General features: G+C 59.3%; 58 protein-coding genes (1 of these 58 only partly in view). 27 read left to right on the top strand and 31 right to left on the bottom strand.

Features of this window, described 5'->3' with window-relative positions; all coding sequences use genetic code 11:
* From ABJH13_RS16315 to leuC, 9 genes are all read right to left on the bottom strand, one after another.
* The coding region (locus ABJH13_RS16315; protein WP_348407272.1) for a GTP-binding protein at positions 1–720 on the bottom strand (720 nt) is incomplete at its 3' end.
* Positions 721–796: 76 nt separating this feature from the next.
* On the bottom strand, positions 797–1678 hold the full coding sequence (locus ABJH13_RS16320) for a hypothetical protein (RefSeq protein ID WP_348407273.1): 882 nt from the start codon (positions 1676–1678) through the stop codon (positions 797–799).
* Positions 1669–2316 (bottom strand): DUF1007 family protein, encoded by a 648-nt coding sequence (locus ABJH13_RS16325; RefSeq protein ID WP_348407274.1) that lies wholly within the window; start codon positions 2314–2316, stop codon positions 1669–1671. Before ABJH13_RS16325 ends, ABJH13_RS16320 begins: the two co-directional genes overlap by 10 nt.
* A gap of 44 nt (positions 2317–2360) precedes the next feature.
* Entirely contained in the window at positions 2361–3458 is a 1098-nt protein-coding gene (locus tag ABJH13_RS16330; RefSeq protein WP_348407275.1) for a zinc ABC transporter substrate-binding protein, read from the bottom strand.
* Positions 3459–3595: 137 nt separating this feature from the next.
* Positions 3596–4546 (bottom strand): DMT family transporter, encoded by a 951-nt coding sequence (locus ABJH13_RS16335; RefSeq protein ID WP_348407276.1) that lies wholly within the window; start codon positions 4544–4546, stop codon positions 3596–3598.
* Positions 4547–4676: 130 nt separating this feature from the next.
* The gene (gene leuB / locus ABJH13_RS16340) at positions 4677–5783 is read right to left on the bottom strand and encodes a 3-isopropylmalate dehydrogenase (RefSeq protein ID WP_348407277.1); all 1107 of its coding nucleotides are present in this window, start codon (positions 5781–5783) and stop codon (positions 4677–4679) included.
* A gap of 81 nt (positions 5784–5864) precedes the next feature.
* Entirely contained in the window at positions 5865–6992 is a 1128-nt protein-coding gene (locus ABJH13_RS16345) for an endonuclease/exonuclease/phosphatase family protein (RefSeq protein ID WP_348407278.1), read from the bottom strand.
* A 156-nt stretch (positions 6993–7148) separates the two neighbouring features.
* The gene (leuD, locus tag ABJH13_RS16350; RefSeq protein ID WP_348407279.1) at positions 7149–7754 is read right to left on the bottom strand and encodes a 3-isopropylmalate dehydratase small subunit; all 606 of its coding nucleotides are present in this window, start codon (positions 7752–7754) and stop codon (positions 7149–7151) included.
* 195 nt (positions 7755–7949) lie between these two features.
* Positions 7950–9356, bottom strand: a complete 1407-nt coding sequence (gene leuC, locus ABJH13_RS16355; RefSeq protein ID WP_348407280.1) for a 3-isopropylmalate dehydratase large subunit — start codon at positions 9354–9356, stop codon at positions 7950–7952.
* Positions 9357–9621: 265 nt separating this feature from the next.
* On the opposite strand from leuC, the gene ABJH13_RS16360 reads away from it, so the two are divergent.
* The 4 genes from ABJH13_RS16360 (at position 9622) to ABJH13_RS16375 (ending at position 12598) form a co-directional block, all read left to right on the top strand.
* A complete protein-coding gene (locus ABJH13_RS16360) occupies positions 9622–10917 on the top strand; it encodes a mechanosensitive ion channel domain-containing protein (RefSeq protein WP_348407522.1) in 1296 nt (431 codons plus the stop codon).
* Positions 10918–11079: 162 nt separating this feature from the next.
* Positions 11080–11448 carry a ribosome silencing factor gene (gene rsfS / locus ABJH13_RS16365; protein WP_348407523.1) on the top strand — a complete coding sequence of 123 codons (369 nt, stop codon included), beginning with the start codon at positions 11080–11082 and terminating at the stop codon, positions 11446–11448.
* 26 nt (positions 11449–11474) lie between these two features.
* Complete coding sequence (gene rlmH, locus ABJH13_RS16370) at positions 11475–11945, top strand: 23S rRNA (pseudouridine(1915)-N(3))-methyltransferase RlmH (protein WP_348407281.1); 471 nt, start codon at positions 11475–11477, stop codon at positions 11943–11945.
* Positions 11946–12013: 68 nt separating this feature from the next.
* The gene (locus ABJH13_RS16375; protein WP_348407282.1) at positions 12014–12598 is read left to right on the top strand and encodes a GNAT family protein; all 585 of its coding nucleotides are present in this window, start codon (positions 12014–12016) and stop codon (positions 12596–12598) included.
* Here ABJH13_RS16375 and ABJH13_RS16380 read toward each other — a convergent pair.
* Positions 12595–12960 carry a hypothetical protein gene (locus ABJH13_RS16380; RefSeq protein ID WP_348407283.1) on the bottom strand — a complete coding sequence of 122 codons (366 nt, stop codon included), beginning with the start codon at positions 12958–12960 and terminating at the stop codon, positions 12595–12597. The genes ABJH13_RS16375 and ABJH13_RS16380 overlap by 4 nt on opposite strands.
* Before the next feature lie 26 nt (positions 12961–12986).
* Complete coding sequence (locus ABJH13_RS16385) at positions 12987–13679, bottom strand: DUF599 domain-containing protein (protein ID WP_348407284.1); 693 nt, start codon at positions 13677–13679, stop codon at positions 12987–12989.
* Positions 13680–13999: 320 nt separating this feature from the next.
* Between ABJH13_RS16385 and ABJH13_RS16390 the strand changes: the two genes are divergently transcribed.
* Complete coding sequence (locus tag ABJH13_RS16390; protein WP_348407524.1) at positions 14000–14794, top strand: trypsin-like serine protease; 795 nt, start codon at positions 14000–14002, stop codon at positions 14792–14794.
* A gap of 168 nt (positions 14795–14962) precedes the next feature.
* On the top strand, positions 14963–15430 hold the full coding sequence (locus ABJH13_RS16395) for an Hsp20 family protein (RefSeq protein ID WP_348407285.1): 468 nt from the start codon (positions 14963–14965) through the stop codon (positions 15428–15430).
* Between the two features lie 84 nt (positions 15431–15514).
* Here the strand turns inward: ABJH13_RS16395 and ABJH13_RS16400 are convergent, their stop codons facing one another.
* Positions 15515–15970: a GAF domain-containing protein gene (locus ABJH13_RS16400; protein WP_348407525.1), complete on the bottom strand. Its 456-nt coding sequence runs from the start codon at positions 15968–15970 to the stop codon at positions 15515–15517.
* A gap of 29 nt (positions 15971–15999) precedes the next feature.
* Entirely contained in the window at positions 16000–17160 is a 1161-nt protein-coding gene (locus ABJH13_RS16405) for an acetyl-CoA C-acyltransferase (RefSeq protein ID WP_348407286.1), read from the bottom strand.
* A gap of 82 nt (positions 17161–17242) precedes the next feature.
* On the opposite strand from ABJH13_RS16405, the gene ABJH13_RS16410 reads away from it, so the two are divergent.
* The 3 genes from ABJH13_RS16410 (at position 17243) to ABJH13_RS16420 (ending at position 19876) form a co-directional block, all read left to right on the top strand.
* Positions 17243–17581 (top strand): STAS domain-containing protein, encoded by a 339-nt coding sequence (locus ABJH13_RS16410; RefSeq protein ID WP_348407287.1) that lies wholly within the window; start codon positions 17243–17245, stop codon positions 17579–17581.
* Entirely contained in the window at positions 17578–18057 is a 480-nt protein-coding gene (locus ABJH13_RS16415) for an ATP-binding protein (protein WP_348407288.1), read from the top strand. Before ABJH13_RS16410 ends, ABJH13_RS16415 begins: the two co-directional genes overlap by 4 nt.
* A gap of 244 nt (positions 18058–18301) precedes the next feature.
* A complete protein-coding gene (locus ABJH13_RS16420; RefSeq protein WP_348407289.1) occupies positions 18302–19876 on the top strand; it encodes a gamma-glutamyltransferase family protein in 1575 nt (524 codons plus the stop codon).
* Positions 19877–19911: 35 nt separating this feature from the next.
* Here the strand turns inward: ABJH13_RS16420 and hspQ are convergent, their stop codons facing one another.
* Positions 19912–20238: a heat shock protein HspQ gene (hspQ, locus tag ABJH13_RS16425; RefSeq protein ID WP_348407290.1), complete on the bottom strand. Its 327-nt coding sequence runs from the start codon at positions 20236–20238 to the stop codon at positions 19912–19914.
* Positions 20239–20488: 250 nt separating this feature from the next.
* On the opposite strand from hspQ, the gene ABJH13_RS16430 reads away from it, so the two are divergent.
* Complete coding sequence (locus ABJH13_RS16430; RefSeq protein ID WP_348407291.1) at positions 20489–21073, top strand: lytic transglycosylase; 585 nt, start codon at positions 20489–20491, stop codon at positions 21071–21073.
* Between the two features lie 8 nt (positions 21074–21081).
* Here the strand turns inward: ABJH13_RS16430 and ABJH13_RS16435 are convergent, their stop codons facing one another.
* The 4 genes from ABJH13_RS16435 to ABJH13_RS16450 all read right to left on the bottom strand — a co-directional run bounded on the left by ABJH13_RS16435 (position 21082) and on the right by ABJH13_RS16450 (position 27293).
* Positions 21082–21687 carry an outer membrane lipoprotein carrier protein LolA gene (locus tag ABJH13_RS16435; RefSeq protein WP_348407292.1) on the bottom strand — a complete coding sequence of 202 codons (606 nt, stop codon included), beginning with the start codon at positions 21685–21687 and terminating at the stop codon, positions 21082–21084.
* A 120-nt stretch (positions 21688–21807) separates the two neighbouring features.
* Complete coding sequence (locus ABJH13_RS16440) at positions 21808–24657, bottom strand: DNA translocase FtsK 4TM domain-containing protein (RefSeq protein ID WP_348407293.1); 2850 nt, start codon at positions 24655–24657, stop codon at positions 21808–21810.
* Positions 24658–24674: 17 nt separating this feature from the next.
* Positions 24675–25859: an aminotransferase class I/II-fold pyridoxal phosphate-dependent enzyme gene (locus ABJH13_RS16445; protein WP_348407294.1), complete on the bottom strand. Its 1185-nt coding sequence runs from the start codon at positions 25857–25859 to the stop codon at positions 24675–24677.
* Positions 25860–25964: 105 nt separating this feature from the next.
* A complete protein-coding gene (locus ABJH13_RS16450) occupies positions 25965–27293 on the bottom strand; it encodes an amidase family protein (RefSeq protein ID WP_348407295.1) in 1329 nt (442 codons plus the stop codon).
* 47 nt (positions 27294–27340) lie between these two features.
* Here ABJH13_RS16450 and ABJH13_RS16455 point away from each other — a divergent pair, with 47 nt between their 5' ends.
* Positions 27341–28603 (top strand): FAD-dependent monooxygenase, encoded by a 1263-nt coding sequence (locus ABJH13_RS16455; RefSeq protein WP_348407296.1) that lies wholly within the window; start codon positions 27341–27343, stop codon positions 28601–28603.
* Here the strand turns inward: ABJH13_RS16455 and ABJH13_RS16460 are convergent.
* The 5 genes from ABJH13_RS16460 to ABJH13_RS16480 form a co-directional block, all read right to left on the bottom strand.
* Positions 28600–28785, bottom strand: a complete 186-nt coding sequence (locus ABJH13_RS16460; RefSeq protein ID WP_348407297.1) for a Trm112 family protein — start codon at positions 28783–28785, stop codon at positions 28600–28602. The two genes, ABJH13_RS16455 and ABJH13_RS16460, sit on opposite strands and share 4 nt — an antisense overlap.
* On the bottom strand, positions 28782–29426 hold the full coding sequence (locus tag ABJH13_RS16465; RefSeq protein WP_348407298.1) for an LON peptidase substrate-binding domain-containing protein: 645 nt from the start codon (positions 29424–29426) through the stop codon (positions 28782–28784). The genes ABJH13_RS16460 and ABJH13_RS16465 overlap by 4 nt, the downstream gene beginning before the upstream one ends.
* Before the next feature lie 27 nt (positions 29427–29453).
* Complete coding sequence (trxA, locus tag ABJH13_RS16470; protein ID WP_348407299.1) at positions 29454–30368, bottom strand: thioredoxin; 915 nt, start codon at positions 30366–30368, stop codon at positions 29454–29456.
* A 54-nt stretch (positions 30369–30422) separates the two neighbouring features.
* The gene (locus tag ABJH13_RS16475; RefSeq protein WP_348407300.1) at positions 30423–31211 is read right to left on the bottom strand and encodes an exodeoxyribonuclease III; all 789 of its coding nucleotides are present in this window, start codon (positions 31209–31211) and stop codon (positions 30423–30425) included.
* Between the two features lie 267 nt (positions 31212–31478).
* Complete coding sequence (locus ABJH13_RS16480; protein WP_348407301.1) at positions 31479–32165, bottom strand: response regulator transcription factor; 687 nt, start codon at positions 32163–32165, stop codon at positions 31479–31481.
* Between the two features lie 160 nt (positions 32166–32325).
* Here ABJH13_RS16480 and ribA point away from each other — a divergent pair, with 160 nt between their 5' ends.
* Entirely contained in the window at positions 32326–33414 is a 1089-nt protein-coding gene (ribA, locus tag ABJH13_RS16485) for a GTP cyclohydrolase II (protein WP_348407302.1), read from the top strand.
* Positions 33411–33920 carry a L,D-transpeptidase family protein gene (locus ABJH13_RS16490; protein ID WP_348407303.1) on the top strand — a complete coding sequence of 170 codons (510 nt, stop codon included), beginning with the start codon at positions 33411–33413 and terminating at the stop codon, positions 33918–33920. The genes ribA and ABJH13_RS16490 overlap by 4 nt, the downstream gene beginning before the upstream one ends.
* Here ABJH13_RS16490 and ABJH13_RS16495 read toward each other — a convergent pair.
* A complete protein-coding gene (locus ABJH13_RS16495; protein ID WP_348407304.1) occupies positions 33917–34570 on the bottom strand; it encodes a YggS family pyridoxal phosphate-dependent enzyme in 654 nt (217 codons plus the stop codon). The genes ABJH13_RS16490 and ABJH13_RS16495 overlap by 4 nt on opposite strands.
* 104 nt (positions 34571–34674) lie before the next feature.
* Positions 34675–35631, bottom strand: coding sequence for a porin (locus ABJH13_RS16500; protein ID WP_348407305.1), 957 nt, complete (start codon positions 35629–35631; stop codon positions 34675–34677).
* 279 nt (positions 35632–35910) lie between these two features.
* Between ABJH13_RS16500 and ABJH13_RS16505 the strand changes: the two genes are divergently transcribed.
* From ABJH13_RS16505 to ABJH13_RS16525, 5 genes are all read left to right on the top strand, one after another.
* Positions 35911–36405, top strand: a complete 495-nt coding sequence (locus ABJH13_RS16505) for a DUF3576 domain-containing protein (RefSeq protein ID WP_348407306.1) — start codon at positions 35911–35913, stop codon at positions 36403–36405.
* Between the two features lie 85 nt (positions 36406–36490).
* Entirely contained in the window at positions 36491–39028 is a 2538-nt protein-coding gene (gene leuS / locus ABJH13_RS16510; protein ID WP_348407307.1) for a leucine--tRNA ligase, read from the top strand.
* Positions 39015–39494, top strand: a complete 480-nt coding sequence (gene lptE / locus ABJH13_RS16515) for an LPS assembly lipoprotein LptE (protein ID WP_348407308.1) — start codon at positions 39015–39017, stop codon at positions 39492–39494. The genes leuS and lptE overlap by 14 nt, the downstream gene beginning before the upstream one ends.
* Positions 39491–40492 carry a DNA polymerase III subunit delta gene (holA, locus tag ABJH13_RS16520; RefSeq protein WP_348407309.1) on the top strand — a complete coding sequence of 334 codons (1002 nt, stop codon included), beginning with the start codon at positions 39491–39493 and terminating at the stop codon, positions 40490–40492. Before lptE ends, holA begins: the two co-directional genes overlap by 4 nt.
* 93 nt (positions 40493–40585) lie before the next feature.
* Positions 40586–41170: a glutathione S-transferase family protein gene (locus tag ABJH13_RS16525; RefSeq protein ID WP_348407310.1), complete on the top strand. Its 585-nt coding sequence runs from the start codon at positions 40586–40588 to the stop codon at positions 41168–41170.
* Here the strand turns inward: ABJH13_RS16525 and ABJH13_RS16530 are convergent.
* The 4 genes from ABJH13_RS16530 to ABJH13_RS16545 all read right to left on the bottom strand — a co-directional run bounded on the left by ABJH13_RS16530 (position 41149) and on the right by ABJH13_RS16545 (position 45212).
* Positions 41149–42333: a TIGR03862 family flavoprotein gene (locus tag ABJH13_RS16530; protein ID WP_348407311.1), complete on the bottom strand. Its 1185-nt coding sequence runs from the start codon at positions 42331–42333 to the stop codon at positions 41149–41151. The two genes, ABJH13_RS16525 and ABJH13_RS16530, sit on opposite strands and share 22 nt — an antisense overlap.
* On the bottom strand, positions 42330–43664 hold the full coding sequence (locus ABJH13_RS16535; RefSeq protein ID WP_348407312.1) for a mechanosensitive ion channel domain-containing protein: 1335 nt from the start codon (positions 43662–43664) through the stop codon (positions 42330–42332). Before ABJH13_RS16535 ends, ABJH13_RS16530 begins: the two co-directional genes overlap by 4 nt.
* 193 nt (positions 43665–43857) lie before the next feature.
* Entirely contained in the window at positions 43858–44466 is a 609-nt protein-coding gene (locus ABJH13_RS16540; protein ID WP_348407313.1) for an enoyl-CoA hydratase/isomerase family protein, read from the bottom strand.
* Positions 44463–45212 (bottom strand): SDR family oxidoreductase, encoded by a 750-nt coding sequence (locus tag ABJH13_RS16545; protein WP_348407314.1) that lies wholly within the window; start codon positions 45210–45212, stop codon positions 44463–44465. The genes ABJH13_RS16540 and ABJH13_RS16545 overlap by 4 nt, the downstream gene beginning before the upstream one ends.
* A 127-nt stretch (positions 45213–45339) precedes the next feature.
* Here ABJH13_RS16545 and ABJH13_RS16550 point away from each other — a divergent pair, with 127 nt between their 5' ends.
* The 6 genes from ABJH13_RS16550 to lpxK all read left to right on the top strand — a co-directional run bounded on the left by ABJH13_RS16550 (position 45340) and on the right by lpxK (position 51800).
* Positions 45340–46863 (top strand): DUF2125 domain-containing protein, encoded by a 1524-nt coding sequence (locus ABJH13_RS16550; protein WP_348407315.1) that lies wholly within the window; start codon positions 45340–45342, stop codon positions 46861–46863.
* 282 nt (positions 46864–47145) lie between these two features.
* The gene (locus ABJH13_RS16555; RefSeq protein ID WP_348407316.1) at positions 47146–48492 is read left to right on the top strand and encodes a TldD/PmbA family protein; all 1347 of its coding nucleotides are present in this window, start codon (positions 47146–47148) and stop codon (positions 48490–48492) included.
* On the top strand, positions 48479–49264 hold the full coding sequence (locus tag ABJH13_RS16560) for a 3'(2'),5'-bisphosphate nucleotidase CysQ (protein WP_348407317.1): 786 nt from the start codon (positions 48479–48481) through the stop codon (positions 49262–49264). The genes ABJH13_RS16555 and ABJH13_RS16560 overlap by 14 nt, the downstream gene beginning before the upstream one ends.
* Before the next feature lie 57 nt (positions 49265–49321).
* Positions 49322–49564, top strand: coding sequence for a DUF4170 domain-containing protein (locus ABJH13_RS16565; RefSeq protein ID WP_348407318.1), 243 nt, complete (start codon positions 49322–49324; stop codon positions 49562–49564).
* 6 nt (positions 49565–49570) lie between these two features.
* The gene (locus tag ABJH13_RS16570) at positions 49571–50818 is read left to right on the top strand and encodes a glycosyltransferase N-terminal domain-containing protein (RefSeq protein WP_348407319.1); all 1248 of its coding nucleotides are present in this window, start codon (positions 49571–49573) and stop codon (positions 50816–50818) included.
* The gene (gene lpxK / locus ABJH13_RS16575) at positions 50805–51800 is read left to right on the top strand and encodes a tetraacyldisaccharide 4'-kinase (protein WP_348407526.1); all 996 of its coding nucleotides are present in this window, start codon (positions 50805–50807) and stop codon (positions 51798–51800) included. Before ABJH13_RS16570 ends, lpxK begins: the two co-directional genes overlap by 14 nt.
* A 3-nt stretch (positions 51801–51803) precedes the next feature.
* On the opposite strand, the gene ABJH13_RS16580 is transcribed toward lpxK, so the two are convergent.
* Both ABJH13_RS16580 and ABJH13_RS16585 read right to left on the bottom strand, forming a co-directional pair.
* Positions 51804–52436 carry a phosphoribosyltransferase family protein gene (locus ABJH13_RS16580; RefSeq protein ID WP_348407320.1) on the bottom strand — a complete coding sequence of 211 codons (633 nt, stop codon included), beginning with the start codon at positions 52434–52436 and terminating at the stop codon, positions 51804–51806.
* Positions 52433–53155 (bottom strand): adenine phosphoribosyltransferase, encoded by a 723-nt coding sequence (locus ABJH13_RS16585; RefSeq protein WP_348407321.1) that lies wholly within the window; start codon positions 53153–53155, stop codon positions 52433–52435. Before ABJH13_RS16585 ends, ABJH13_RS16580 begins: the two co-directional genes overlap by 4 nt.
* Positions 53156–53258: 103 nt before the next feature.
* Here ABJH13_RS16585 and ABJH13_RS16590 point away from each other — a divergent pair, with 103 nt between their 5' ends.
* The 3 genes from ABJH13_RS16590 to ABJH13_RS16600 all read left to right on the top strand — a co-directional run.
* Positions 53259–54128, top strand: coding sequence for a LysR substrate-binding domain-containing protein (locus ABJH13_RS16590; RefSeq protein ID WP_348407322.1), 870 nt, complete (start codon positions 53259–53261; stop codon positions 54126–54128).
* Between the two features lie 150 nt (positions 54129–54278).
* The gene (locus ABJH13_RS16595) at positions 54279–55415 is read left to right on the top strand and encodes a spermidine/putrescine ABC transporter substrate-binding protein (RefSeq protein ID WP_348407323.1); all 1137 of its coding nucleotides are present in this window, start codon (positions 54279–54281) and stop codon (positions 55413–55415) included.
* 59 nt (positions 55416–55474) lie between these two features.
* A protein-coding gene (locus ABJH13_RS16600; RefSeq protein WP_348407324.1) for an ABC transporter permease crosses the window boundary here: on the top strand, positions 55475–56214 show its 5' portion. 115 nt of this gene lie beyond the right edge of the window; the window shows 740 of its 855 coding nt (coding positions 1–740); the start codon lies at positions 55475–55477; its stop codon lies off the right edge, out of view.

Genomic DNA, 56214 nt, shown 5'->3' on the forward strand with positions numbered 1-56214 from the left:
CGCCAACCCCACCAGGTTTGCAAATGGGTCGGGGGCGGTTGTCGGTGTCAGCCACGATACGGTCTGGTCCAATGTTCCGTGATCGTGCATTCCGGTCAGATCCCACAGGGCCGCAACCGGGACGGCACCATGGTCGGCGCGCAAAATATCGGCCGTTGGGTTCAAAGACCGCAGCCTTGCGTCAAATGCATCTGCTGCGCTGGCGGGCACCAGATCGGTCTTGCTTAGGATCAACAGGTCCGCCATTGCGACCTGCGACACGGCTTCAAATTGACGGTCCAGCGTCGCCGGACCCGTCGCTGCATCGACCACCGTGACAACCCCATCAACCCGGAAGTTGGTGACCAGAAACTGATCCATCAGAAAGGTCTGTAAGATCGGGCCCGGATCTGCGAGGCCCGTCGTTTCGATCACAATACGGTCAAACGTGACCTGCCCCTTGAGCTTGCGCATCAGCAGGTCGTGCAAGGTGCGCGACAGATCGCCTCGAATGGAACAACACAGACACCCCGATTGCATCAAGATCACGTCTTCGTCCACGGCTTCGATCAGGTCATGATCAAGCCCCGCATCGCCAAATTCATTCACCAGCACCGCGATCTTGGGCCCATCCGCATGGGACAGCACATTGTTCAGCAGCGTGGTTTTGCCCGCCCCCAAAAACCCGGTCAGAAGGGTCACGGGATTGCGGGGCGGCGGGGTATGGGTGCTCTTGGTCATCGGGTCGCGGCCTATAATCTATAATGTTATTACATAACATATTGTGGCATGAATTACACAGCAGGGGCAAGAGGGATTAAGGCAGGTAAGTCAGCAGCATGCCGATGCTGATCGCAAAAATCGCAGTGCCCCCGGCGACATGCAAGGTCGCAGAAATAGTCTGCAGGCCCTCTTGGTTGTGCGTGCCGAATCCGGCCAACCGGCGGGCCACCACACCAGAGGTGGCCACAACCATGTTGAACGTCGCAGTTCCCAGCCCCATGGTGATAACCGCCAAGCACCCCGCCGCAAAGGCATCAAACCGCGCGGCGATGACCAAGACAAACAGCGCACCCGTGCACGGCCGCAACGCGATACTGGCAATCAACCCCAGCGTATCGCGGCGCGAGGTCAAGGTGGTTACATCGGTGATGCTGGGGCCGTGGGCGTGGCCGCAACACCCATGTGACGCGTGTTTGGTGCGGTTCATTTTGAAAAACCCACGCAGGCCGCGCAGCGCCAACACCCCCCCGATCATCGCAATCGCGCCATAGCTCGCCGGGGCAAGCCATACTTCGGTGAGGTTGGCCAAATCGCCAGATCCGATTTTTAACAAAAACGACAGCCCGCCGACCAAAAGGATTGCCGTCGCCGCCTGAGCCAAGCTGGACAGGACCGTCAATATGCCCAGCCGTTTCAGAGTCGCGTTGCTGGCAAGCGCCGCACCGCCGATCAGCACCTTACCGTGGCCCGGCCCAAGTGCGTGAAAAAACCCGTATGCCGCCGTCGCCGTACACAGCGCCCAGATTGCCAGCGGGTCCCCCGCCTGAATACCCCGAAGGGCCCCGGCCATGGCGTTTTGAAAGGCGCGTTGTTCTTGGGCCGCCCATCGCTGCAATTCGAACCACGGCACAAGGTGCCACGCGGCGGCACCCACAAGCAAAATACAGACCGCGATGATGCACGCTTTTATCCACATATCAGGCGCACCTCGTCAGAAAAAAGACGTCCGACGTTTTCGTCAGGCGGGGTCTCGTCGCGCCCAAGGGCGGCGAGTTTGTCCTGCAAGGCGCGTTCGGCGGCGTTGGGTTCAAACGGCACAACCTGCGTTTGGCATTCAGGCGGCAGATCATCGCGCCGGGTGTCCGGCAAAATCGTATAGGCGTAGTAAAACGCGGGGTCATACAGGCGCAAAAACGCAGGCTGCTGGTCGATCCTGACGGGGTCTGTCAGCGGCAGGTTAAATGAGATCTCGACCTGGTTGTTTGCATAGACAACGGCGGCGGCCTCAGGGCGCCCCAGCGGGTAATCTTGGCCGGCCACTTCAAAGTAAATGTCGCCCTTGTAGTCCGGGTCCCAGTCGGTTTCACCCGCGATCACCGCAGCGCGGTCTGCATCGTCAAACTGCCCGTCGCCGTCTTTGTCTAGGTCCAGTATGTCGAACAGGACAAGCGTCGTAAATTCATCGTAGGTCCAGGACACCCTTAGCGCGCTAAGCCGCCCGTCACCGTCAAAGATAAACCCGGTGCGGGCGTCCACAAACACATGCGGATGTGCATTGGCAGACCCGCCAATACACATCACACATAACAGTAAGCTCACCAAGATACGCGTCACGAGAGGTCCTGTTTTGGGGGTAGGCTACTACGAGGCAACGGCGTTTACATACACCCCGCCAACGCCGCAGACAAATTCCGGATCAGCTGTGGGTAAAAGGCGGACCCCGGCTCCAGATCAGAGCCCAGCGGATCAAGGGTACCTGTCTGCGCTTGGGTGCCATCCAAGACTGTTCTGACAAGCCCCGGATTGAACTGTGGTTCGGCCAGAACACAATCAACGCCTTCGTTCTTGATCCGACCTTGGATTTCCGCGATCCGCGCGGGGCTAGGATCTGACGCATCGCTAAGCGAAATGGCACCGGATGCCGGCAAATCAAAGTCCACTTCGAAATATTGATAGGCGTCATGGAACACAATGAACTGCCCACCGCGCACAGGGGCGAGCGTGGCGTTCACCTCGTCAATCAGGGTTTCCATTTCAGCCCGCCCGGCGGCTGCATTGGCAAAATAAGCCCCCGCGTTCGCAGGATCAGCGGCAGACAACTGCCCGGCAATAACGTTCAACCACACCATCGCGTTTTGCGGTGACAGCCACGCGTGTGGGTCATGCGCCCCGTGGTCGTGGCCTTCGTGATCGTCATGGTCATCATCATGATCATCGTGCCCGTCGTGGTCATCGTCATGGGCGGCTTCTTTGTGGCCATGGTCATCGTGCTCTTCGGCGTGATCATCATGATCATCGTGGCCGGCTTCTTCATCGTGGTCGTCGTGGCCGTGGTCATCATGATCATCGTCTTCGTGATCATCCTCGTCGCCATGGTGATCGTGGTTATGCGCCTCAAACAACGCGTTTTCGCGAATCGGCAGTTCGTTCGTGCCATCGGCTTCGAGCAGTGCGGTCACAGCGGCGTCTGGCGCCAATGTCGCAATTGTATCAGTCAACCACGGGGTCAGATCCTCCCCGATCCAAAACACCAAATCCGCGTTCTGCAGGGCGCGGGCCTCGGATGGGCGCAGGCTGTATTCATGCGGGCTTGCGCCGGGCTGGATGATCAGGTCAGGCGTGCCAACACCGTCCATGACCCGCGCCACCAATGAATGAACGGGACCGATATCAACCGCAACCTGTGGTGCATCAGCAAAAGCCGTTCCCCCCATCAAAGTAGCCGTCAACGATAGGGCCATTAGCTTTTTAGACATCGGAGTCTCCATGTGATTTTATAACATTTTAGTTCGGATAGTAGAAATGTGATAACATGACAAGAGGTGCCGCTCAAAAGGCCCGCCAAAGTCATAGATCACGCCCCGCAGCGGCTACATTACGCCGCCATAGGCTGTCATTTCCACCGTTTGTCGCGCCGTAGAAACGTTGAAATGCGCGGCGTCGTGCCGGTTTCGGGGCGCGAGCGCGTGCGCAAAACCGGTTGTTCGGATCCGGGTTTTTGGCTCTCGCGCAGCACGATAAACAGGCCGCTGGCGATGATGATACATGACCCGGCAATCGTGTTTACGTCCGGCGTTTCATTGAAAAACATCATGCCATAAAAGGACGCCCACAGGATTTGGGAATACTGCATGGGGGCCACAACGACGGCTTCACCCGTGTTGTAGGCCGCAATAAGAAACCGCCCTGCTGTCCATGCGAACAAGGCGATGACGCCCAATTTTCCGAGATCTTCCAACGGCATAGGTTCGTAGACCAGCGGCAGCAACATAGCCATCACGATACAGTTGGCCATCATCGGATACAGCATTATCACGACAGACCGTTCTTCGCGCCCGATCTTGCGCACAATAATCGATGCAAACGACCCGCAGATAGCCGAAACAAGCGCCGCAAGGTGCCCCAGTTCTAGATCTGTCTGTCCGGGCCGCAACACCACCAAAACACCGGTTAGGCCCACGCCAACGGCGACCCAACGTTGCCAATGCACCTGTTCGCCCAAAATCGGGATCGCCAGTATGGTGATCAGCAGCGGGGCGGCAAAGAGGATGGCATAGACCTGCGCCAACGGCAAAACTGAAAACGCATAAAACGCACAAAACCCGGTGACGACGGCCGCCGCTGTCCGGGCGGCCATCCACCATGGGTGTTTGGGTATCAACGTACCAGTCGTCGCATCGCGCAACAGATAAAGCGTGGCCAACGGAAAGCTGAACAAAACGCTGAAAAACACGATCTGAACGGGCGAATATCCGCCCCCCAGAACTTTGATAATCACATCGTGGCTGGCAAAAATACCAAACGCCGTAAGCGCAAACAGGGCTGCTTTGGTGTTCGAGGTCATGGCTTGCCCATCGCTGTCAGGGTCATAAAAACGATGCCGCCCCGCAGACCACGGGACGGCACCTTACCGCGTTCTATAGACCATATGATGACCCAGAAACACCGGGCCATGCAACACTGCCGGTCAGATATTACAGGCTGGCGTCCAGCGCGCCCAGAATTACGTCACCCATTTGTGTGGTGCTGATCGGGGTGCCGCCTTCTTCGCCCATCAGATCTGCCGTCCGTGCCCCATCAGCAAGCACTTTTTCAATGGCGGCCTCCAGCCGTGCGGCCTCTTCGCCTTGGTCGAACGAATAGCGCAACGCCATCGCAAAGCTCAGGATACAGGCGATAGGGTTGGCCTTGCCTTGGCCGGTGATGTCAGGCGCAGACCCGTGCACGGGTTCGTAAAGCGCGCGGGGCCGGCCGCCGTCAACCGGCGCACCAAGGCTGGCAGAGGGCAACATTCCCAGCGAACCGGTCAACATGGCGGCGCAATCAGACAGGATGTCGCCAAACAGGTTGTCCGTCAGGATCACGTCGAACTGTTTGGGTGCACGCACCAACTGCATCGCGCCGTTGTCGGCGTACATATGGCTCAGCTCAACATCGGGGTAGTCAGCGTCGCGCACTTTTTGCACGACCTCGCGCCACAAGATGCCGCTTTCCATGACGTTGGCTTTTTCCATCGAACACACCTTGTTGCCCCGCCGCCGCGCCAATTCAAACGCCGACCGGGCAACCCGGTCAATTTCACCTTCGGTGTAGCGTTGGGTGTTGATGCCCACGCGTTCGTTGCCTTCCTCAAAAATCCCGCGCGGTTCGCCGAAATACACACCCGACGTCAATTCGCGCACGATCATGATATCGAGCCCCGCGACAATGTCCTTTTTCAACGACGAAAAATCAGCCAATGCGTCAAAGCACTGCGCCGGGCGCAGGTTGGAAAACAGATCCATTTCCTTGCGCAACCGCAACAACCCGCGTTCGGGCTTTACGCTAAAATCCAGTTCGTCGTATTTGGGGCCACCCACAGCACCCAAAAGCACCGCGTCGGCCTCTAGGGCACGGGCCATTGTGTCGTCGTGCAACGGCGTGCCGTGTTTGTCGTAGGCCGCGCCACCAACAAGGTCTTCGCTGACGTCAAAGGTCAGCCCGCGTTTGTCACCAAACCAGCCGATCACACGTTTGACCTGCTCCATGACTTCCGGGCCGATCCCGTCGCCGGGAAGGATAAGAAGGGATGGGTTTGCCATGACGTGTCTCCTGTAAAATATGTTTAGTGCGGCCTACCGTGCGGTCCTGTCAGGGTCAAGCAAACGGTCACGGCCCAGGCGTCAGCGGGCGATATCGACCCACACCAACCGGTGGCGGCTGGCTGCGGTCACCGTCTGGCCCAAAGGTGTGTCCAGATCAGGCCAGATCACACCCGCATCCAGCACGCGCCAATCCACCGATGGCAAAATGTAGTCAACACGCAGATTTCCGGGCACCGGGTCTGTCCAATCGACGGTGTCAAACGGGTCGCCCGTGGCGGTGGTGCTTCCTACGCTTTGTGGTGTGGGGTCTTGCAGCCGGGGGTCGGCCAGCAAGCCATTGATCGCGGATTTGATGCCTTCGCCATCGCGCGGATCTTGATTGAGATCCCCCACCAGAACGAACCGCTCTTGGGGGGGCGTGCCAAATGCGCCCGACAGATACTGCTGCCAAAACACGATCTCATCGTGGTTGCGTTTGCCGTTGCGGTCTTCGGGGCCATCAAATACCGGCGGGCTGCTGTGAAACGTCATGATATGAACCGGCCCGCCTTCGGGCAGCGCAACGGGCACCGCCCAGTGGTTTGTCGTCGACAGCCGTTGAATGGCCTGCGCCTCTTGCGACGGGAACGGGCCGTCTTTGGTCACCGGCAACAGCGCCCCCGGCAGGTCGCGCCACAACATCGCGGTGAAATCTTCCAGTTGATCCAACAAGATAGGGTAGCGCGACAAAATCGCCATACCGCCCTGCCCCGAAAACCGCCCGTAACTTTGGGCATCGCGCGGTTCGCCCAACTTGCCATCGCCATCCATGTCCAACCCGGTTGGCATGCCGGTATTGGGCCGCGCCGAAAAATGATAGGGATAATCAAGCCCCTTCAACCGCAACGCGTCCGTATAGGCCGCCAACGCCGCGCCCGTCAGATCATAGTCAAAGTCCTGCAACACAAGCACGTCGGCCTGCGCCGCAACGATCACATCCAACGTTGCGATGATCTGCGGGTCTTCGCCACGCACGATGTCGCGTAACAGCAACCCCGGCCCCCTGCGCGACAGTTCGGTATTGAACGTGGCAACCCGCAGACTGTCGGCCTGCGCGGCACTGGCCACGACCCAGATCGCAACGCATGTGATCAAAAACCCAACAGCGCGAACGCCCGTATGATCTGGATACCGCAGGTGGGGAAACTGGTGGTTAGAAAAACCCATGTGGCGCGCGTCCAATATTCAGCAGGTGGTGTTACACGCCCAGGCTGTATCAGATCGCAGACCGTTTTGGCCACCGCCCGAATGTCGTATCGAGCGTCGCCCCTGCACGGTGGCGGCCGTACCCTGCCCCACGATGGGGGCAGGATAAATCACGGATCAGACCCAGGGGCGCGCCTGCTCGGCGGCAGCCTCGAACGTATCGATAGAGCTCGCTTTTTCCATGGTCAGGCCGATATCGTCCAACCCGTTCATCAGGCAATGTTTCTTGAACGCATCCACCTCAAAATTAAAGGTCTCACCATCCGAACTGGTCACGGTCTGGGCGTCCAGATCGATCGTCATCCGCGCGTTAGAGCCTTTTTCAGCGTCCTTCATCAGAATATCGACCTGCTCTTGGGGCAGCGTGATAGGCAAGATACCGTTTTTAAAACAGTTGTTGTAAAAGATATCCGCATAAGACGGCGCGATCACACAGCGGATGCCGAAATCTTTGATCGCCCATGGCGCGTGTTCACGCGATGACCCACAGCCGAAATTTTCGCCCGCAACCAGAATTTCGGTCTCGCGGTAGGCGCTTTTGTTCAACACAAAATCGGGGATCTCGTTACCCTGACGGTCAAACCGCATTTCGTCAAACAGGTTAGCGCCAAGGCCCGAGCGTTTGATTGTTTTCAGGAACTGTTTGGGGATGATCATATCCGTATCGATATTGACCAGCGGCATGGGCGCTGCGATCCCGGTGAGGTTATTGAACTTATCCATAATGTATCTCCTTGCTCGCGGTGCGAGGCTTTGGGTACGCGATGTGATCTGTGATCACTGCGCGCGCCTGTTTGGGGCTGGTCCGCCTGCTGCATCCGGGGGCCGGTACAGTCAGGCGATCCATCGCAAAGGTCTGTGCCGCCGTGTCCAGATCCGGGGTAGAAACACCGCATCTGAAACCAGCGCACATATGCATCACATCATGTCCCGGACATCGGTGAGCTTGCCGGTGATGGCAGCCGCCGCGGCCATACCCGGTGACACCAGATGCGTGCGCCCCTTATAGCCCTGACGACCTTCAAAGTTGCGGTTCGACGTTGATGCGCAGCGTTCGCCTTCGGCCAATTGGTCGGGGTTCATCGCCAGACACATCGAACAGCCCGCAAGGCGCCATTCAAACCCGGCCTCTTTGAAAATATCGGCCAGCCCTTCTTCTTCGGCTTGCACCCGGACGAGCCCCGAACCGGGAACGACCATCGCGCGCAACCCGTCTTTGATCTTTTTGCCCTTCAGGATCTCGGCAGCCGCCCGCAGGTCTTCGATGCGACCGTTGGTGCACGACCCAATAAAGACGGTGTCGATTTCCACGTCAGACAATGGCGTGCCCGGCGTCAGACCCATATAATCAAGCGACCGTTGCGCCGCACCGATTTTACCGCCCTCGAAATCCTCTGCCGCAGGGACATTGGCGGTGATGGGCAAAACGTCTTCGGGCGAGGTGCCCCATGTGACAACGGGCGCGATGTCTTCGCCTTTTAGGGTGACGACCTCGTCCCACGCGGCGTCATCGTCAGAAAACAGCGTTTTCCACCACGCCAATGCCGTTTCCCACTGGGCGCCTTTAGGGGCGTGCGGGCGGCCTTTGCAGTATTCAAACGTCGTCTCATCCGGCGCGATCAAACCGGCGCGCGCGCCGCCCTCAATGGCCATGTTGCAAACCGTCATGCGGCCTTCCATCGACAAATCGCGGATCGCTTCGCCGCAATATTCGATCACATAGCCCGTACCACCAGCGGTACCCGTGGCCGCGATAACCGACAGCGTGATGTCTTTGGCGGTCACACCGGGGCGCAATTTGCCGGTGATCTCGACCTTCATGTTCTTTGATTTCTTCTGGATCAACGTTTGCGTCGCCAGCACGTGCTCGACCTCAGAGGTGCCGATGCCGTGGGCCAGGGCGCCAAAGGCCCCGTGGGTCGCAGTGTGCGAATCGCCGCAAACGACGGTCATGCCCGGCAAGGTCCATCCCTGTTCGGGCCCGACAATATGCACGATCCCCTGACGCACGTCAGACACCGGGTAATAATGGATACCGAATTCCTTGGCGTTGGTATCAAGTGCGGCCACCTGAACGGCCGAATCCGGCGTCATGTTGGTGGGGTCTTCGCGGCCAGGTGTTGTGGGCACGTTATGGTCCGGCACCGCGATGGTTTTATCGGGGGCACGCACCTTGCGGCCCGTCATGCGCAGACCTTCAAAGGCCTGCGGCGAGGTCACTTCGTGCACCAGATGGCGGTCGATATACAGCAAACACGTGCCGTCATCCGCTTCGTGGGCCACGTGGGCATCCCAGATTTTATCGTAAAGCGTCTTGGGGGACATAGGTCCTCTCCCGTCAATTGAAATGGTCAGATAAAGGTGGCGCGCGACGTTATAGTCGCGCCAGCGCGGTATGGGTCACCCCAAAAAAGCGTTCGCGCAGCCGGGCGCGGTCGTCCATATCCACGATGCGTATCATAGGGACCAGATACAGCGATGCGCGCCGTGCTGCAAGGGTTGGCCGCTTGTGAGCCACCGCCGTCTGTGCAAGTTTCGCGCAAAAGGAGCCCCCATGGAGCCAACAGACGAACCTTTTGCCGCCGCATTGATGTCCGTTGACGAGATCTGGTTCCTTTTCGTCAGCTTTTTACAAAGTATCATCACCCCCGGTTGGCGACAGAATCAGGTGCTGATCGTGATTGGGCTGGCCGCAGTGTGCTACCTGCTGCACGCGGTGTCGTGCCGTGTCATTGACCGTAACGTGCGTGCCCGCGAGGGCTGGTCGAAATGGCAGCTGCGCATCATCGTGCAGATCAAACGGCGCATGGGGCTAATCTGGTTTGCGGTGCTGGCGGGCACGCTCTATGCGGTCATGCAGCAGATCACATGGCCGTCACGGTCTTATTTTATCGGGCTCGCCGCGACGCTGGCGTTTGTCTGGACGGGCATCGCCTATGCCGCGCAGTTGGTGCGCAACCGGTTTATGCGCCGGCTGGTCACCTGGGCCCTGTGGATCTACGCAACGCTCTATTTTGTTGGCGTTTCCGATGAAGTATCCACGTTTTTGGATGGGCTGGCGCTGGATGCGGGGGATTTCCACTTTTCGGTGCTGACGTTGATCGTTGCGGCCGTGGTAATCGGTGCGTTTTTCACCGTCGCACGATTGATCAGCGCAACCACCGCCAGTCGCATCCGCGCCAACGAAGATATCAGCCCATCCATGCAGGTGCTCGCCGTCAAGGCGGTGCAGATCACGCTCTACGGGTTTGCGTTTTTCATGGGCGTCAAGGCCGTGGGGATCGACCTAACCGGGCTTGCCGTGCTGTCGGGAGCGATTGGTGTGGGCCTCGGGTTTGGCCTGCAAAAAGTGGTCTCTAACTTGGTGTCTGGCGTTATTATCTTGCTGGATAAATCGATCAAACCGGGGGATGTGATCTCGCTGGGCGAAACATTTGGCTGGATCAACGCCTTGGGCGCGCGCTACGTCAGCGTGGTCACCCGCGATGGCAAGGAATACCTGATCCCCAACGAAGACCTGATCACCGGGCAGGTGGTCAACTGGTCGCATTCCGACGAATACGTGCGGCTCGATATCTTTTTCGGCACCTCCTACGGCTGTGACCCACATGAGGTGCGCAAACTGGCAACCGAGGCCGCCGCCAAGGTGGATAGGGTGTTGTCGCACCCCAAATTGCCCGTGTGCCATATCGTAGGCTTTGGCGACAGTTCGGTCGACTACATCCTGCGGTTCTGGATCAAGGACCCAACGGGCGGGCTGACCAATATCCGGGGCAACGTGTATCTGGCGCTATGGGATGCCTTCAAGGCGCATGGCATCTCTATCCCGTTCCCCCAACGCGAGGTCCGTTTGTTGGGCGACCAACCGCCCCCTGCCGCCGATTAATCAAGAATATCTTAACCAGAACCCTGTCATTGAAATAGTGCACAGGTCTTGTTATCTTGGGCCTACCCCAGCGCCGGGGGTCCGGCGGCGCGTTCAAAGGAGGACAATGTCCTGTCTATCCATGCTGACGCAGCCGATGCTGCTCAAAACGGCTCTGCGGTGATGGCCATCGCGACCGATACATCCACAAGCGACCAGGTGCTGGCGACCGTTTTGTCATCTCTTGCAGACGACAAGGCCGAAGACATCGTGCAGATTGACCTGCGCGGTAAAACGGCCATTGGCGACTACATGGTGATCTGTTCGGGGCGGTCCACCCGTCAGGTGTCTGCGATTTCTGAAAAGCTCGCGCAGAAGGTCAAAGACGACTATGGCCGCACCGCCAAGATGGAAGGCAAGGACACCGGCGATTGGGTGTTGATCGATACTGGCGATGTGATCGTGCACGTCTTCCGCCCGGAAGTCCGCGAATTCTATCAGCTGGAAAAGATGTGGCAGCCAATGTCTGGCCCCGAAAGCGCAAACAACTGACCGCCCAAGCGGCGTGTGAGTGACCTATGCGTGTACATATTATAGCGGTCGGGCGTTTGCGCGCCGGGCCGGAAAAAGATCTCATTGATGACTATCTCACCCGGTTTGACCGGTCGGGTCGGGGCCTTGGCCTTGGGCCTGCGCGCATCGTCGAGGTGGACGACCGCAAAGGCGGCGGCATGGCCACCGAGGCCCCGTTGATCCGCCGTGCGCTGCCTGACGGGGCGGTGTTGGTGGCGATGGACGAACGCGGGCGGCTCGAAAGCTCGCCTGATTTTGCGCAACGGCTTGCAGGGTGGCGCGACGCAGGGCGCGGCGATGTGGCCTTTGTGATCGGCGGCGCCGACGGGATCGACCCTGCGCTGCGGTCACAGGCGGATTTTGCACTGTCTTTCGGCAAAATGGTCTGGCCGCATATGTTGGTCCGGGTCATGCTGACCGAACAGATGTACCGCGCGGCATCTATCCTTGCAGGGGCCCCCTACCACCGCGCCTAGGTTTGGGCTTGTGCCTCGATTTATTTTCCGGCCTTGTACCCCCTGAACCTGTCTGGGAGACCCCGCACATGACCACCTGGCCCGAACCCTTTTCTGTCAAAGGCACGCATGTCGCATTGGTGCCATTGTCGCAGACGCACCACGATGATTTGGCCGAGGCAACCGCAGACGGTGACCTGCACACCCTGTGGTACACGACAGTTCCAGACCCCGCAGGCATGGCCGCCGAAATCGACCGCCGCTGTGCGCTGGATACTATGTTGCCTTTTGCGATCATCGATGCCGCAACGGGCAAAGCCGTCGGCATGACGACCTACATGCATATCGACGCCCCAAACCGACACATTGAAATCGGCTCTACGTGGTACCGCAAATCGGTGCAGCGGTCGCCCTTGAACACCGAATGCAAGCTGCTGTTATTGCAACATGCGTTCGAACAGCTGGACTGTATCTGCGTGGAATTCCGCACCCATTTCGTCAATGTGCAAAGCCGCCGGGCGATCGAGCGGTTGGGCGCCAAGCTGGACGGTGTATTGCGGTCGCATATCATTTTGCCAAACGGGACAGTGCGCGACACGGCGTTGTATTCGATTATCGCCAGCGAGTGGCCCAGCGTAAAGGCGAACCTTCAATGGAAACTCAAAAGTCGCTAGCGCAGGGTAACCGTCGCGGTTTGCGGGTTCCAGCCACCGGGATTGTCACGCGCCTGCACCTGCACCTGCGTGGTGCCTTCGGGAAGACGCACGCCCGACAGTGACCGCGTAAAAGGCTGTTCTTCGACGTGGGGGTGCGCCAATTCGCGGATCGCGATCTGGTTGCCCTGCATGTCGAGGATACGCCAGGCATCGGCGTAATGATCCCAGCCAGTATCGTCGTGCGAAATGGTGACGTCAAACCGCCACGTGTCGCCGGTCTTGCGGGCTTTGACATTATCGACCTGAGGCGGGCCTGCAAAGGCAGGCGCGGCGGCCACAACAATGGCGAAAAATATGATCTTTATAAATCTGGCAAGCACAACGAGACCTCTCTGTCCCGCCTAACTTAGGCGTTCAGCAGGATTTTACGAGAGACAGATGCAAATTCTCTGCGCCAGATCACGGTGACTGTGATGAGGGAAGCACAGATTAGCGGGATCGGCCCCGCCAGCCACGCCGCCGACGCCAGTGCAAAATACATAGACCGAAGCCCACGGGTAAAACTGCGCCCCCCTGTGATACTGATCTGTGCGGCTTGTTCGGCACGCTGAAAGGCCTTGGGGTGGTCGGGGTTATTGGGCACCGCCCCCATCAACACCGCGCAATAGCCAAACAGCCGACTGGCCCAGACAAATTTCAAAAACGAGTTGGTAAGAAACAGCGTCAGCACCATCAGTTTGAATTCCCAGACAATTGTGGGGTGATCAAACAGCGTGATTTCGGCGGCGACATTGGCCAGACGTTCGGCATTGCCCATAACCGCCAGCGCACCCCCAATGGCGATCACTGTGGTCGAGGCGAAAAACGCGGTGCCTTGCCGCAGCGTATTGAGCACCTGTGCGTCAAAGATACGCGGATCACGGGTGACCATCTGGCGCATCCATTCCTGCCGGTACCCCGCCATGATGCGCGACGTCGACACCCGTTTGGCCGACGGATGTTCCACCCGCCAACCGATCGCGCCCCACAACATAAACAGCAGCGCCAACGCGACGTAATCCAGCGGTTGAAACAACGAAAGTCGGTCTATGAATGTCATTGAGCAGGCATGGCAGGTCCGGCAAAACTTGCCAATGGGTGAAATTTATCATTTTCGCCTGTGACGCGCACGGCCCACCATCGCCGTCTGTGTTGTATATTCGTATCGCATTTCGGCGCGGTCAGCGGATGAGAATTGGGACTGGCACGTCAGCGTCGATTGTGTGCACAGTTGGCCAACGGGACCAGACGACAGGCGCGGATCAATGGTTGCGGGCCTGCGCCGCAATTTGGCCGCATCCGTATTGTAATCTACTGCGACATTTGAACGAGGGCGGCGGCATGCGAATTAAACTGGGGCCTGTCGTTTTAGCACTGTTCATGGCCACGCAGGCCAGTGCTCAAGACCCCGCCCAAGACGGGCACCTACAGTCACTGGACGTAGGCACCCAAGCCAAAGACTGGGAAGCCGTTGGCCGTTTAGACATTGGCGGCGAAGGGTTTTGCACAGGCGCCTTGATCGGGCCGAATTTGGTCCTGACGGCGGCGCATTGCCTGTATGACACCATCTCTGGCGCGCGGATCAACCACGAAACCGTGCAGTTTCTGGCCGGGTGGCGCAATGGGCGTGCGTCGGCCTACCGGCAGGTGCGGCGGGCCGTGGTGCACCCCGACTATACCTACAACGCGCAGGTGTCTTCCGAACGGGTGCGCAATGATGTCGCTCTGCTGGAACTTGATCATCCGATCCGCAACACCACCATCGAACCCTTCGACACCGCGCCACGCCCCAGCACAGGCGCCCATGTTGGGGTGGTCAGCTATGCCCACGACAGGGCAGAGGCACCGTCCCTGCAAGAGGTTTGCACCGTGTTGGGCCGCCAACAAGGCGTTTTGGTGACCTCCTGTTCGGTTGATTTTGGATCCTCCGGCGCGCCGATTTTTGTGTTTTCCGACGGGCGCGCGCAGATCGTATCGGTGGTGTCTGCCAAGGCAGAAGTAAATGGCAACAATGTGTCGCTGGGCACCGCACTCAGTGCCCCGCTGCAGGTCCTTCAGGCCGAACTCGACGCGGGCAAGGGAGTGTATCAAACCACACCGCCCATTGCCGCCCGCGTGCGTGTTGGCGAGGGGCGTGGGAGCACCGGTGCAAAATTCGTCCGGCCGAAAAACTAGCCGCGGCGGTCTGTGCGGCCGCCTGCGCGCGCAGGTCTTGAAAGCGATAAATTGATCCCCACATCTGGTATGTTCGGGGTGCCTATTGAGGGCCCCGGCATCAACCATTGCCGGTTTGTGTCCCTATCGGAACTGCCGGCGCGTGATCGCTCTAAAGAGGATAACACCATGCGTACATATGATTTTGCACCGCTTTACCGGGCCACCGTTGGGTTCGATCAAATCGCAGATTTGATGGATAGGGTCCTGACAACCGAGGGCGCGCAGCCGTCCTACCCCCCCTACAACATCGAAAAGCTAGACGACGACACCTACCGGATTTCCATCGCCGTTGCCGGGTTTTCTGATGCAGACCTCAGCGTCGAGGTCCGGGAAAACGCGTTGATCGTCGCGGCCAAAAAGGTCGAAGATGACACTGCCCGCAGCTACCTGCACCGCGGCATTGCGACCCGCGCGTTTGAGCGCCGGTTTCATCTGGCGGACCACATGCACGTGACCGGCGCGGGGCACGTAGACGGTATGTTGAACATCGATTTGGTACGCCAGGTGCCCGAAGCACTAAAGCCACGCCAGATCTCGATTTCGTCGACGGATCGGATCGAAAAGGGCGTGACTGAGCCCAAATCCGTCAACTAAACCCCTTCGATAAAGACCTTGGGCGCGGCTTGACGGCGGCGCCCATTTCTATGTCTGCAAGGCATGTTGGAACAGACCCCGTGATCAAAGTCGCCCAAAGACAGATCGCAAGATGTGCTCTAACGCGGTGGCGTCCGTCGCGGTGAACGCCGCAGGTTGATTGCTATCAATATCGAACACCGCGATGACATCCCCCGCACCGTTGAACACCGGCAGCACCACCTCAGACCGGGTGGAACTGGCGCAGGCGATGTGCCCGGCAAAGGCCTCTACGTCGGGCACCAGCTGCGTCTGGCCGGTGCGCGCTGCGGCACCACAAACGCCCCGCGAAAACGGGATCACCAGACAGCCGTGGCCACCCTGATACGGCCCGATCTTTAACATTTCGGGGTCTGTGACGCGGTAAAACCCCGTCCAATCAAAACGCGCATCCGCGTGATGCACCTCGCAGGCAACCGTCGCCATCAACGCGACCGCGTCGGTTTCGCCCTCTGTCAGCGCAAGGATTGTTTTGGTTAGGTGGTCGTAGTCCAACATTATAGATGTCTCTTATTACGCCATATTTCTAGTTAGGTGCGTTCGATTGCGATGGCGGTACCCTCGCCGCCGCCAATGCAAATCGCCGCCACACCGCGTCTCACATCCCGCCGTTCCATCGCGTTGAGCAACGTCACCATGATCCGCGCGCCAGACGCGCCGATAGGATGCCCCAACGCGCAGGCCCCGCCGTGCACATTGACCCGCGCGTGATCCAACGCCATTTCCCGCATGAACGCCAAAGGCACCACGGCAAAGGCCTCGTTGATCTCCCACAGATCCACGCTGTCTTTTGTCCACCCGATCCGGTCCAGCAGCTTTTGCGCGGCGGGCACGGGTGCGGTGGTGAACAGGCCGGGCGCTTGCGCGTGGCTGGCATGACCCACGATCCGGGCACGCCGCGGCCCCGTATGCGCCCCTGATACGATCACCAACGCCGCCGCCCCATCCGAGATCGACGACGCATTCGCCGCCGTCACTGTGCCGCCATCGCGAAAGGCCGGTTTCAGTTGGGGGATCTTATCGGCGCGGGCCGCACCGGGCTGTTCGTCAGCGTTGATGGTGGTGCTCCCCTTGCGGGTCTTGACCTCGACGGGTGCGATTTCCGCGTCAAATGTGCCGGTGTTTTGCGCCTCAAGCGCACGGCTGAGGGACGCCAACGCATAGTCATCCTGAACCGCGCGGGTGAATTGGAATTGTTCGGCGCAATCTTCGGCAAAGGTGCCCATCAACCGGCCCGTCTCATAGGCATCTTCGAGCCCATCGAGAAACATGTGATCCACCACCTGACCATGCCCCAACCGCGCACCGCCACGCATTTTAGGCAATAGGTACGGCGCGTTACTCATGCTTTCCATGCCGCCGGCGATCACCACATCAGATTGCCCCAAAGCGATCTGGTCAAAGGCCATCATCGCCGCGCGCATCCCCGAACCACACATTTTATTCAACGTGGTAGCGGGCACCTGCTGCCCCAAACCACCCTTGAAACCAGCCTGCCGCGCGGGCGCCTGACCTTGCCCCGCCGGCAAAACGCAGCCCATCATCAATTCGTCGACCTGTGTGGGTTTTGCCTCGGCCAGCGCGGCTGCAATCGCAGCGCCGCCCAGATCAGAGGCCGTCAAACCTGCGAAATCCCCCTGAAAACCGCCCATCGGCGTTCTGGCAGCGCCAGCGATAAAAACGTCACCCATGTGTTTGCCCCTGTTTCATGCCTAACCGATTCGTAACACTTCCCGGATAAACGAAAGACTGCAACTCAGTCGGGCATATATAATGCGCATCACCACCAAAACAGAAGAGCAGTTGCGCATTGTGTCAGTTCTTATGGACCGGATCGATGCGGCAGTCGCGCTAGAGTTCAAAGACGCCGTCCGGCATGAGATAAAAGGCGGGTCAGAAACCGTTATTTTGGACCTCAGAGAAGTACAATTCATCGATTCAAGTGGGTTAGGCGCCATCGTAGCCGCCACAAAATCCATCGGGGCGGACCGCAAGATGGCCTTGGCCGGGCTAACCCCCACCGTCGCGCGGGTCTTCGCACTGACCCGGATGGACACCGTCTTTAATGTGTTTTCAACCTTGGACGCTGCGGTGGCAGATATGAGATCGTGACCACCTCGCATCATCCGGTCGTGCTTGTGCCTGCGTTTACGATCTCTCTCGACAGCACCCCGATGGCCGTCCGCGATGCGCTCGCGCAGGTGCTGGTAGGCCTGCGCCCTCTCGCGTTGACGGCCCATGACACCGGCACAGTCGAGCTGGTTCTGGCAGAGGCGCTGAATAATGTGGTCGAACATGCGTATCCCCAGTCCGGGCCGACCGGGCGGATCACACTTACCTGCACGCACGCGGTTGATGGTCTCGACATACGGATCGCAGATAAGGGCACACCGATGCCTAATTTGGCGATGCCGGTGGGCCAATCCGCCAACATCAACGTCGCATTACAAGACATGCCCGAGGGTGGTTTTGGGCTATTTATCGTTCAAAGCCTCGCAAAAAATATACAATATCAAAGAGTTGATGGCGAAAACTCACTAACCATGCATCTTGAATTCGCCCAAAATCACGCCGACGCACACGGGTAATTTGCCCGACACGGCCTCAATTCGCCATCATTCTTCCCCTAAACCGCCTAGTTGCCATCATATTAACGCCTTGTTCTTCTCGCATAATACAAGGGTAGCTTGATACAGCTTCCCTCGACGCCGCGTTTAATAGCCCCCACCCAGTTCGCGGTGTCGAGGAATTTCCCCCACATACAGTTCGTCCAACCATGGACATTGTCGCGCGCGCCGTTACGTTGCGAAAAAACGCTGCAAGGGGGTTCATATGCGCGATTTTCACCTTCCAGGACGCTCGCCGGTCTTTGCGACCAACGGCATGTGCGCCACATCGCATCCGCTGGGGGCGAAAACAGCCATCGACATACTCGAACGCGGCGGCAACGCCATGGATGCGGCCATCGCAGGGGCATTGGTTTTGGGCATTTGCGAACCGCAAATGACAGGCATCGGCGGCGACTGTTTTGTGCTGTGGCAACAAGGTGACGGCGATGTGCAGGCGCTCAATGGATCCGGGCGCGCGCCAGCAACCCTAGACGCCGCCCAATTGCGTGCCGCGGGGGACCAAACCGTCGCGCTGCGCAGTGCGCATTCGGTAACGATCCCCGGTGCGATAGACGCGTTTTGCCACCTCTCTGAAATTGTTGGTAAAATTGGCCTCGATGCGGTTGTGGCTCCGGCTATTTCGGCGGCTGAAAACGGTGTGCCTGTCGCCCCGCGCGCCGCGTTTGATTGGGGTCAGGATGCTGCAACATTGCAAGGGAAGGCGCGTGATTTCTACCTGATGGACGGCGAGGTCCCGGCGGTTGGCCAGATCTTCCGCGCACCCGGACAGGCAGATGTTCTGCGCCGTATCGCAAAATCAGGCAGAGCCGCTTTTTACGAAGGCGAAGTCGCGCAAGATATGATCGACACGCTAAACGCCATCGGCGGGCACCACACTGCCGCCGATTTTGCCAATGCTGCCGCGACACACACCACTCCTGTCTCTGGTGCGTATAAAGACATCGACGTCGTCGAACATCCGCCCAACGGGCAAGGCGCGACAGCTTTGTTATTGCTAAATATTTTAGCACAATTTGACATCGCAGCAATGGATCCTTTTGGCGCAACCCGCACGCATATCGAAGCCGAAGCTGCGAAATTAGCCTATGATGCGCGCAATCGTTTTCTGGCGGACGCCGACTATACCACGCGCCTTGATCACATGCTCAGCATGGACACGGCCAAGCAACTCGCGGCGCTGATTGACCCGAAAAAAGCGATGGCGCAGGCCACATCTATTTCGGAAAGCGTGCACAAAGACACGATTTACATCACCGTCGTCGACCGCGATGGGATGTCTGTGTCGTTAATTTATTCGATCTTTCATGGCTTTGGGTCAGGCATCGCCTCTGATAAATTCGGCATCCTTATGCAAAACCGCGGCGCGGGTTTTACCCTCGAAGAGGGCCACCCCAACGAGCTAAAGGGCGGCAAGCGCCCCATGCATACGATTATTCCCGGCATGGTGCGCCGCAATGGCAAGGTCATCATGCCGTTTGGTGTCATGGGCGGCGCGTACCAGCCCAATGGTCACGCGCGGTTCGCGTCTAACCTGGTCGATTTTGGCATGGACCCGCAAACTGCAATCGACGCCCCCCGTGCGTTTTCGGACAACGGGAACATGAGGGTTGAGCGCGGCTATTCCGACCAAACCCGCCAAGATCTGTCTGATATGGGGCACAACGTGTCCATTCCCGATGTTCCGATCGGCGGCGCTCAGGCGATTCTCATGCGCGAAGATGGCGTTCTGGAAGGCGCAAGTGATCCGCGCAAAGATGGCTGCGCCTTGGGCTATTGACGATCAGGCAGGTGGGCCTTCGGGCCCGCCACCCCCTAGTTCAACTGAAAATGCAGCGGGTAGGTGCCATCTTCAAACGGCCCGAACAGGTCTGGGATGTCGGGGTGATCCACAGGTTCGCCCGAATAATCCGCCACTAAATTCTGCTCGGAAACATACGCCACGTAATAGCTTTGGTCATTTTCGGCGAGCAGATGGTAAAATGGCTGGTCTTTCACGGGGCGGCTGTCTTCTGGGATCGCCTCATACCATTCTTCGGTATTTGCAAACTCAGGATCCACGTCAAAAATGACCCCTCGGAAGGGATGCTTCTTATGCCGAACAACTTGGCCAAGATGGTATTTTGCACGCGTACTTAACATCACAACCAAGCCCCATATCGAACCCATTTAGACGGTTCAAGTAGGATTTGTCCAATTATTGCCGACGGTTTCAGGGAAACAATCTGTGATGAGACCGCCAACAATCCCAAGCCGCCCCAGACAGGTCCAATTTGCGCCGGGATCTGTCGAAAAACGCGATAAACTCCGCCATTTGGCGATAAATCGTGATTTCCCAAACCGGTATTTTCAGCTAAGCTGTTTCAAAATAAAAATACAAAGCGAGAGGCCAATGAGCAGAACCCTTCGCGCGATGATACTGGTTGGTCTGGTTGCCTCTTGCGGGAGCAGTCAGGGCACTGCGCCACGGCATCTAGATGATGCGTGCAGAATAGCCAGCGAGCGCCCCGAGTATATAAAAGCGTTCCGGAAAACCGAACAAAAATGGGGGGTGCCCGTGCATGTGCAAATGGCCACCATCCACCAAGAAAGCAGGTTCATCTCGAACGCGCGCACCCCGCATCGGTATGCGTTGGGTGTGATCCCCATGGGCCGTGTATCAAGCGCCTACGGCTATGCGCAGGCGTTGGATGGCACCTGGGAAGACTATAAAAAAGCGACCGGAAAGCGGTTTGCCCGCCGCGACAGGATCAGGGACGCGTCGGATTTCATGGGGTGGTACATGGTCACCAGCCGATCCAAAAACGGCATCCCACTAACCGATACGCGCAATCAATATCTGGCCTATCACGAAGGCCACACCGGATATGCGCGGCGCAGTTACAACCGCAAGTCGTGGCTTTTAAACGTGGCCGGAAATGTGGATGCCCGCGCCAACCTGTATCAGGCCCAACTGGCTACCTGCAATTTACGGTAACGGCTGTCTCAACGATCCCGGCTGCGCAATGCGGTGCCGGGATCAAACAAGCTGTTTTTCAAGTCCAGCCCCGTTTCAAGCGTGTCCAAAACAACGGTGGTTTGGACACCGGTGGCGTCATTGATCACCCATTGTTGCAGCCTGACAGGGTCGCCCGCGAAATGCATTTGGATGGTCCCATAGTCTGCGTTCTTTGGGTCTTGGGCGGTCACGATCGTCGATGTGCCGTCAAATTCGTGACCCACAACCATACGCGCCTGCCCCAGATTGACCCGCCGCGCCAAGATCAAAGACAAGGGCGTCCGGCGCAGGGGGTAGGTTTCTGGCGGCTGGTTTGACTTTTTATCAATGATCACAACCGCATTGGCACTGGCCAAGACAAGCGCTTGTTCGGGTGGGTCATATTCGAACCGCATCCTGCCCGGACGGCTGATATAGAGAATGCCCGAACTGGTTGATCCGTCACCGTTGACCTGAGTGAAGGTGCCGCGCGCTGTCGTTAGGCCGTTGAAGTAGCCCGATATTTCGGACAGCGTCAGCTTGTCGGCCTGCGCTGACCCCGCCGCGAACAATGTCAGGCATGTGACCAAAACGGCCGAAAAGAGGGACTTCATAAAACGCTCCTTGCGCCACCAATATCTTATGCCACATAGGGCTGACGGGGTTGTTATACGATATGCAGCGGCGACTTGCCGCTGCATATCGTTGCCATCGCAAGGGAAACGCACAGACCGTCAGGCTTGTTCCGGCACCAGTATTTCGCGCTTGCCGACGTGGTTGGCGGGTGACACCAAACCTTGATCTTCCATCTGCTCGACCAAACGCGCGGCTTTGTTGTACCCAATGGCCAATTTGCGTTGGATATAGCTGGTGGAACATTTGCGATCCTTGATCACAACCTGCACGGCGGTGTCATATAGCGCGTCTTCGCTGTCGGTATTGCCGCCTAGCCCCAGCACCAGATCAATGTCGTTTTCTTTGTCATCAGACGGCCCCTCGACCACGCCCGAAATATAATCGGGCGCGCCGTATGCCTTGAGATGGTTGACGATTTCTTCGACCTCTTCGTCCGATACAAACGGCCCATGACAGCGCGTGATCTTGGCGCCCCCCGCCATATACAGCATATCCCCCATGCCCAGCAGTTGCTCGGCGCCCATTTCGCCCAAAATCGTACGGCTGTCGATTTTCGAGGTCACCTGAAACGAAATCCGCGTTGGGAAGTTGGCCTTGATCGTACCGGTGATCACATCCACCGACGGGCGTTGTGTCGCCATGATTAGGTGGATCCCAGAGGCCCGCGCCATTTGTGCCAGACGTTGGATGCAGGCTTCGATCTCTTTGCCCGCGACCATCATCAGGTCGGCCATTTCGTCGACGATCACCACGATATAGGGCAACGCCTCGGGTGTGTTTTCTTCGGTCTCAAACACCGGTTCGCCGGTCTCGTCGTCAAATCCAGTTTGCACCGTGCGGGTGAACATCTCGCCTTTGGACAGCGCCTCGCGGACACGGCCGTTGAAGCCTTCGATGTTGCGCACGCCCATCTTGGACATCTTGCGATAGCGTTCTTCCATCTCGCCCACGACCCATTTCAGGGCCACAACCGCCTTTTTAGGATCTGTTACCACAGGCGACAGCAGATGTGGGATGCCGTCATAGACGCTCAGCTCCAGCATCTTGGGGTCGATCATGATCATGCGGCATTCTTTTGGGCTTAGCTTGTACAACAAGCTTAGGATCATCGTGTTGATCGCCACGGATTTCCCCGAACCGGTTGTCCCCGCGATCAGCAAGTGCGGCATCTTGGCCAAGTTTGCGACCACAGGGTCACCACCGATATCCTTGCCCAAAGCCAGCGGCAGGCTCATACGGCTGTCGCCAAAATCGCGCGCAGCCAGGATTTCACGCAAGACCACCTTTTCACGGGTGTCGTTGGGCAGTTCGATCCCGATCACGGACCGACCCGGCACAGTCGACACCCGCGCCGACAACGCCGCCATCGACCGCGCGATGTCGTCTGCCAAGCCAATCACGCGGCTGGCTTTTAGGCCCGGCGCCGGTTCAAGTTCGTACATCGTGACAACAGGACCGGGGCGCACAGCGACAATTTCACCTTTGACGCCGTAGTCATCCAATACCGATTCCAACATGCGCGCATTTTCTTCCAACGCGTCATCGCTGAGCTGCAAGCGCGGCACATCCACGGGGTTCTCCAGCAAGTTCAGCGGCGGCAATTCGAATCCGGGATGCGAATCGTCAAAGGACAGTGTGGGCTCTGCTTCGGCCTGCGCGCGGACCGACGGTTGCACCGGTTTGCGCACAGGTTGCTGCACAACGCGGCGCGGTTCGGCAACGGGAACCACAGGGGCCGCAGGAACGGCAGGGGCGATCGGCGCCACAGGCACCGCGGGGGCCTCGGGCACAGACCGTTCGACCAGCGGTTCGACCGTGTCCAGCTCAACAGGTGCGGGCGGAATGGCCGATGCCCCCGTCAAAGGCGGCTCGGCGCGCATCCCATCGGTGTCCAACACCAGCGCATCGGGCCCACGCCCCCGGCCACGGGTCAACGGCGTAGAGGTCGTGGTTTGCACGGGTTTGCTGGTGCGCGCGCGCGACCTGATAACATCCGCAATACGCGCCCTGATCCGGTCTTCGCCGGGCGCATCATCTATGTCCACGACCATATCGGCCTCAACCAATTCGGGTTCTGGCAAGGGGTCGGCGCGTTTGACCAGACCCGGCATGCGTGCAAACAAGCCCGTCTTTGGCTCTTGTCGCTCGTCTTGAAAGGCGGGTGCGTCGTCGGCAGGGGCCACTTCGGTGTGAATGGCCTCCAGCGCCACGGCGGCGGCACGGGCTTCGCGCATCTCGGCGCGGCGTTCTGCATGGCGCGATGAAATCGAATGCGCCGTGGCCAAGGCACCGCTGGCACCACGCCCCAACAGCGCCATAAGGCCTGCGTAAATGATCACGATACCCACCAAAAGGAACCGCCCAACGCGCATCAATTCGGGCCGGGTGAACCCCGTCACAAACGCGCCAAAGACCAAGATCCCTATCGCCATCACCACGGACATCAGCTTGACCGTGATCGTCGATCCTATGGGCAGCATGGTCAGCAACGCGCCCATGACTGTGTCGCCAAACAGCCCCCCCAAACCAAAGCTATGCGTGTCCAGCCAGTTGCCATCCGGCGACAGTGTCGCTGCATATATAGACCCAAGCGCAATGGCGATCGGTGCGAAAATCAGCCGGCCAATCGCACGGTCTGCCCCTTGGTGCAGCGCAAACCGCAGCCCCCAAGCGACCAGTACAATGCCGATCCCCCAGGCGCCCCACCCGACAATCATAAACAATGGCGACGCCAAAGATGCCCCCGGACGACCCAGCCAATTCTGAACCGGTGCGTCGGTGGACACCATCCAATTGGGATCATCCGGCGTGTACGACGCGATCATTGCGCAGGCCATGAGCCCCAGTGCAATCAACACAAGGCCAAACAGTTCCTTGCCGCGCTTTTCAACTGCTTCGGCCATTGAACGATCCAGCAATGGATCGCGTCCACGTGTTTGATATGCCATGCTCAGACCCTCGTTAATTACTGCGGATACAGACAATCGCGGATCAACGTGATCCCGTGCTCTGTTTCTGCTTGTGGGGCCACCATCGCGGCCCTGATGTATTTTTGTCCCGGATTGGTGCCGTTCCAGTCCTGTGCCAGATACCCGCCCGGCAACACCCGCACGCCCGTTTCGCGCCACAGTTTGACCGCCGCGGCTTCGTCGTTTTCAACAGGCAGCCACAGGAAAAACCCGGCCTCTGGGCTGGCGTATCCGGGGATGTGCCCCAAGATACGGTCTGCGGCTTTGTATTTTTCCACGTACATCGCGCGGTTCTCGATGACATGCGCCTCGTCGTTCCACACGGCTGCAGCCGCTGCTTGTAACGGCAATGGCAACGGCGCCCCTGCAAAGTTCCGCAACTGGCGGATTTCGCGGATATTTTCTGCACCACTCGCCACAAACCCAGACCGCAACCCAGGCAGATTCGACCGTTTGGACAGCGAATGGAAAATCACCACACGGTTGAGGTCGGCACCCATCTCTTGGGCGACCTGCAAGGCCCCGACGGGCGGCGTATCGCGGTAGATCTCGGAATAACATTCATCCGCGAAAATCTTGAAATCGTATTTTTCAGCCAACGCGATCAGATCGCGCCAATAGTCGCGCGTGGCCACAGCCCCCTGCGGGTTGGCGGGCGAACAGATATAGGCCGCCGTGGTGCGGTTCAGCACGTCTTCGGGCAGCCCTGCAAAATCAGGTAGATGCGCGGTTTCCAAGGTTGCGGGCACCATGATCGGGTCTGCCGCGACCCCCAAGGCCGCGATCATATAGACCTGATAAAACGGGTTCGGCATCAAGATCGCGGGGCGCTGGCCGTTCTTGGCTTCGGGGCACAGCGCCATGACTGCGTTGTACAACCCTTCGCGCGTGCCGTTCAGCGCCATCACTTGGGTATCGGGGTCCAGCGCGACATCATAACGCCGTTGGACGAAACCCGCGATGGCCCCGCGCAATTCCGGCGAACCTTCGTTCGGGGGGTAGCTGTTAAACCCCACCGCATTTTCCGCGATGACATCCATGACCCAAGCGGGGAAGGCGTGCTTTGGCTCCCCGATGGTCATGTGTATCGCAGGGCCGCCTCCTTCAGAGACGTCCAATAAATTACGCAGGCGCGGCCACGCATGCGCCGGAAGGTTCGAAAACCGCTCGGGAAACACCATCAATCTGCCTCAGTTCGGGATCATTTGCGTCCCGTTTACCCTAAAGTACCTGAGGCAGCCGCATGCGTCCACAAAAACGCGCAGCTTTCTGGGCATTTGTGGCTTTTACGCCAGTGCTGCCTCGGCCGCCGCACCAACCCGCAATAGGGCCCCTTCGCAATTGGGCGGCGCCATCATCATCAACCCGCAACTGGGCACAGAGGTTGGTAGGCTCAACGCGCACAGCCCCAACAGGTTGCCAATGCGTGTATTGCGCAGCGACAGCAGGTTTTCGGTCACGTAATAGTCGTGGTCCGTGTTCATGCGGTCTAGATGGGGTGGCAAAATGGCCGACGTTGGCAACAACACCGCATCATAGGCAGCCGTCGCTTTGATATAGGCCCGACGGGCCTCTTCCAGCTTGGCCCAAGCCGCGACGTAATCGGGGGCGGTGTAGTTGTTGCCCAGCCTAAACCGGTCGCGGATTTCGGCGAACATCGCATCTGGGTTGTCTTCGATAACATCACGCCACAGGCCGTAAGCCTCTGATGTATAGACACAAGTCGTTTGCGCCATCGCGGTTTCCACCTCAGGAACGGTGATCTTTTCGACCTGCGCGCCAGCGCCGTTCAATTTCAGGATCGCCTGTTGAAAGGCCTCCAAAGGTTCGGGGCGCAGGTCTTGCATCGCCACCGTTTCAAGAATGGCGAATCGCTTACCGTCCAACGACGCACCCGCCAGATCGAACGCCGCGCGCCCTTCCATCGCAGCCGTCAGCAGGTTGGCGTCTTCGACCGACCGGCACAGCGGGCCAACCGTATCAAACCGCAACGCCAACGGCACAACACCCTCAAGGCTCAGACGGCCCGAGGTTGTCTTGAACCCCACCAGATCGTTCCACGCAGACGGGATCCGCACAGATCCGCCCGTGTCAGACCCGATCCCCGCAACGGCCAAATCAAACGCAACTGACGCCGCAGCCCCAGAGGATGACCCCCCCGGCACGGCACTGGCATCATTCACGCAGGGCGGCGTGTTGGTGCTGGGGTTGTACCCCAAGCCCGAAAATGCCAGTTCGGACATGTGGGTTTTGCCCAAACACACCAGCCCGGCGGCGGTCGCATTGGCCAACACATGCGCGTCAACCTCGGGCACCCGCCCCTTGAGCAACTTAGACCCAGCTTCGGTCGTAACCCCCGCAGTATCAAACAGATCTTTCCAGCTGATCGGCACACCATCCAGTGGCGACAACCGTTGCCCAGATGCCGCGCGGGCCGCTGCAGCCTGCGCTTCGGACAAGGCCCGATCTGGGGTAATCCGCGCATAAATGCGGTCTTTCAGGGGGTGTGTGTTGATCGCACCCAGATAGGTCTGGGTCAGCGCCACCGGGTCGATATCGCCAGCCGCAATTCCCCGCCCCAAATCGGCCGCTGTCATGGTTAACCACTGTTGCATCTTACGCTCCTGATATGTCCGGCGCGACGGTAGCGACGCAAGCGCGCATGGACAATCCCCCAACCCGCATCCTATGGAGGAGTATGACATTTGACAGCGACATCGCAATCGTCGGCGGCGGTCTGAACGGCCCGGCCTTGGCTCTGGCTTTGGCAAAAGCCGGGCAAACCGTGACACTGATCGACGCCCTGCCCGTCAAAACCCGCAAAGCCGCAGGGTTTGATGGACGGTCTTATGCATTGGCGCTTAGTTCCACCCGGTTGTTTGACGCGTTGGATATCTGGGATGTCATCGCCGATGACGCCCAACCCATGCTGGATATCAAGGTCAGCGACGGGCGCGCCGGCGAAGGGCCATCGCCGTTTTTCATGCACTTTGATCACGCCGAAATCGAAGAAGGGCCCATGGGGTACATGGTCGAAGACCGACACCTGCGCCCTGCTCTTTTGGACGCGGTCACACAGGTCAAACCGATCACCCAGATCAATGCCGACCCCGTCGTTGCACAGCATGTCGACAACACCGGCGCGTCGGTCACGCTGGCTTCTGGGAAAATCATCCGCGCCCGGCTGGTGGTGGGATGCGATGGACGTGGATCTGGCACAGCGCAGCGCGCAGGCATCACGCGCACCGGGTGGGGCTATGGCCAAACCGCGCTGGTCTGTGCCGTTGCGCACACCCACCCCCACCACGGGGTTGCGCATCAGTTTTTCATGCCCCCCGGCCCTCTGGCGATTTTACCGCTGACACAGAACCGATCTTCGATCGTCTGGAGCGAAACCGACGACAACGCCCGCGCGATAAACGCCCTGCCCGATGCCGAATATCTGGATGTTCTGCGCCCGCGGTTTGGCAGCTTTTTGGGCGATATTTCCCTTGCAGGAAAACGGTTTACCTATCCGCTGTCGCTGTCGCTGGCCAATGCGCTGATCGCGCAACGCGTGGCTTTGGTGGGGGATGCCGCCCATGGTGTGCACCCCATCGCCGGGCAGGGCCTCAACGCCGGGATCCGCGATATAGCCGCACTCGCTGATGTGATCGCCGATGCGGCCCGCCGTGGCGAAGACATTGGCGCCGCGCCAGTACTGGGGCGGTACCAACAATGGCGGCGGTTTGACAATGCCACGCTGGCGTTGGCCACCGACACCTTTAACCGCTTATTTTCGAACGATAATATCGTGGCGCGTGGTGTCCGAGATCTGGGGATGGGCCTTGTGGCAAGGATCCCCGGACTGCGCCGCAGCTTTATCCGCGAAGCCGCCGGGTTAACCGGCGATTTACCACGATTGCTGCAAGGCAAATCCCTTTAAACAAGGGCGCGCGCCTCGTCGACCAACATCACCGGAATGCCATTTCGGATAGGGTACGCCAGATTGGCCGACGCCGAAACCAGCTCTTGGCGGTCGGCATCATAGGTCAGGGTTGTGTGGCTGCGCGGGCAAATCAACGCCTCTAACATGCGGCGGTCAAAGTCGATGGTTGTTTCGGTCATTGGATCATCTCGCTTTCGTGCCCGCCACGCAGGTGATATTCAATCAACGTCACCAGCGTTTCGCGCCGGGTCGTCAGGGACGGGGCCTCTAGCAAGGCCTGCTTGTCCTCGGGGTCAAATTCCAACATCATCGACAGCGAATTGATCAGCAGCTCGTCATCGGCCTCGGTGAGGGTATCCCAATCTGCCGACAATTCCCGCGCGTCAAAATAGCGCTCCAGCACTGTCATGAAATCGCTGCGTTGAAACCCGTCGTCTTGCTCATCCGGGCCCAGATCACGGCCAAACCCATCCCATGTGACCTCACAGCGGCGATAGGGCGTGAAGCCCTGCACCTCTTGCATCACACGGAACCGCGACACCCCACCCAACGTGATCAAATACCGGCCGTCTTCGGTTTCGGAAAACTGCGTGACACGGCCCGCGCACCCGATGGTGTGCAAACCGGTCCCGCTACGGCCCGGAACCTCGTTGGGCTGGATCAGCCCGATCAGGCGGGTCGGCGTTTTCAACACATCTTCAAACATCTGCAGGTAGCGTGGTTCGAATATATGCAGCGGCAACCGCGACCGGGGCAACAACAGCGCGCCCGGCAGCGGAAAGATGGCAATCGTCTCGGGAAGCTCTGCTGGTTTTATCATACTACGTGACCTAGCCCGCGCACGGCCTCAGGCAAATATCAAAGAGCTCAGCTTGCGCCGGCCGTTCAACATGATGGGGTCATTGGGCTTGAGGGCCTCAAAAATCGTGAACAACTGGGCCTTGGCCGCGCCTTCATTCCATTCACGATCCCGGCGAAACAGGTCCAGCAGTTGGTCAACCGCGCCCTCGACATCATCGTTTGCATGCATCGCCAAGGCCAGATCAAACCGCGCCTGATGATCGTCCGGGGATGCGTCGACGGCTGCCTTTAGGTCATCCAACGGCCCTGCGCTTTGGGCTTGGCGCGCCAATTCCAGCTGCGCATTTGCGGCTTCCAACTCGGGGGCGGTTGAAATTTCTGCGGGCGCGCCGTTTAGGATCGCCTCGGCCTGATCCAATTCACCCATAGCGATATGCGCGCGCACCATGCCACCATAAGCCCTCGCATGGTTAGGGTCTTCGCCCAAAATCGCGGCGAACGTTTGCGCCGCATCTGTCGCTGCACCTTCGGTTAACATATCTTCGGCGGCGGCCACGGCCTCATCCAGGCTCTCTCCGGGGGCTTCGCCACCCGCTGCTTTGACAACACGGTCAACAAACGCCTTGATCTCGGACTGCGGAACCGCGCCCTGAAACCCATCCACAGGCTGCCCCTTGGAAAACGCATAGACCGTCGGGATCGACTGGATTTGCAGTTGGCCCGCGATCATCTGCGCCTCGTCGACGTTCACCTTGACCATCTTCACCGCCCCTTTGGCGGCGCGCACGGCGTCTTCCAACTGTGGGCCAAGCGTCTTGCAAGGGCCACACCACGGCGCCCAAAAATCCACGATCACCGGGACGGTCTGCGACGCCTCGACGACATCCGCCATAAAGGTCGCTTCGGTCGCATCCTTGATCAGATCATCCGCCGCAGGGGCCGCGCTCAGGTTCAGGTCCATTGTCTTTTATCCTTCAGGGTTGCGTCAGGGTTATATGGGAAGGCGCCGCGTTTTTCAAAGGTCAAAACTGGCAAAAACCGGGGCATGGTCGCTTGGCTTTTCCCAGCCCCGCGCCGCACGCATCACACGGCTGGAATGTGCAGCGGTCGCGATATCGGCACTGGCCCACACATGATCAAGCCGGCGCCCTTTGTCGGCCGCGTCCCAATCGCGCGCCCGGTAGGACCACCAGCTATAAAGTTTACCCTCGGGGATGTCGTTGCGTGTGACATCGACCCAACCACCCGCGTCTTGGGTCTCGGCCAGGTGGTCCACCTCGATCGGGGTGTGGCTAACCACCTTGAGCAGTTTCTTGTGATCCCAGACATCGTCTTCGCGGGGGGCAATATTCAAATCGCCCACGAGAATTGACTTTTCAGGCCGGTTATCGCGGAACCAGTCGCGCATGTCGGTCAGATAATCCAGCTTCTGACCAAATTTCTCGTTCACGGTCCGGTCGGCAACATCGCCGCCCGCAGGCACGTAGAAATTATGCACCGTCACGCCGTTTTCCAGTTGTCCGGCAATGTGCCGCGCGTGACCAAGCCCTGCGAAATCATGCGCGCCAACCTCACGGATCGGCTGTTTCGACAGGATCGCAACGCCGTTATATCCCTTTTGGCCGCGGGCGACCATGTGGCCATAGCCCGCCTGCGCAAAGAGATCGGTGGGGATTTTATCAACCGGGCTTTTGCATTCCTGCAGGCACAACACATCTGGGCTTTCTTCGGAGAGAAGTTTGAGCACAAGATCAGCCCGCAACCGCACCGAATTGATGTTCCATGTCGCCAAAGAAAAAGTCATACGCGCGCTCCCACTGCTGTCGCGGCACCCTAACGCGCAGGCGCAGGTTTCGCCATGGCGAAACGCGGGTATAGGCGGCTATCGTAGAAAGACAGATATCCCTGCGATCAGGCAAAAAAAGACCGGGCACAAGGCCCGGCCAAGTCCAACAGGGAGGTGCATGTCATAACCCGGACATGCGCGGGATCTCGGAAAAGGGTGCGAATGACTATTGAAGCACCCTCTGTTTAAACTATAGACTTTAAATGGTTAACAAAACCCCAACGTTCACGCCATAAGTCGATATCCGCCGGATTCGGTGACCAAAAGCCGCGCATTTGAGGGATCAGGCTCGATTTTCTGACGCAAACGGTAAATATGTGTCTCTAAGGTGTGGGTGGTCACACCAGCGTTGTAGCCCCAAACCTCGTGCAACAGCACGTCACGCGGCACTACGCCGTCGGTCGACCGGTACAGGAATTTAAGGATATTTGTCTCCTTTTCCGTCAGACGCACCTTTTTGTCGTCTTCGGTCACCAGCATCTTCACCGACGGTTTGAAGGTGTAGTGCCCCAACTGAAACACCGCATCTTCTGATTGTTCGTGCTGGCGCAATTGCGCGCGGATCCGCGCCAACAGCACCGGAAACTTGAACGGTTTGCTGACGTAATCATTGGCGCCCGCATCCAGACCCAAGATCGTATCGGCATCGCTATCGTGCCCTGTCAGCATCAAAATCGGGCTTTTCACGCCTTGTTTGCGCATCAGTCGGCACAGTTCGCGGCCATCGGTGTCGGGCAACCCGACATCCAGGATCACCAAGTCATACAGCGCCTCTTTGGCACGAACCATGGCATCGGCGCCATTAGCAGCCTCGAAGACATCAAAGTCTTCGGTCATAATCAATTGCTCGCTGAGCGCTTCGCGAAGGTCGTCATCATCATCGACCAGCAGGATCTTTTTCAGTTGTGGCATGGGTTACCTCCCTTTGTCGTAACAGAAATGTGCCTTCACGCGCCGTCGCGCAAGCGTGTGATAAAATCTTTCACGCGCTCGTGTAACAATTCCATCAAATGTTTCAATTTCCTCCGAATTAGCCTAGATCAGGCTCAAATTATGCAGGCGTTGTAACATCATGAACATCGGTCCAGACAGTGTAGAGCGGCTGGCGCGCGCGCGCGCGGACCTGCGAATGGGCGTTCCGGTGGTGATAACCGGCGATCACCCGGTGCTGGTTTGCGCAATAGAAACCCTGACCACAGGGCGGCTCACGGCCCTTCGGGACCTCCCGGCCACCAGTGTCATCGCCATCACCGCGCGGCGTGCCGAGACGCTCAAGGCGCCTGCCTATGACGGTGACCTTGCCCGGATCGCGCTGCCCACGGATCACACGTTCGCATGGCTGCGCAGTATCGCCGACCCGTCCGCAGACCTGATGACCCCGCTGAAAGGGCCGTTGAAATGTGAGCGTGGCGGTCCTGTCGATGCACACCGCGCGGCCATTCAACTGGCCAAATCGGCGCGGCTGTTGCCCGCCGCCGTGGTGACCCCCCTAGAAAACGCGGCGGGTTTTGCCAAGGCCAACGACCTCACAACCCTTTCGCTGGCCGAAACACAGGCGCATTTGTCAGAGCGCAGCCCCTTGCGGGCGGTGGTCCGGGCGCGCCTGCCATTAGAGGTGTCAGAGGCCGGTCAGCTGCACGTGTTCCGCCCCGACGATGGCGGCGAGGAGCATTACGCCATCGAAATCGGGCAAGTAGACAGGTCGCAACCTGTGTTGACCCGGCTGCATTCGGCCTGCTTTACCGGCGATCTGATGGGGTCGCTCAAATGCGATTGCGGCCCCCAGTTGCGCGCCGCACTGACCCAAATGGGCGCAATTGGCCAAGGTGTGTTGCTGTATCTCAATCAAGAGGGGCGCGGGATCGGGCTGGCCAATAAAATGCGCGCCTATTCGCTGCAAGATCAGGGGTTCGATACCGTCGAGGCCAACCACAGGCTGGGTTTTGAAGACGACGAGCGCGACTTTCGCCTGGGGTCAGATATCTTGAAAAGCCTTGGGTTTGGCAGTGTGCGGTTGCTGACCAACAACCCCAAAAAGGTCGAGATGATGCAAGCCAGCGGGATCACCGTCGCCGAACGTGTGCCGCTGGTCGTTGGGGGAAACCGGCACAACACCGCGTATTTGGCGACCAAGGCCCGCAAATCAGGACATCTTCTGTGACGCCCGATGATATGGTTTTGACCCCGCGGGGCCTGCGGTTTCAGGGGCAGGTCTATCCCTGCACCATAGGCAAAACGGGGTGCACGTCCCAGAAACGCGAAGGGGACGGCGCTACGCCAATTGGCACCCACCCGATTGGTGGCATGTTATACCGGCCCGACCGCATGGCCCGCCCCGTAGATTGGGCGCGGCCTATCAAGCCCGGCGATCTGTGGTCAGATGATGTCACGCAGCGCGATTACAACACGATGGTCCGCGCGCCCTATGCCGGGCGTCACGAGGTGTTGCGCCGGGCAGATCAGCTGTATGATCTGGTGATCATCGTTGGCTGGAACTGGCCCCATGCCATATCGGGAAAAGGGTCTGCGATTTTCATCCATCAATACCGGCGGCCGGGCTACCCGACCGAAGGCTGCATTGCTCTGTCCCGCAGCCACCTGCGTCATATCGCGGCCCGCATTGGCATGCAGACCCGGTTGATCGTCTCAGATAACATGGCGGTTTAGGCGGCGCTTCGGTCCCCGAAAATGGCGGACCCAACGCGGATGTGGGTTGCGCCAAAGGCGATCGCTTTTTCGAAATCGGCGCTCATGCCCATGCTTAGCCCCGTGAGGCCGTTGCGGTCGGCGATCTTGGCCAAAAGCGCGAAATGCAGGGCCGCTTCTTCGGTGACCGGGGGGATACACATCAGCCCCTTTACCGCCAGATCAAGGGCGCGACAGTCTGCGATGAATGCATCTGCCTCCGCGGGCAAAACCCCAGCTTTTTGCGGTTCTTCGCCGGTGTTTATCTGAACAAAAAGCGCAGGGCAGGTGCCGGTTTCCTGCGCGAGCCGCGCAAATGTAGTCGCCAATTTAGGGCGATCCAACGAATGGATGCTTTGGAAGAGGTCAAAGGCCTGACGCGCTTTGTTCGTTTGCACGGGCCCGATTAGATGTAGGTCAACACTGTCATGTTGGGTGCGAAAATCTGGCCATTTGCCCGCAGCCTCCTGCACCCGGTTTTCACCAAAACACCGATGGCCCTGTTCAAGCACTGCCGCGACGCGGTCGTTTGGCTGTACCTTGGACACGGCAATCAACTGCACGGACCCACGCGCACGACCTGCGGCCTGTTCTGCCGATTGCACACGGTTGGAGATGTCTTGCAAACTCATGGTCTATCCTATTGTTCCCTACGCCTTACAACATAAGGGCATGACACAAAAGAAAAGGGGCGAACCCGAAGGCCGCCCCAAAATCTTGGATTGTTCAGATCAACTTAGAAGTCGAAGCGAACACCCAGATCAGCAATTGTGTTGCTGTCTGCGTTGGAACCGACCATGCCGCTCAGTTTCACGCCGCCACCGAGGGAGTGTGTGAAGCCAAGACCGTAGGATGTGTCGTTTGCGTCTTCGCCACCGTCAGAGATGGATGCAACGATGTTTGTTGCTGCGCCAACTGGGATGGATGTAGATGCACCGATAACAACATCATCGTCTGCTTCGAAGTCGGAGACCAAGAAGGAAACATCAGCGATACCGATGGTACCGGACAGTGTTGCCAAGTAGAAGTCGCTCGTTGCGGCTGCGCCGCCAGCTGCTTCGAACTGCGCAACCACTACACCGGCAGTCCAACCACCGAAGTTGTAGGATGCACCCAATTCGTATGAGTCACCGAAAGCAACTGTCGTACCGATGGTGCCGCCGTCGTTTACGGAGTGGTCGTCTGTGTAAGACGCCATAACAGCAAAGTCGCCAAATTCGTATTTGACGTTGATGCCGTTGTTACCCGCACCAGTGCTGGAGAACGCTGGCAAAGAAACACCGCTGTTTGCGTATTGACCGGTTTGACCAACCAGGCCGGGCTCGAAACCGAAGTAGTCAACAACTTCTGCCGCGTCTGTTACGCCGGATACGTTACCAACGCGAACGCGCAGGCCACCGGAGGACACTTGGAAACGTGCGCCAGAGAACGCGCCCTGGTTTGCGGAGTTGTCAGCGTTTTCGTTTGCTTCAACACGGATACGTGCAGCAAAACGGATGCCTGCGTCTGTTTCTGTCGACGCGTCGATGTTCAACCGGTAACGGCTTTCAACGCGTGTTTCTTCTTCTGCGCCCGCGCCACGGTCTTCTTCATACAAGATACCGAAGCGGCCGTAACCGCCGAATGTAACGTCTGCTGCAGCCATGCCGCCTGTCGCAACGAGCATTGTCGATGCAAGGAGAACTTTTTTCATTTCAAAATCCCTCAGTTATTAGGTTCCGTCCCTGACCAGCCGCGGCCAGTCAAGTTGTAAAGGTGTTCTGTATGAGGGGCGTCTTAACCTCAAGTCCGACGTGGTCAGCCTATCTACATTTCAAAAAGCTGATGCTCGTTTGCCACACCCCCGTAGAGGCCGCTAAATTGCCCCGCTGCGCAGGCATAAAACCGCGTTGATGTTATGTCAGATAACGCCCTTGTCCCTGTGCCAACACATGGACTAATGTGCAGCCGACACCGAGCAGCAGGTATAGACATGACATCACCTCGTATTCTCAGGCTTTTGGCCATCACACTTGTCGCCGCGACGTTGGCTGCCTGCGGCGCGCGCGATGGCGAGGACACCGTACGCGCGCCCAGCGACCCCGACACTGACAGAAGCGACGCGCGGCTGTCAGAAGGCGCCGGGTCACAGACCATTTGGGAAGCCTTCGGTCGCCGTGATGTGGAAACCAACGTTGCGGTCAACAAGTATATATGGTCCGCCTCGTTAGAGGTGCTGGACTTCTTGCCGGTCCAATCGGTTGACCCATTCACCGGGGTTATCATCACCGGATTTGGCCGCCCCCCCGGCGGTGGCCGCGCCTATCGCGCCACGGTTTTGATCAACGACCCGGCGCTGGATGCCCGCGCGCTGAATGTATCGCTGCAAACGCAAAACGGCCCAGCCAGTGCGGCGACCATTCGCGCCGTCGAAGACGCTATCCTGAGCCGGGCGCGCCAATTGCGGATCGCTGACAACCGGTTCTAGACACACGAAATATATATGTAGATATCAGCGCCGGGACCCGTTCAAAACACGGCTTCCGGCGCTCTGACGTTAAAAGGACGCACGCATGACGCGGTACACCCCTGCCGAGATCGAGGCCCGCTGGCAAGCAACCTGGGCCAAGGACGAGATCTTTAAGGCCGTTCGGTCGGCTGACAAACCCAAATACTATGTGTTGGAAATGTTCCCCTATCCGTCCGGGCGCATCCACATGGGGCACGTGCGCAACTACACCATGGGCGACGTGATCGCGCGTTATAAACTGGCGACCGGGCATAACGTGCTGCACCCGATGGGGTGGGATGCCTTTGGCATGCCTGCGGAAAACGCCGCAATGGCCATCGGCGGGCACCCCAAGGATTGGACCTATAACAACATCAAGGACATGCGCGACCAGATGAAGCCTTTGGGTTTGTCGATCGATTGGTCACGTGAATTTGCCACCTGTGATGTGGATTATTACGGCCAACAACAGGCGCTGTTTCTCGATTTCCTCAAGGCCGGGTTGGTCTACCGCAAGAACGCTCAGGTAAACTGGGACCCCATCGACATGACGGTTCTGGCGAACGAACAGGTGATCGACGGCAAAGGCTGGCGGTCGGGCGCCGAGGTAGAGCGCCGCGAGCTGACGCAGTGGTTCTTCAAGATCAGCGACATGGCCGGAGACCTAAAAGACGCGTTGGATGGGCTGGATAACTGGCCCGCCAAGGTCCGCTTGATGCAGGAAAACTGGATCGGCGAGAGCCGCGGCATCGAAATTCCGTTCCAGCGCACAGACGGCGACGGCACGATCCTGTGCTATTCGACCCGCCCCGACACTATGCGCGGCGCGTCCTTTATTGCGGTGTCGCCGGATCACCCCGTGGCCAAGACGCTGGAAACCACGCACCCAGATCTGGCCGCCTTCATCGACGAATGCCGCAAGATGGACACCACCGAAGCGGCCATGGAAAAGGCCGAGAAAAAGGGCATAGACACCGGGCTGCGGGTGGCGCATCCGATCTACGATGGTGTGGAATTGCCCGTCTGGATCGGCAATTTCGTCCTGATGGACTATGGCACAGGCGCCGTGTTCGGCTGCCCCGCCCATGACCAACGCGATCTGGATTTTGCACGCAAATACGTCCTGCCGGTGCAAAACGCGTTTCACATGCCCGGCGATACCGCCGAGGTCGGCACAGACGCGCTGGTGCCTGCCAAAACCGAAACCATCGTTTATATCGACCATTTCGCCGGCATCACCGAAGCCACGGGTCAGCACGGGATCGACGCCACGATTGACTATTTCGAGGCGCATAAACTAGGCACTGGCCAGACAAAATACCGCCTGCGCGACTGGGGTCTCAGCCGTCAGCGGTACTGGGGTTGCCCGATCCCCGTGGTGCATTGTGATGATTGCGGCGTGGTGCCCGAAAAGAAAGAAAACCTCCCGATTGAATTGCCCTACGACGTCAGCTTTGACGTGCCGGGCAACCCGCTCGACCGGCACCCCACGTGGCGCAATTGCGCCTGCCCGTCCTGTGGCAAACCCGCCAAGCGCGAAACCGACACGATGGATACGTTTGTCGATAGTTCGTGGTATTTCGCACGCTTTACTTCGCCGCATGCGGATACGCCCACCGTGCAGGAAGACGCGGCCTATTGGATGAACGTCGATCAATATATCGGCGGGATTGAGCACGCGATTCTGCACCTGCTCTATTCGCGATTCTTTGCCCGCGCGATGGAAGTCACCGGGCATCTGCCGAAATCCGCGCATGAACCGTTTAACGCGCTGTTCACCCAAGGCATGGTCACGCACGAAATCTACCAAACCCGCGATGACAAGAACCGCCCCGTCTACCACCTGCCCGAAGACGTGACCGACGGCAAACTAACCGACGGCACCGAGGTAGAGACCATCCCATCGGCGAAAATGTCGAAATCCAAGAAAAACGTGGTGGATCCGATCAATATTATTTCGGCCTACGGGGCTGACACTGCGCGGTGGTTTGTTCTTAGCGATAGCCCCCCCGAACGCGATGTAGAATGGACGGCCAGCGGCGCCGAGGCCGCATTCAAGCACCTGACCCGCATCTGGACCCTGTGCGAACGCATCAGCACCATGGACAAAGACGCCAAGGGCACAGGCGACACCGACCTGCTGCGCGCGATGCATATGTGCATCCACGATGTGACCACCGGCATCGAGAGTTTCGGGTTTAACGCAGCAATCGCAAAGCTTTATGGTTTTACCGCTGTTTTGCAAAAATCCAAGGCCGGGCATGCCGCCCAACGCGAGGCGATCATGACGCTGGCGCAGTTGATGTCCCCGATGACCCCGCATCTGGCCGAAGACGTTTGGACCCGTCAGGGCGGGACCGGGCTGATCGCGACAACGCCGTGGCCGCAAGTAGACGACGCTATGTTGGTGTCCGATACCGTGACCATGCCCATTCAGATCAACGGCAAACGCCGGGCCGAAATCACCGTACCTGCGGATATGTCCAAAGAAGAGGTTGAAAAGGTGGCGCTGGCAGATCAGGCTGTTGTCAAAAGCTTGGATGGTGCGAGCCCCAAGAAAGTCATCGTGGTGCCAGGACGGATCGTGAATGTTGTCGTATAGTCGCAAGATATTGCTGATGTTGCCGGTGGTCTTGGCCGCCTGTGGGTTTACGCCCGTGTACGCCCCCAACGGCAACGGCACCACATTGCAAGACAACATCCTTGTGTCCGAGCCCGGTACCCGTAACGCATTTTTGCTGACCCAGCGGTTCGAACAAAAGCTGGGCCGCGCAACGGACCCTGTCTATAATCTGGAACTGACCGTCAGCACCCGCCAAGAGGGTCTTGCCGTCGACACCGAAGGCATCACCACACGCTATAATGTGCTGGGCACGGCGGGCTATACGTTGGTCGAAACCAGCACCGGGCGTGTGACGGCTTCGGGGACGGTGACCAACTTCACCGGGTATTCGGCTGCGGGCACAACGGTTGCCACCTCGGCGGCTGAACGCGATGCACAACAGCGGTTGATGGTGCTGCTGGCCGATCAAATCGTCGCACGTGTTTTGGTCGCAGATCTGGGATGAAACTGTCGACGCGCGACGCCAACGTCTATTTCTCCAAGCCTGATGCCAACAAAACAGGGCTGTTGATTTACGGTGCTGATGGCATGCGCGTGGCCCTGAAACGACAGCAGGTGCTGTCGGCCCTGTTGGGCCCCACCGCCGAAGAGGAAATGCGGCTGAGCCGGATGTCGGGTGCGGAGTGCCGCAAAGACCCCGCCATGGTGGTGGATGCGATCAAGGCGGTGGGGTTTTTCCCCGGCCCCCGTGCGGTCTTTATCGAAGAGGTAAACGACACCGCCGCCCCTGCGATCCTTGCCGCGCTTGAGGCATGGCAGCCCGGTGATGCCCAGATGGTGGTGACGGGCGGCGCCCTCAAACCGACCTCAAAGGTGCGCAAAGCGTTCGAAAGCCACCCGCAGGCCTATGCCGTGGGCATCTATGATAATCCCCCAACCCGCGACGAAATCGAAACCGCATTGCGCGATGCCGGTGTGGGTCAGGTGCCCCAAGACGCGATGGCCGCGCTTGGGGATCTGGCGCAAACGATCGACCCCGGTGATTTTCGCCAGACCGTTGAAAAGATCGCGCTGTATAAAATGGGCGATGATACGCCTGTTTCGCTGGCCGATATCGCCGCCTGCGCCCCCACATCAACCGAGGCCGCTATTGACGATATTTTGATGGTTGTGGCGGACGCCCGCGCGCAAGATATCGGGCCGGTGATGCAGAAATTGATCGCCCAAGGGGCCACGCCTGTGGGGCTGTGCATCGGGGCGATGCGGCATTTCCGGGCGCTGCACCGGGCCGCCTGCGATACATCTGGCAGACCGGCGATTTTCGGCCCAAATCGCGACAGGATGCTGGCGCAATCGCGCCGCTGGGGTGCGCCCAAACTAGAAACCGCGATTACGCTATTAACGGACATCGACCTGCAACTGCGGTCTGCGGGGCAACACGCGCCCGGTATGGCGTTGGTTGAACGCGGGTTTATCCGTCTTGCTATGCTGGCCACGCGCTAGGCCACGCCAACTTGGCGCGCACATCGTGGCAACAGTTGCCCCGTGAGGGTATCCGTGGATACTGTCGGCGCAACACATCAAGGGACACCACATATGTACACCGTCATTGGAGCAACAAAATCGCGCGCCCTCCGGGTCCTTTGGGCCCTACAAGAGATGGGCGAACCCTACACGCATATCCCCGCAGCGCCCCGTTCGGATGACGCGCACGCGCATAACCCGTTGGGAAAGATCCCAGCCCTGATTGATGGCGATGCGGTGATCACAGATTCCATGGCGATCTTGACGTATCTGGCGGACAAGCACGGCAAACTGACCGCCCCCGCAGGCACCATTGCGCGCGCGCACCAAGACGCCATGACCTTTTGGCTGATCGACGAATTCGATGCGATTTTATGGGCCGCTGCCAAACATAGTTTCGTGCTGCCCGAAGATCTTCGTATGCCCGCGATCAAAGAGGTCCTGAAGGTCGAATTTGAACGCGCGGCTGCTGTTTTAACGGACCGCCTTGAGGGCCCGTTTTTGATGGGCGATAACATCACCCTGCCCGATATTCTGGCGTGCCATTGTTTGAGCTGGGCCATTGGGGCCAAATTTCCGCGCACCGACGATAAACTGTTCCAATACGCGAAAACCCTGCGGGAACGGCCTGCGTTTCAGGCGGCATCTGCGCAATAGGCAGCGGCGGCGCGGCCCGCCCACCGGCCCGTGGCCAGACAGGCGTTGATCAGATAGCCACCGGTCGGGGCCTCCCAATCCAACATCTCGCCGGCGCAAAACACGCCCGGTTGGGACGTCAGCATAAAGTCTGGCGTCATCGCATCAAAGGGCACGCCCCCGGCCACAGAAATCGCCTGATCCAAGGGGCGCAACCCTTGATGCAGCAGCGGCAGCGCCTTTAACAGACCCGCCAACGTCGCCGGGTCCTGCGGTAAGGGGCGCGCGCATTCCTGCATCAGCGCCGTTTTGACGACGTCCAGTTTCAGTGCTTTGCGCAGATGGGTCGACAGGCTCGCCTTGCCACGGGGCCGCGCCAACCGGTTGGCAACCTCTGCGGCATCCAGATCGGGCAGCAAATCAACCACCACCCCGTGGCCCAACCGAACCGCGCGGCTCACCTCGTAAAGACCGCCGCCTTCTAGCCCGGTGCGGCCAATCACCGCCTCGCCGCGTGACGACATCGGCCCCGCCGTGAACCGCACGCCTTTGAGCGCGCGGCCCGAATGGCGCAGCATGTGGTCAGACCACGAGATCTGCAGCCCCACATTCGCCGGGGCAAAATCGGCAACCGGCACCCCGCGCGCAACCAACGTATCGCGCCACGCGCCATCAGACCCAAGCCGCGCCCAGCTTGCCCCACCCAGCGCCAAAACCGTGACACGTGGCGCCATGGTTTCGCGGCCGCCGGGCCCATCGAAGACCGCGCCGTGCTCGTCCCACCCCTGCCAGCGCATATTTGGCCGCAGCACCACACCTGCCGCATTCAACGCGACCAACCACGCCCGCAACAAAGGCGACGCCTTCATCGCACGGGGGAACACACGCCCGGTTGACCCGGTGAACACGTCCTGCCCCAGCCCCCGCGCCCAGTCTTGTACGGCCTGCGCGTCAAATGCCTCGAGGCAGGCGCGCAACGGGCCTGCGGCCTCAGAGTACTGCGGCAACATCTGCGCGATTGGTTCGTCTTTGGTCAGGTTCAGGCCCGACTTTCCAGCCATCAGAAACTTGCGCCCAACCGATGGTTTTGCATCACATACGGTGACCCCAAGCCCCGCGGCTGCCAGCTCTTGCGCGGCCATCAACCCCGCGGGCCCCGCCCCAATGACCAGCGCAGTGGTCACTTTGCCATCTCGGGGGGCGTGCCCTTAAATTCCACCACACGGTGCGGATACGGGATTTCGATGCCGTTGTCCTTGAGCGCATTCCAGACCAGAAACAACACATCAGAGGTGTATTTATTCGGCCCGTCATCCAGCCCGTTGACCCAGAATTCAACAGCAAAATCAATACCACTGCCGCCAAACCCGCGCAATTCGCAATCGGGCGGATACGGTACATCCAGCACATCGGGGTGTGTTGCCACCGCCGCTTCGATGATCGCGGGGACCGCGTTGATATCCGTGTCGTAGCTGACGGAAAACGGCGCCTCATAGCGGTTGGCAGACCCGCTGTCGGAATAGTTGACCACCCGCGTGGTGATGAAATCTTCGTTGGGCACCACGATCCAGCGGCCATCGAAGGTTTCTAAAATCGCGGCCCGTGCGGTCATTTTCACGATCTGGCCAGATTCGCCGCCATCCAGCTCGACAAAATCACCAACCGTCGCCTGCCCTTCGATGAGCAAGATCACCCCCGAAATGAAATTCGACGCGATCTTTTGCAGCCCGAACCCAAGGCCCACACCAATCGCGCCCCCAATCACCGCAAGCGCGCTGAGGTTGATGCCCATGATATTCAGCAGCAACAGAAAGGCGATGGCGAAAATGGCGAATTCAATCACCTTGGCCATCAGTTGGCGCAGCGATGGGCGCATGTCTTTTTGCGCCTCTATGAACTGCGATGTTTGGCGCGTGGACCACCCGCCCAGCCAAAACAGGATGCCCCCCGCAATGGCCCCGCGCACCAGCGACATCACCGAAAACGAGATATTCCCAAGCGACACCGTCATCGCGTTTAGCTTGACCATCAGCGGATCAAGCAGCCCCACCGTATAAAGCGCGGCAATGGGCAGCAACGCATAGCGCCCCAGCAGTTTCAGCAACGGATCGGTGATGATTTCACCGACCAGCGTGCGCACCGCCAGAAACATAAACAACCGTTTGCCAAAGGCGATCACCGCGCCGCTGTCGAACAGTGACCGCACGACGCTTTCGCCGATAGCAGTGAACCCGTAAGCCAGCAGCGGCAACAACAGCGGCAGCCCCAACAACACGGTGCGGCGGACCTTGGCCAGCGAACTTTCGGCATCCGGGGCGGGAGTAATCACACGGGTCAGCACACCGCGCAGCCGCCGCGCTGCCACCACCGCCAGCAGATAGGCCACAATCAACAGCGCAAACTGCGACCATGCCGCCGGGCTAAGCACCCAGGATTTGGCCAGTTCCCAGCCTATCAGGGCGTATTCCGCCATCTGCTGGACAATTTCCGGCTGCGCTGAGAGATCAAATTCCACTCGAAGGTCCCCTTGTTGTGCCCCTCATGGCGAAACTTTTGCCCGCCAGCAACCGCCAGAGCAAGCCCCCAAGCCCGATCAGGTCTCAAACCGGACACATCAAGCACTGATTTTGGCCCCACCGACGGCCTCATGGGCGCAACAAACGGGCAAGACAGCCCAGAATATCACACGATACGGCTTTGGGCGCGGACTAGTGACACATCCCTTTGATCTGATGCGCGAGGTCCGGGGTCGCGGCGACGGTATCGAGTGTCAGCGCTTTGGCGTCGGTCAGCAGGGTTTCAGGCGCGACAATTCTGTCGATCAGGCCAAAACGCAGCGCCTCTTCGGCGTCTATTTTCTGGCCCGCCATCAGGATCAGTTTGGTGCGCGCGGGGCCAATCAACGCCGCCATTCTGCGTGGGTCACTGGGCTGCGGCAGAAAGCCCAATTTCATCACCGGATAGAAAAACCGCGCAGTCGGCACGGCAATTCGGATGTCGCAGGCCAGCGCCATCCCCATCGCGCCCCCCGCCAACGTCCCGTTGAGCGCCGCAATCGTCAGCCCCGGCAGGGCCGCCACAGCACCTGACAGGTCTTCCCACAGCGGCGAAACCGCAAGCCCCGCGCGCGCGGCATCCAGATCGGCCCCCGCGCTAAACACCTTGCCCGCGCCCGTCAGGATAACGGCGCGGGCGTCGTGCATTTGGCCCATGATGCGGATCAAATCGCGCAGCATGTCTTCGGTCAACGCGTTGGCTTTGTCGGGTCGGTTCAACGTGACGGTCCAGACGTCCCCATCACGCTTCAGATCGATCATATAAGGCCGACTTTGCGGCGAATGTCCTCGTCGCGCAGCGATATTTCGCGGCCGCACCACTCGTCCGCCTCTGCGCCGCACATCCACAACAAGGCGCGCGCGGGCCAATCGGCGGGGATATGCACGTCCCAATCCAATTTGCTGACCGGGTTGATCCCGCTGGATTTGATCTCGCGCTGTATTTGCGTGGCCACGGTGCCCGGCGATAGCCCCATCGCGCGGATACCATGCGCGGCTTCTTCTTTATCCAGACACTGGGTCAACATATTGACGGCTGCCTTTGACGCGCAATAGTGGCTCCATGCCTCAATCGGGCCGTGGGCCGCACCGGAACTGATCGTTAGGATCGACCCACCACCGGTGGCCTTCATCACCGGCACCGCGGCACGCATCCCATAATACACCCCCTTGAGGTTGATATCGATGACATCGCCCCACGCGCCCACATCCGACGTGGACAGATGCGAGATCGGCTCGATCACGCCCGCGTTGTTGATCAAAACATCGAGACCACCAAAGGCCTCTACCGTGGTTTCGACCGCCGCTGAAACTTCGCGGCTGTTGGCGATGTTGCAAGGGATGGCGATGGCCTGCTTGCCGATCTCGCCTGCCAAATCTGCGATCGCGCGCTGTCCCCGCGCCACCAGAGCCACATTCGCGCCTGCTTTGGCGAACACCCGCGCCGTTTCCGCCCCGATGCCCCGGCTTGCGCCAGTGATCAGTACCGTTTTACCTGTCATATCCATGTGTCACGCTCCTACTGAATTCCTGTTTGGTAAAGCGCGCAGGCCCGTGGGTCCAGCCCCAGTTCCTCTTGACCCTGCCACGGGCTTCGCAGACCATGCGCGCAAATTTAGCGATAAGGACGACAGTATGACTTTTGGGATCACCCGCGTGACGGTCGGGGTCGCCGCTGGCCTCGTTTTGGCAAACGCGGCACAGGCCGATATTTCTGCGCAAGACGTGTGGTCAGACTGGAAAGCCTATTTCAACGGCGTAGGCTACAGCGTGACGGCCACCGAAACCGAAACCGCAGACCGGCTCTCGCTGGCGTCCATCGAAATGACGTCAGCGACGGGCGACGATGGTGGCGCCATGGTTGTGCGCTTTGATCAGATCGACTTTCAAACAAACGACGACGGCACCGTGAATGTGGTCTACCCTGACACACTGAAGGTCGAGATCGACATCACCGCGCCCACCGCATCTGATGTCGAGCTGGCATTCGATGTGCACCCAGCCCAAATGACCACGCTGTTTTCTGGCACTCCAACGCAGATCACCTCCGAATACAGCGCCCAAAGCATCGAAACCGTGCTGACCGCGTTAACGGTGGACGAAGACCCGATCACCCTAGCAGACGATGCGATGCGTCTTCTCGTAGAGGGCCTGACGGGCAGTGCCGAAACAACTATCGATGCCACGCGTGGGTATACCCAACGGATGGCCGTCGATAAAACCAGCTATAGCCTTCATTTTCCTGACCCAGATGGCACGAATGATGTGACCCTAAGCGGCACAATGGACGGGCTGACCCTCGCGGGGCAAAGCACCTTCCCCACAGTGCAAGGCGACCCGTTGGAATTGTCGGCCCTGCTTGGGGCGGGCATGGATGTCGCCGGGACTTTTGCCTACGTCGGCGGCACGTCCAAAGCAGCCGGGACCCAAAACGGCACCGATACCTTCGAGGTACAAACCACGTCGCAAGGCGGCACTTTGACATTTGCGTTGGCGCAGGATGGGTTCGAATATTCAGCCGATCAATCCGCGTTGAACCTGTCTATGACGTCATCAGAGCTGCCGTTTCCCGTGACATTAGGGGTTGCCCAGTCCGGGTTTGACATGTCCGTGCCATTGGTGCCGTCCGACGATCCCAAGGGGTTTGCGCTCGATATCACACTGGATGGGGTCACCATGTCAGACTTCATTTGGGGCTTGTTCGACCCCAGTGCAAAACTACCGCGCGACCCTGCCACCGTGATCTTGGATTTGGCGGGCAAGATGCGCTGGCTCGTTGATATTACCGATGCCGCTGCCCTGAATGCACTCGAAGACACCCCCGAAGCACCCCTAGAAATCGACGCGCTGACGATCAATCAACTGCGACTTAGTCTGGCCGGGGCCGACCTGACCGGCAAAGGCGCGTTTGAGTTTGACAACTCTGCGCCAGAGGGCGCGCCGAAACCAAGCGGGTCCCTTGATCTGATGCTTGTGGGCGGCAACACCTTGCTGGACACGTTGGTCGAGATGGGCCTGTTGCCCGAAGACCAAGCAATGGGTGCCCGCCTGATGATGGGCCTGTTGGCCGTCCCCGGTGACGCGCCGGACACGTTGAATTCTACGATCGAAATCAACGAACAGGGCCACATCAGCGCCAATGGCCAGCGCATCCAATAAGGCTAACGGTAAGTTTAGCAATCTAGGGGCGCGGGTTGCGCCCCTTTTTGCAGGGTACGGCGGCATCACGGCCCAACGCACCATCCGCGTTTTGCATGTACCGCAAGATATCATGCAGGGCGGTTAACTGTTTGGCGGGTATTTCATGAGATACCCTGCGCAGGGATTGTTTTGCCTCACCGTCGCGCTAAGCCGCCCCTTTAAAGGGTTCTGTTGCAGCGCAGCCTTGCACGCAGGCCGTGACATCGCTACCTGACGTTGATCTGGTTTGGAGCTGACACGATGACACCATCCCCCGACACCCTCACCGCACGGCTGCTGGACGCCGCCCACAAGGCCGGCGCAGACGCCGCCGATACCGTGGTTGTGCAGGGTACCTCCGTTAACATTGATGTGCGCGCGGGCGTCTTGGAACAGGCCGACCGCGCCGAGGCAATCGATCTTGGCCTACGGGTGTTCATCGGGCAACGCAGTGCGACCGTATCCGCGTCAGACAGCCGCGATGCCACCCTCTCGGAAATGGCGCTGCGGGCCGTGGCCATGGCCCGCGAAGCCCCCGAAGACCCCTATATCGGATTGGCCGACCCTGACCAGTTGGCCCATGATCTGGACGCTGACCCACTGGAATTGCACGACCCCGCCGCAGAACCATCGCCCGCTGATCTGCAAGACGACGCCCAAGCCGCCGAAGCCGCCGCCCTAGAGCATGGCGGCATCACGCAGGTGCAATCTGCATCCGCAGGGTATTCGGCGCACACCATCCATCTGGCGGCCAGCAACGGGTTTTCGGGCGGCTACACGCGCACAGGTCGTGGCCTATCCTGTGTCGCCATCGCCGGGACGGGCACCGGCATGGAACGCGACTATGACGGCGACAACCGCACGTTTCAGGCAGACCTGCGCGCCCCACACGACATCGGCACCCGCGCGGCGGAACGCGCATTGGAACGTCTTGATGCGCGCAAACCCGCAACCGGCGGCTACCCGGTGCTGTTTGACGAACGGATCTCATCCACCCTGATCGGGCATCTGTTGGCCGCAGCCAATGGTGCAGCGGTGGCACGTGGTGGGTCATGGTTGCGCGATGCCATGGGCGACGCCGTCCTGCCGGATCATGTATCCCTGATCGAAGACCCACGACGCCCCCGCGCCGCCGGCTCGCGCCCATTTGACGGCGAAGGCCTACAGACACAGGTGCGCAATATCGTCGACAAAGGCGTCTTGACCGGCTGGACCCTTGATCTGGCGACAGGGCGCAAATTGGACATGCCCTCTACGGCAAATGCCGGGCGCGGGACGTCGTCGCCGCCGTCACCATCCGCATGGAACGTGGCGCTCACACCGGGCACTGCCACCCGCGATGATCTGATCCGCGATATGGGCACCGGGCTTTTGGTGACCTCGCTGATTGGGTCGACGATCAATCCAAATACGGGGGATTATTCGCGCGGTGCAGCCGGGTTCTGGGTGGAAAACGGCCAGATCACCCACGCCGTGAACGAATGCACAATCGCGGGGAATTTACGCGATATGTTGCGCCAAATGGTGCCCGCCAATGACGCCCGCACCCATCTTAGCCGCGTTGTGCCATCGCTGCTCGTTCCGGGAATGACCCTTGCAGGAAGCTGATCTCGCCCTCATCATTGATGCCATCAAGCTGGCCGGGCGCGTGGCGACCGGGTTTGTCGGCAAGGACACCCGCGCGTGGGACAAACCCGGCGATGCGGGCCCCGTAACAGAGGCCGACCTGGCCGTGAATGACGCGCTTGAAGGCACCCTGCGCGCGGCGCGGCCCGACTATGGCTGGCTGTCCGAAGAAAGCGAAGACGACACCGACCGTCTGACCCGCGATACCGTATTTATCATCGACCCGATTGATGGCACCCGCAGCTTTGTCGCCGGGTCCAACACTTGGGCCCATTCAGTGGCCGTGGCGCATCAAGGCCAGATCACCGCAGCCGCCGTCTACCTGCCGCTGCGCGACAAGCTATACACTGCCACGCTGGGGGCGGGTGCGTTTTGCAATGGCGTGCCACTGACCACGTCCCAAGCCGACACGCTGAACACAGGGCAAATCCTCGCGACCAAACCCGTGATGGAACCCCACCACTGGGCCCACGGCACCCCGACATTTGAACGCGCGCACCGGCCGTCACTGGCCTACCGTCTGGCCTTGGTCGCCGAAGCGCGGTTTGACGCCATGCTGACATTCCGCCCGAGTTGGGAATGGGATATCGCCGCTGGTGCATTGATTGTGACCGAGGCGGGCGGCCTGTGCACCGACAAGACCGGGGCCAACCTGCGGTTCAATTCCGCATCCCGACAGCTGAACGGCGTGATCGCGGCGGGTCCTGTGCTCCATCGTGGGGTGCTGGATGCGCTTGCACCCAACGCACCTTGACCCCGCACGCAAGACACGCAACATTCTGTCCATTCTCCGCTTTAAAGGATCATTCGCATGACGCAACGGCTGCATCTCGTTTTTGGGGGCGAACTCGTAGACCCCTCAAAGAACACATTTAAAAACGTAGACGACATTCACATCGTCGGCATGTACCCCGACTATGCAACCGCCTTTGATGCGTGGAAATCCGAGGCGCACCGCACCGTCGACAATGCACATATGCGCTATTTCATCGCGCACCTGCACCGCCTGCGCGACGAAGAGACCGCGGCCTCTTCAACAGAAGAGCTGGGCTGATCTGTCATGGGACGCTCACTTGGCATGACAGCGTATCGTGCGCTGTCACGCAGGTCGGCGGCCCGATCATTTGACCCCAGCGGCCCGCGCCCCAAGGGCGAATTGATATGGCTGCACGCCGCCGACACAAGCAACCATCTTGCGGCCCAGGATCTGGCACAGCGGTTGTGCCGGACCCGCGACGGGTTGCAGGCGCTGATCACATTTCCTGATCAAAACAGCCTCGACAAGGCGCGTGCAACAACACCGCCCGAAAGCCCCGTTTTCCTTGACCACGTGCCGTCCGAACACCCTTCAGCGGTGCGGGCGTTCCTGCGCAACTGGGCCCCCGATATGGGTGTCTGGATTTGGGGCGGGCTGCGGCCTACACTACTGCATGAGCTCCATCAAACCGATTGCCCGATGGCGTTGATCGATGCCGACACGCGGGGGTTCGACGGGCGACGCGACCGCTGGCTGCCCGATCTCACCCGCGAACTGCTGTCCGAATTCGTGGGCATTATGGTCCGCAACACCGCGACAGAACAACGGCTGCAGGTGCTTGGCATCCGCCCGCGCCACATGCAAGTCACCGCCCCCCTACAGGCCGGGGGGCAGGCGTTGCCCTGCGATGAAACCGACCTAAACGAAATGGCAACCGCACTCAGCGGGCGGCCGGTGTGGTTGGCCACGTTTGTTCAGGATGACGAGGCCAGCGTTATTTTCGCGGCACACCGGCAGGCTGTGCGGTATTCCCACCGGTTGTTGTTGATCCTGCACCCCGCACAGCGCGGCTCTGTCGCGCGATTGACCCAACAGGCCGAAGCGCAAGGGTTTCGGGTGGGTGCGTGGCCCTCCCCCGGTGAACCCAGCGAAGCCGTGCAGGTGATGATAGCCGAAGACGCCCTTGATTTGGGGCTGTTTTACCGGCTGGCACCCGTGTCCTTCTTGGGTAGTTCCCTGCAAGCCGGGCATGGGGGCTGCAACCCTTTTGAGGCCGCGGCGCTTGGGTCAGCGGTGCTATACGGGCCCAACGTGCGGCGCTACCTGCCGTTCTACACCCGGTTGGCCAACGCTGGCGCGGCGCGCATCGTCAAGGATGCCGCGAGCCTTGGCTCTGCGGTCACCCGCCTGATTGCACCAGATCAGGCCGCCGCCATGGCCCATGCCGGGTGGGATGTCATCAGCCATGGCGCCGAAATGAGCGACGATGTCATCGCTCTGGTCGAAGACACATTGGATGCCCGATTGGAACGCCGCAATGCGCACGCCTGAGTTCTGGTTCACCGCGTCTGATCGGCCCGGTTTAATCGCGCGGGTGTTGGCCCCGCTGGGGTGGCTATATGGCCGGGCCACCGCGCGCAGGCTCGCCGCCGCGACCCCCGTCACACTGGATATACCCGTCGTTTGCGTCGGCAACATAAACGCGGGTGGCACGGGCAAGACCCCCACCGTGATCGCAGTTCTAGACAGGCTGATCGCTGATTTTCACACGCCACATGTGGTCACACGTGGCTACGGCGGTCGGCTGACAGGACCCGTGCGGGTCGATCCTGCAACCCACACCGCCCAAGATGTCGGCGATGAGCCGCTGTTATTAGCGGCCTTCGCCGAGGTGTGGGTCGCCCAAGACCGTGCCGCAGGCGGGCGCGCGGCACAGGCGGCGGGTGCGTCGGTTGTTGTGCTGGATGACGGGTTTCAAAACCCCGCCCTGCACAAAGATCTGAACATCGTGGTCGTCGATGCACAGCGCGGATTTGGCAACGGGCGCTGCCTGCCTGCGGGGCCCTTGCGCGAACCCGCAGGGGTGGGTTTGGCACGCGCTGATCTGGTGCTGACCTTGGGCGACGCCGCCGCACAGGCCGCGTTTCATTGGCAAATCCCGCCCGATGTGCCCCGCGTGCAGGCGCATCTGGCCCCCCTGCAAACCGGAATGCCCTGGGACCAGGAGCGCGTCGTTGCCTTTGCGGGTATTGCTCACCCAGAGAAATTCTTTGCCACTCTCAGGTCGCTTGGGGCCACGATAGTGCACGCCGAACCGCTGGATGATCATCAACCGTTGACGCCCGCCTTGATGGCCCGGCTCGACGCTGATGCATCCGCACGGCGCGCGCAATTGGTCACCACCGAAAAAGACGCAGTGCGCCTGCCTGCCGCCTTTCGCACAAAGGTGATCACCCTGCCGGTGCGCTTGGCGTTTGACGGTGACGCCAACGCGCTGTTCACCCCATTAGCGGCCCTGCCCAAACCCGCGTAAGGCTCAGCGTTTCGTTTGGGGAAACGCGGCCTCGGGGCGGTAGGCGGCAAAGCTTGTTAGGGTCTGTTTGTTGCAATCCGCCTGCCAGTGCGATCCGGGCATGACCGCCGAAACACATGGATACAGCGCACGGTAGCCTCGGGTGCGGTCGTTTTCTTCGATCGCAACGGCGACCATACCCGCAACGATGCCCTTTTGACGTTCGACCAAACGCACAGCGCCATCCATCGTGCCGCCCGTTTCAATCCACTGATCCACCAACAACACCCGCGTGCCCGGCGCAAAGGCAGGCAACCGCATCTCCATTTCTTGGGTACGGCCGGAATAATTGCCAAATGGGACTTTATCAGTGTCTACACAAAGCTTTCCGGCCTTGCGGATCGGCAAAAACCCAACGCCCCGCCGCGCAGCAAGCGCCGCCCCCAGCACAAACCCCATCGCATCAAGGCCCGCGACCACGTCACAGTCGACCTCGTTCAGATCGTCCAACAGGTCGTCCAGCAGGTCATTGAACGCTTCGGCATTGATGTAGATCGACGTCGGGTCGAGCCAGGCAAATTTGTCACCCTTGGTGTTGGGCGCCATAATGTTGAGGTACCAGCGGTCATCGCGGGGGCCTTTGTCGGGGAGGGTCATGATGGGGGTCCTTTCGCCAGCGCGCGGGTGATGGCCATCAAGGCCGCCAGACGCGCGGGATCAATGTCGTAAAAATTGCCCGGTTCGTTGATCCCCGTGGCCACCATAAAACAATCAACGTCGGCGTAGGCCTGCGCGTTGCCCGGCGATATGCCCGAGGCCAACGCCAGCGGGCGGTCGCCGATCGCGGCGCGGAAGGTTTCGACCTTGCCAAGGTCGACCTCTTGGCCCGTCGCCACGCCCGATGTGGTGATCACGTCCATGAACGGACAGGCCTCGCGGGCGGCATCCCCATACCGCGACGGATCAACTGTGCGCTGTTTCTTAAACGCGGTGCCGCCGAAATACAGACCGTCCCACCCGCTTGTGGCGCGCGCATGTTTGATCATTTTGGCCTCGGCATTTGCGCCGTTTTCGTCGATACTGGCATCATCGGCCCAGTAGGCATCAACCTGACACCCATCGGCCTGTAACTGCCCCAAAATTGGAAAGGCGTCCTTACCGGTGACTGCCAAAAAATTAACACCCATCCAAAGTGGCGGAAATGCCGCACGTGTGGCGTGAATAATTGGCATAAACTGGTCTGGATCAAAGTCGTGATTGATCAAGAAACAGCCCTGCGCCCCTGCTTCCAAAAGGGTTTGGACATTGCGGCGGGTCCGGTCGGCATCCAAAACGTGGATCACCGGCAACACCACAGGCCCCGGGGTCTTGAACATTTTATGGAAATCACTGCGGTTCATCCCAAAAGAATAGGTTAGATTAAAGGATAACAAAAATTCATATCTCTTATGAAATCATAAACATTGCAAATGGACGTAAATGAGCCAAATCAATTTGCCCACTGAAGTTCTGCGTGCCTTCGTCACTGTCATCGAAGTGGGCAGCTATACGCGTGCCGCGGAAATGCTGGGCCGGACGCAGCCCGCCATTAGCCTGCAGATGAAACGTCTAGAAGAGCTGGTGGGCCAAGCCGTTATCAAACGGAAGGGACGCGGAATTGCCCTAACGGAACGCGGCGTTGCCCTGATTGGCCATGCGCGCCAGATCCTGCGGCTGAACGATCTTGCGGTCAGTCAATTCGACACCGGGCTGGCGTGCAATACCGTGCGAATCGGGCTGCCGGTCGATTATGGCGTGCGCATGCTGCAGTCTTGCATCACCCAGATCATCAAGGGGAACCCCAACCTACGCGCAGAAATCCGGTGCGATTTATCGCAGCAACTGATCGAAGACCTGCACCACGATGACCTTGATATCGCGGTTAGTCTTTACCCCGGCGGGCACCAACAATTTTTGCATCGCAGCTGGCTGGAACACCCCGTCTGGGTCGCCGCAGAGGGGCTGCGGTTTGACGATGACGAAACGCTTCCGTTGATCATGCACCCCCATGGCTGTGCCTACCGCGACCGCATGACAGAGGCGCTCGACCAGGTCAGCCGGCGCTGGCGGGTCGCTTTTTCCAGCCCCGGAATAGGCAGTCTGCAACAGGCGGTGCAGGACGGGCTGGGCGTGTCGTGCCTGACGGGGCCCACCATGCGTGATGGCCTGTGGCAGTTGCCCGCCGACACCGGCCTGCCCGACCTGAAACCCCTGCATATCGGCCTGTTTTACCGGCAAACACGTCTGGGCCAGTACGGGCATGAGGTCCTGAATGCCTTTGAAACGGCGCTAAAAGAGGCAATTCCATAAGGCACATTTATTTTTCCATTGATCAGATAAATTTCCCATCAGGTCGCTCTTGCAATAGCATCGCGAATATTGAGTCCTGCGCCGCAGTGATCACCCCAAGCCGCAAAGGCACCGATCACACCTGCGAACACCAACATTCGGGAGACGAATATGACCATATCCAACCGCATTCTGGCAGCGCGTCCAAGCCGCCGCAACGTGCTGAAACTGGGCGGCGCCGCCGTTTTGAGCACCCCTTTCGTAAGCCGCGCCTGGGCCTCGACGACCGAAATCAACATGCTGGCGTGGTATGGCCACGGCGAACCCGACATGGTCGGCGCCTATGAAGAGGCCAATAACGTCAAGTTCGTGCCTAAATATTACGCGGGCGGCGACAACATGTTGGCGCTTATCGCGCAATCGCCTCCCGGCACCTACGACATCATCCTGTCAGACGCGGAATTTGTGCAGCAGCTGAACCTCGCGGGCTATATCGACCCGCTTGAGGCCTCGGACTATCCGTTCGAAGACATGCTGCACGAAGATTTCACTCAATTCCCCGGCCATTGGGCAGATGGGAAACTGTATTCCATGATGCTGCGCGGCGGGCATCTGGGTGTATCTTACAACAAGAACTTCGTAACCGAAGAGGAGGCGCAAAGCTATTCGTGCTTTTGGAAACCCGAACTCGAAGGCAAGGTCGGGCATTTCGATTGGCACCTGCCCAGCCTCGGCATGATGAGCCTGTATAACGGCAATGGCCCCGCATTGTGGAACCTCGATGACGCCGCATGGGACACCGTACAAGACACCACGATGAGCCTGCGCAAACAGGTCGGCGGGTTCTTTGACTATGGCGGCACGTTCAACGGTCTGAAAAATGGTGAAATGCACGCGATGTGCGGCATCGGTGATTGGATCACCGGCGTGTTGGAAAAAGACGGCGCGCCTGTGGCCTCGACCATCCCCAAAGAGGGCGGCATTCAGTTCACAGAAAGCTACTGCATCGGCAAAGGCAGTGAAAAAGTCGCCGAAGTCACCAAGTTCATCCAATATATGATGTCCCCCGAGGGTCAGGTGAAATCGGCACAAATGGCCGCCTACCCCGGCTTTTGCGTCACAAAGGCAGGCCGCGCCGCCCTGATCGAAACCGACCCCGCCGAGGCCAAGCGGTCGCATCAAATGGAAGGCATGGCCAACGACCCGATTGCCTTGATCAACGCGGGCCGCATCCATTACCGCGATATTCCCCAGCAACAATCGCTGGAAGACTGGAACGACTTCTGGTCAGAATATAAAAACGCCTGATCTTTGATGGCACCTGACATGGGCAGCGCCACGTTGCCCATGTCCAAAGGACACGCCCTATGCCTCGTAAAATCCCCAGCCTTTATACGCTGACATGGCGCTTGCCCATTATCGCGTGGCAAGGCGTTTTCTTTGTGGGCCCGGTGGTCTTTATGATCGCCATGTCGTTTTTCCTAGTGAAAAACTACCGCATGACCGAAGCGTTCGAGTTCGTGAATTGGGGGCGCATGCTAACGCGCGGCTATTTCTGGGACAGCTATTGGTACACCTGCCTGATCGCGGCAATATCAACGGTTTGCGCGATGTGTCTGGCGTTTCCGGCGGCCTTTGCATTGGCGTTTCGCGCATCTGAAACAACGCGCCGTTGGGCGATTTTCCTGCTGATCATCCCGTTTTTCACCAGTTATCTGGTGCGCACGTTTTCATGGTTTGTCATCCTGTCCGAAAGCGGGGTGGTCAATGCCATGCTGGGGTATATCGGGCTGGGGCCGTATACGATGCTCAACACGCATTTCGGCACGCTGGTGGGGTACATGACGCTGACCCTGCCGTTGGTGGTGATCTTGCAAACGGTCACAATGGCCAATATCGACAAAACCCTCGTTGAGGCGGCGCGCAATCTGGGGTGCAAACCGCTGGCGACGATCTGGCAGGTCATCATTCCGCTGTCGAAAACCGGGCTGATCATTGCTGCGGTCTTTTGTTTTATCCTGTCCTTTGGGGATTTTGTCGCACCGTTTTATCTGGGTGGCTCGCAAGAACCGACGCTGCCGATCCTCATCCTTGATACCACGAAATC

This window comes from Roseobacter sp. (assembly GCF_039970775.1).
Lineage (GTDB): Bacteria > Pseudomonadota > Alphaproteobacteria > Rhodobacterales > Rhodobacteraceae > Roseobacter.

What these genes read in the sequence shown, in the direction of transcription:
- ABJH13_RS16540 (WP_348407313.1), bottom strand. Translation starts at nt 44,466, where the DNA reads ATGATCGATCTGAAGCGTGATGGGGACGTCTGGACCGTCACGTTGAAC.
- ABJH13_RS16450 (WP_348407295.1), bottom strand. Translation starts at nt 27,293, where the DNA reads ATGCAACAGTGGTTAACCATGACAGCGGCCGATTTGGGGCGGGGAATT.
- rsfS (WP_348407523.1), top strand. Translation starts at nt 11,080, where the DNA reads ATGGCCATCGCGACCGATACATCCACAAGCGACCAGGTGCTGGCGACC.
- ABJH13_RS16475 (WP_348407300.1), bottom strand. Translation starts at nt 31,211, where the DNA reads ATGACTTTTTCTTTGGCGACATGGAACATCAATTCGGTGCGGTTGCGG.
- ABJH13_RS16395 (WP_348407285.1), top strand. Translation starts at nt 14,963, where the DNA reads ATGCGTACATATGATTTTGCACCGCTTTACCGGGCCACCGTTGGGTTC.
- ABJH13_RS16570 (WP_348407319.1), top strand. Translation starts at nt 49,571, where the DNA reads ATGGGACGCTCACTTGGCATGACAGCGTATCGTGCGCTGTCACGCAGG.
- holA (WP_348407309.1), top strand. Translation starts at nt 39,491, where the DNA reads ATGAAACTGTCGACGCGCGACGCCAACGTCTATTTCTCCAAGCCTGAT.
- leuB (WP_348407277.1), bottom strand. Translation starts at nt 5,783, where the DNA reads ATGGCAAACCCATCCCTTCTTATCCTTCCCGGCGACGGGATCGGCCCG.
- ABJH13_RS16580 (WP_348407320.1), bottom strand. Translation starts at nt 52,436, where the DNA reads ATGACCCTCCCCGACAAAGGCCCCCGCGATGACCGCTGGTACCTCAAC.
- ABJH13_RS16555 (WP_348407316.1), top strand. Translation starts at nt 47,146, where the DNA reads ATGACACCATCCCCCGACACCCTCACCGCACGGCTGCTGGACGCCGCC.
- ABJH13_RS16320 (WP_348407273.1), bottom strand. Translation starts at nt 1,678, where the DNA reads ATGTGGATAAAAGCGTGCATCATCGCGGTCTGTATTTTGCTTGTGGGT.
- ABJH13_RS16505 (WP_348407306.1), top strand. Translation starts at nt 35,911, where the DNA reads ATGACATCACCTCGTATTCTCAGGCTTTTGGCCATCACACTTGTCGCC.
- ABJH13_RS16360 (WP_348407522.1), top strand. Translation starts at nt 9,622, where the DNA reads ATGTCCGTTGACGAGATCTGGTTCCTTTTCGTCAGCTTTTTACAAAGT.
- ABJH13_RS16390 (WP_348407524.1), top strand. Translation starts at nt 14,000, where the DNA reads ATGGCCACGCAGGCCAGTGCTCAAGACCCCGCCCAAGACGGGCACCTA.
- ABJH13_RS16420 (WP_348407289.1), top strand. Translation starts at nt 18,302, where the DNA reads ATGCGCGATTTTCACCTTCCAGGACGCTCGCCGGTCTTTGCGACCAAC.
- ABJH13_RS16330 (WP_348407275.1), bottom strand. Translation starts at nt 3,458, where the DNA reads ATGTCTAAAAAGCTAATGGCCCTATCGTTGACGGCTACTTTGATGGGG.
- ABJH13_RS16565 (WP_348407318.1), top strand. Translation starts at nt 49,322, where the DNA reads ATGACGCAACGGCTGCATCTCGTTTTTGGGGGCGAACTCGTAGACCCC.
- ABJH13_RS16500 (WP_348407305.1), bottom strand. Translation starts at nt 35,631, where the DNA reads ATGAAAAAAGTTCTCCTTGCATCGACAATGCTCGTTGCGACAGGCGGC.
- ABJH13_RS16335 (WP_348407276.1), bottom strand. Translation starts at nt 4,546, where the DNA reads ATGACCTCGAACACCAAAGCAGCCCTGTTTGCGCTTACGGCGTTTGGT.
- leuD (WP_348407279.1), bottom strand. Translation starts at nt 7,754, where the DNA reads ATGGATAAGTTCAATAACCTCACCGGGATCGCAGCGCCCATGCCGCTG.
- ABJH13_RS16445 (WP_348407294.1), bottom strand. Translation starts at nt 25,859, where the DNA reads ATGGTGTTTCCCGAGCGGTTTTCGAACCTTCCGGCGCATGCGTGGCCG.
- ABJH13_RS16345 (WP_348407278.1), bottom strand. Translation starts at nt 6,992, where the DNA reads ATGGGTTTTTCTAACCACCAGTTTCCCCACCTGCGGTATCCAGATCAT.
- ABJH13_RS16385 (WP_348407284.1), bottom strand. Translation starts at nt 13,679, where the DNA reads ATGACATTCATAGACCGACTTTCGTTGTTTCAACCGCTGGATTACGTC.
- ABJH13_RS16460 (WP_348407297.1), bottom strand. Translation starts at nt 28,785, where the DNA reads ATGACCGAAACAACCATCGACTTTGACCGCCGCATGTTAGAGGCGTTG.
- trxA (WP_348407299.1), bottom strand. Translation starts at nt 30,368, where the DNA reads ATGGACCTGAACCTGAGCGCGGCCCCTGCGGCGGATGATCTGATCAAG.
- rlmH (WP_348407281.1), top strand. Translation starts at nt 11,475, where the DNA reads ATGCGTGTACATATTATAGCGGTCGGGCGTTTGCGCGCCGGGCCGGAA.
- ABJH13_RS16495 (WP_348407304.1), bottom strand. Translation starts at nt 34,570, where the DNA reads ATGAGTTTGCAAGACATCTCCAACCGTGTGCAATCGGCAGAACAGGCC.
- hspQ (WP_348407290.1), bottom strand. Translation starts at nt 20,238, where the DNA reads ATGTTAAGTACGCGTGCAAAATACCATCTTGGCCAAGTTGTTCGGCAT.
- ABJH13_RS16405 (WP_348407286.1), bottom strand. Translation starts at nt 17,160, where the DNA reads ATGGGTGACGTTTTTATCGCTGGCGCTGCCAGAACGCCGATGGGCGGT.
- ABJH13_RS16590 (WP_348407322.1), top strand. Translation starts at nt 53,259, where the DNA reads ATGAGCCAAATCAATTTGCCCACTGAAGTTCTGCGTGCCTTCGTCACT.
- ABJH13_RS16455 (WP_348407296.1), top strand. Translation starts at nt 27,341, where the DNA reads ATGGACAATCCCCCAACCCGCATCCTATGGAGGAGTATGACATTTGAC.
- ABJH13_RS16595 (WP_348407323.1), top strand. Translation starts at nt 54,279, where the DNA reads ATGACCATATCCAACCGCATTCTGGCAGCGCGTCCAAGCCGCCGCAAC.
- ABJH13_RS16410 (WP_348407287.1), top strand. Translation starts at nt 17,243, where the DNA reads ATGCGCATCACCACCAAAACAGAAGAGCAGTTGCGCATTGTGTCAGTT.
- ABJH13_RS16430 (WP_348407291.1), top strand. Translation starts at nt 20,489, where the DNA reads ATGAGCAGAACCCTTCGCGCGATGATACTGGTTGGTCTGGTTGCCTCT.
- ABJH13_RS16435 (WP_348407292.1), bottom strand. Translation starts at nt 21,687, where the DNA reads ATGAAGTCCCTCTTTTCGGCCGTTTTGGTCACATGCCTGACATTGTTC.
- ABJH13_RS16525 (WP_348407310.1), top strand. Translation starts at nt 40,586, where the DNA reads ATGTACACCGTCATTGGAGCAACAAAATCGCGCGCCCTCCGGGTCCTT.
- lptE (WP_348407308.1), top strand. Translation starts at nt 39,015, where the DNA reads ATGTTGTCGTATAGTCGCAAGATATTGCTGATGTTGCCGGTGGTCTTG.
- leuS (WP_348407307.1), top strand. Translation starts at nt 36,491, where the DNA reads ATGACGCGGTACACCCCTGCCGAGATCGAGGCCCGCTGGCAAGCAACC.
- ABJH13_RS16550 (WP_348407315.1), top strand. Translation starts at nt 45,340, where the DNA reads ATGACTTTTGGGATCACCCGCGTGACGGTCGGGGTCGCCGCTGGCCTC.
- ABJH13_RS16545 (WP_348407314.1), bottom strand. Translation starts at nt 45,212, where the DNA reads ATGGATATGACAGGTAAAACGGTACTGATCACTGGCGCAAGCCGGGGC.
- ABJH13_RS16375 (WP_348407282.1), top strand. Translation starts at nt 12,014, where the DNA reads ATGACCACCTGGCCCGAACCCTTTTCTGTCAAAGGCACGCATGTCGCA.
- ribA (WP_348407302.1), top strand. Translation starts at nt 32,326, where the DNA reads ATGAACATCGGTCCAGACAGTGTAGAGCGGCTGGCGCGCGCGCGCGCG.
- ABJH13_RS16480 (WP_348407301.1), bottom strand. Translation starts at nt 32,165, where the DNA reads ATGCCACAACTGAAAAAGATCCTGCTGGTCGATGATGATGACGACCTT.
- leuC (WP_348407280.1), bottom strand. Translation starts at nt 9,356, where the DNA reads ATGTCCCCCAAGACGCTTTACGATAAAATCTGGGATGCCCACGTGGCC.
- ABJH13_RS16465 (WP_348407298.1), bottom strand. Translation starts at nt 29,426, where the DNA reads ATGATAAAACCAGCAGAGCTTCCCGAGACGATTGCCATCTTTCCGCTG.
- ABJH13_RS16585 (WP_348407321.1), bottom strand. Translation starts at nt 53,155, where the DNA reads ATGTTCAAGACCCCGGGGCCTGTGGTGTTGCCGGTGATCCACGTTTTG.
- ABJH13_RS16440 (WP_348407293.1), bottom strand. Translation starts at nt 24,657, where the DNA reads ATGGCATATCAAACACGTGGACGCGATCCATTGCTGGATCGTTCAATG.
- lpxK (WP_348407526.1), top strand. Translation starts at nt 50,805, where the DNA reads ATGCGCACGCCTGAGTTCTGGTTCACCGCGTCTGATCGGCCCGGTTTA.